This is a genomic window from Paenibacillus gyeongsangnamensis (assembly GCF_027533625.1).
GTDB classification, from domain to species: Bacteria; Bacillota; Bacilli; order Paenibacillales; family NBRC-103111; genus Paenibacillus_G; species Paenibacillus_G gyeongsangnamensis.
In genome coordinates this window covers 1-57,671 of sequence record NZ_JAQAGZ010000017.1, presented here as the reverse complement: position 1 = coordinate 57,671, position 57,671 = coordinate 1, and the positions used below count along the sequence as shown (strand labels likewise).

The 57,671-nt window shown below is 47.3% G+C and carries 51 protein-coding genes and 3 pseudogenes (1 of these 54 running past the window's edge); 39 read left to right on the top strand and 15 right to left on the bottom strand.

Going from position 1 to position 57,671, the window contains the following annotated elements; all coding sequences use genetic code 11:
• From O9H85_RS23825 to O9H85_RS37880, 4 genes are all read right to left on the bottom strand, one after another.
• Window positions 1-611, bottom strand: partial view of an undecaprenyl-diphosphate phosphatase gene (locus tag O9H85_RS23825; RefSeq protein WP_269883914.1) — the 5' portion only. The gene continues 211 nt to the left of window position 1, outside the view; the window shows 611 of its 822 coding nt (coding positions 1-611); it begins with the start codon at window positions 609-611; its stop codon lies beyond the left edge, outside the window.
• A gap of 206 nt (window positions 612-817) precedes the next feature.
• Complete coding sequence (locus O9H85_RS23820) at window positions 818-2,437, bottom strand: S-layer homology domain-containing protein (RefSeq protein WP_269883913.1); 1,620 nt, start codon at window positions 2,435-2,437, stop codon at window positions 818-820.
• 199 nt (window positions 2,438-2,636) lie between these two features.
• Window positions 2,637-3,185: a TetR/AcrR family transcriptional regulator gene (locus O9H85_RS23815; RefSeq protein WP_269883912.1), complete on the bottom strand. Its 549-nt coding sequence runs from the start codon at window positions 3,183-3,185 to the stop codon at window positions 2,637-2,639.
• Window positions 3,186-3,213: 28 nt separating this feature from the next.
• Window positions 3,214-3,513: an HXXEE domain-containing protein gene (locus O9H85_RS37880; RefSeq protein ID WP_409348191.1), complete on the bottom strand. Its 300-nt coding sequence runs from the start codon at window positions 3,511-3,513 to the stop codon at window positions 3,214-3,216.
• 143 nt (window positions 3,514-3,656) lie between these two features.
• On the opposite strand from O9H85_RS37880, the gene O9H85_RS23805 reads away from it, so the two are divergent.
• The 11 genes and pseudogenes from O9H85_RS23805 to O9H85_RS23750 all read left to right on the top strand — a co-directional run bounded on the left by O9H85_RS23805 (window position 3,657) and on the right by O9H85_RS23750 (window position 15,870).
• A complete protein-coding gene (locus O9H85_RS23805; protein ID WP_269883910.1) occupies window positions 3,657-4,121 on the top strand; it encodes an MEKHLA domain-containing protein in 465 nt (154 codons plus the stop codon).
• A gap of 332 nt (window positions 4,122-4,453) precedes the next feature.
• A complete protein-coding gene (locus O9H85_RS23800) occupies window positions 4,454-5,224 on the top strand; it encodes a sugar phosphate isomerase/epimerase family protein (protein ID WP_269883909.1) in 771 nt (256 codons plus the stop codon).
• Between the two features lie 91 nt (window positions 5,225-5,315).
• Window positions 5,316-5,591 carry a hypothetical protein gene (locus O9H85_RS23795; RefSeq protein ID WP_269883908.1) on the top strand — a complete coding sequence of 92 codons (276 nt, stop codon included), beginning with the start codon at window positions 5,316-5,318 and terminating at the stop codon, window positions 5,589-5,591.
• Window positions 5,592-6,273: 682 nt separating this feature from the next.
• Complete coding sequence (locus O9H85_RS23790; protein WP_269883907.1) at window positions 6,274-8,775, top strand: hypothetical protein; 2,502 nt, start codon at window positions 6,274-6,276, stop codon at window positions 8,773-8,775.
• Between the two features lie 872 nt (window positions 8,776-9,647).
• On the top strand, window positions 9,648-10,253 hold the full coding sequence (locus tag O9H85_RS23785) for an HAD family hydrolase (RefSeq protein ID WP_269883906.1): 606 nt from the start codon (window positions 9,648-9,650) through the stop codon (window positions 10,251-10,253).
• A 75-nt stretch (window positions 10,254-10,328) separates the two neighbouring features.
• Complete coding sequence (locus O9H85_RS23780) at window positions 10,329-11,078, top strand: alpha/beta fold hydrolase (protein ID WP_269883905.1); 750 nt, start codon at window positions 10,329-10,331, stop codon at window positions 11,076-11,078.
• A gap of 454 nt (window positions 11,079-11,532) precedes the next feature.
• Window positions 11,533-12,090 (top strand): Ger(x)C family spore germination C-terminal domain-containing protein, encoded by a 558-nt coding sequence (locus O9H85_RS23775; protein ID WP_269883904.1) that lies wholly within the window; start codon window positions 11,533-11,535, stop codon window positions 12,088-12,090.
• Window positions 12,091-12,866: 776 nt separating this feature from the next.
• Entirely contained in the window at window positions 12,867-13,916 is a 1,050-nt protein-coding gene (locus O9H85_RS23770) for a sulfite oxidase (RefSeq protein ID WP_269883903.1), read from the top strand.
• A 146-nt stretch (window positions 13,917-14,062) separates the two neighbouring features.
• Complete coding sequence (locus O9H85_RS23765; protein ID WP_269883902.1) at window positions 14,063-14,584, top strand: GNAT family N-acetyltransferase; 522 nt, start codon at window positions 14,063-14,065, stop codon at window positions 14,582-14,584.
• Between the two features lie 76 nt (window positions 14,585-14,660).
• Window positions 14,661-15,118 (top strand): annotated as a pseudogene (locus O9H85_RS37530) (WecB/TagA/CpsF family glycosyltransferase).
• A gap of 263 nt (window positions 15,119-15,381) precedes the next feature.
• Window positions 15,382-15,870, top strand: coding sequence for a class I SAM-dependent methyltransferase (locus O9H85_RS23750; RefSeq protein ID WP_269883900.1), 489 nt, complete (start codon window positions 15,382-15,384; stop codon window positions 15,868-15,870).
• 391 nt (window positions 15,871-16,261) lie between these two features.
• On the opposite strand, the gene O9H85_RS23745 is transcribed toward O9H85_RS23750, so the two are convergent.
• From O9H85_RS23745 to O9H85_RS23735, 3 genes are read right to left on the bottom strand one after another with little or no spacing between them, the layout of a single operon-like run.
• Window positions 16,262-17,416 (bottom strand): Ger(x)C family spore germination protein, encoded by a 1,155-nt coding sequence (locus tag O9H85_RS23745; protein WP_269883899.1) that lies wholly within the window; start codon window positions 17,414-17,416, stop codon window positions 16,262-16,264.
• Window positions 17,413-18,897, bottom strand: a complete 1,485-nt coding sequence (locus O9H85_RS23740) for a spore germination protein (RefSeq protein WP_269883898.1) — start codon at window positions 18,895-18,897, stop codon at window positions 17,413-17,415. The genes O9H85_RS23745 and O9H85_RS23740 overlap by 4 nt, the downstream gene beginning before the upstream one ends.
• Window positions 18,894-19,988, bottom strand: coding sequence for an endospore germination permease (locus tag O9H85_RS23735; protein WP_269883897.1), 1,095 nt, complete (start codon window positions 19,986-19,988; stop codon window positions 18,894-18,896). The genes O9H85_RS23740 and O9H85_RS23735 overlap by 4 nt, the downstream gene beginning before the upstream one ends.
• Before the next feature lie 218 nt (window positions 19,989-20,206).
• Here O9H85_RS23735 and O9H85_RS23730 point away from each other — a divergent pair, with 218 nt between their 5' ends.
• The 3 genes from O9H85_RS23730 (at window position 20,207) to O9H85_RS23720 (ending at window position 21,877) form a co-directional block, all read left to right on the top strand.
• Window positions 20,207-20,392 carry an aspartyl-phosphate phosphatase Spo0E family protein gene (locus O9H85_RS23730; RefSeq protein WP_269883896.1) on the top strand — a complete coding sequence of 62 codons (186 nt, stop codon included), beginning with the start codon at window positions 20,207-20,209 and terminating at the stop codon, window positions 20,390-20,392.
• Window positions 20,393-20,519: 127 nt separating this feature from the next.
• On the top strand, window positions 20,520-21,077 hold the full coding sequence (locus O9H85_RS23725) for a DUF1003 domain-containing protein (protein WP_269883895.1): 558 nt from the start codon (window positions 20,520-20,522) through the stop codon (window positions 21,075-21,077).
• Between the two features lie 95 nt (window positions 21,078-21,172).
• Window positions 21,173-21,877 carry a VIT1/CCC1 transporter family protein gene (locus O9H85_RS23720; protein ID WP_269883894.1) on the top strand — a complete coding sequence of 235 codons (705 nt, stop codon included), beginning with the start codon at window positions 21,173-21,175 and terminating at the stop codon, window positions 21,875-21,877.
• A gap of 15 nt (window positions 21,878-21,892) precedes the next feature.
• Here the strand turns inward: O9H85_RS23720 and O9H85_RS23715 are convergent, their stop codons facing one another.
• A complete protein-coding gene (locus O9H85_RS23715) occupies window positions 21,893-22,252 on the bottom strand; it encodes a hypothetical protein (RefSeq protein ID WP_269883893.1) in 360 nt (119 codons plus the stop codon).
• Between the two features lie 138 nt (window positions 22,253-22,390).
• Window positions 22,391-23,287 (bottom strand): phosphotransferase, encoded by an 897-nt coding sequence (locus O9H85_RS23710; RefSeq protein WP_269883892.1) that lies wholly within the window; start codon window positions 23,285-23,287, stop codon window positions 22,391-22,393.
• 159 nt (window positions 23,288-23,446) lie between these two features.
• Between O9H85_RS23710 and O9H85_RS23705 the strand changes: the two genes are divergently transcribed.
• The 13 genes from O9H85_RS23705 (at window position 23,447) to O9H85_RS23645 (ending at window position 36,826) form a co-directional block, all read left to right on the top strand.
• Entirely contained in the window at window positions 23,447-23,614 is a 168-nt protein-coding gene (locus O9H85_RS23705) for a hypothetical protein (RefSeq protein WP_269883891.1), read from the top strand.
• Window positions 23,611-23,919: a DUF3846 domain-containing protein gene (locus O9H85_RS23700; protein ID WP_269883890.1), complete on the top strand. Its 309-nt coding sequence runs from the start codon at window positions 23,611-23,613 to the stop codon at window positions 23,917-23,919. The genes O9H85_RS23705 and O9H85_RS23700 overlap by 4 nt, the downstream gene beginning before the upstream one ends.
• A gap of 235 nt (window positions 23,920-24,154) precedes the next feature.
• Window positions 24,155-25,018 carry an MBL fold metallo-hydrolase gene (locus O9H85_RS23695; RefSeq protein ID WP_269883889.1) on the top strand — a complete coding sequence of 288 codons (864 nt, stop codon included), beginning with the start codon at window positions 24,155-24,157 and terminating at the stop codon, window positions 25,016-25,018.
• 275 nt (window positions 25,019-25,293) lie between these two features.
• Entirely contained in the window at window positions 25,294-25,959 is a 666-nt protein-coding gene (locus O9H85_RS23690) for a haloacid dehalogenase type II (protein ID WP_269883888.1), read from the top strand.
• A 21-nt stretch (window positions 25,960-25,980) separates the two neighbouring features.
• Entirely contained in the window at window positions 25,981-26,103 is a 123-nt protein-coding gene (locus tag O9H85_RS23685) for a hypothetical protein (RefSeq protein WP_269883887.1), read from the top strand.
• Window positions 26,104-26,526: 423 nt separating this feature from the next.
• A complete protein-coding gene (locus tag O9H85_RS23680; protein WP_269883886.1) occupies window positions 26,527-27,516 on the top strand; it encodes a carbohydrate ABC transporter permease in 990 nt (329 codons plus the stop codon).
• A 22-nt stretch (window positions 27,517-27,538) separates the two neighbouring features.
• The gene (locus O9H85_RS23675) at window positions 27,539-28,381 is read left to right on the top strand and encodes a carbohydrate ABC transporter permease (RefSeq protein ID WP_269883885.1); all 843 of its coding nucleotides are present in this window, start codon (window positions 27,539-27,541) and stop codon (window positions 28,379-28,381) included.
• A gap of 18 nt (window positions 28,382-28,399) precedes the next feature.
• The gene (locus O9H85_RS23670) at window positions 28,400-30,217 is read left to right on the top strand and encodes a sensor histidine kinase (protein ID WP_269883884.1); all 1,818 of its coding nucleotides are present in this window, start codon (window positions 28,400-28,402) and stop codon (window positions 30,215-30,217) included.
• A 10-nt stretch (window positions 30,218-30,227) separates the two neighbouring features.
• Window positions 30,228-30,989 carry a response regulator transcription factor gene (locus O9H85_RS23665; protein ID WP_269883883.1) on the top strand — a complete coding sequence of 254 codons (762 nt, stop codon included), beginning with the start codon at window positions 30,228-30,230 and terminating at the stop codon, window positions 30,987-30,989.
• 139 nt (window positions 30,990-31,128) lie between these two features.
• On the top strand, window positions 31,129-32,664 hold the full coding sequence (locus O9H85_RS23660; RefSeq protein ID WP_269883882.1) for an ABC transporter substrate-binding protein: 1,536 nt from the start codon (window positions 31,129-31,131) through the stop codon (window positions 32,662-32,664).
• Window positions 32,665-32,680: 16 nt separating this feature from the next.
• A complete protein-coding gene (locus O9H85_RS23655; protein WP_269883881.1) occupies window positions 32,681-34,054 on the top strand; it encodes a sulfatase-like hydrolase/transferase in 1,374 nt (457 codons plus the stop codon).
• 4 nt (window positions 34,055-34,058) lie between these two features.
• Window positions 34,059-35,363, top strand: a complete 1,305-nt coding sequence (locus O9H85_RS23650) for a sulfatase-like hydrolase/transferase (protein WP_269883880.1) — start codon at window positions 34,059-34,061, stop codon at window positions 35,361-35,363.
• The gene (locus O9H85_RS23645; RefSeq protein ID WP_269883879.1) at window positions 35,360-36,826 is read left to right on the top strand and encodes a sulfatase; all 1,467 of its coding nucleotides are present in this window, start codon (window positions 35,360-35,362) and stop codon (window positions 36,824-36,826) included. The genes O9H85_RS23650 and O9H85_RS23645 overlap by 4 nt, the downstream gene beginning before the upstream one ends.
• Window positions 36,827-36,952: 126 nt before the next feature.
• On the opposite strand, the gene O9H85_RS23640 is transcribed toward O9H85_RS23645, so the two are convergent.
• Entirely contained in the window at window positions 36,953-38,416 is a 1,464-nt protein-coding gene (locus O9H85_RS23640; protein WP_269883878.1) for a sulfatase family protein, read from the bottom strand.
• A 279-nt stretch (window positions 38,417-38,695) separates the two neighbouring features.
• On the opposite strand from O9H85_RS23640, the gene O9H85_RS23635 reads away from it, so the two are divergent.
• The 4 genes from O9H85_RS23635 to O9H85_RS23620 all read left to right on the top strand — a co-directional run bounded on the left by O9H85_RS23635 (window position 38,696) and on the right by O9H85_RS23620 (window position 43,018).
• Window positions 38,696-39,493 carry an AraC family transcriptional regulator gene (locus O9H85_RS23635; protein WP_269883877.1) on the top strand — a complete coding sequence of 266 codons (798 nt, stop codon included), beginning with the start codon at window positions 38,696-38,698 and terminating at the stop codon, window positions 39,491-39,493.
• A gap of 146 nt (window positions 39,494-39,639) precedes the next feature.
• Window positions 39,640-40,653: an alpha/beta hydrolase family protein gene (locus O9H85_RS23630; RefSeq protein ID WP_269883876.1), complete on the top strand. Its 1,014-nt coding sequence runs from the start codon at window positions 39,640-39,642 to the stop codon at window positions 40,651-40,653.
• Between the two features lie 64 nt (window positions 40,654-40,717).
• Window positions 40,718-41,602, top strand: a complete 885-nt coding sequence (locus O9H85_RS23625; RefSeq protein ID WP_269883875.1) for a TolB family protein — start codon at window positions 40,718-40,720, stop codon at window positions 41,600-41,602.
• A 24-nt stretch (window positions 41,603-41,626) separates the two neighbouring features.
• Window positions 41,627-43,018: an MATE family efflux transporter gene (locus O9H85_RS23620; protein ID WP_269883874.1), complete on the top strand. Its 1,392-nt coding sequence runs from the start codon at window positions 41,627-41,629 to the stop codon at window positions 43,016-43,018.
• A 92-nt stretch (window positions 43,019-43,110) separates the two neighbouring features.
• Here the strand turns inward: O9H85_RS23620 and O9H85_RS23615 are convergent, their stop codons facing one another.
• Window positions 43,111-43,905, bottom strand: a complete 795-nt coding sequence (locus O9H85_RS23615) for a phytanoyl-CoA dioxygenase family protein (protein ID WP_269883873.1) — start codon at window positions 43,903-43,905, stop codon at window positions 43,111-43,113.
• A 138-nt stretch (window positions 43,906-44,043) separates the two neighbouring features.
• Between O9H85_RS23615 and O9H85_RS23610 the strand changes: the two genes are divergently transcribed.
• Complete coding sequence (locus O9H85_RS23610; protein ID WP_269883872.1) at window positions 44,044-44,916, top strand: AraC family transcriptional regulator; 873 nt, start codon at window positions 44,044-44,046, stop codon at window positions 44,914-44,916.
• 23 nt (window positions 44,917-44,939) lie between these two features.
• Here the strand turns inward: O9H85_RS23610 and O9H85_RS23605 are convergent, their stop codons facing one another.
• Both O9H85_RS23605 and O9H85_RS23600 read right to left on the bottom strand, forming a co-directional pair.
• Window positions 44,940-46,205, bottom strand: coding sequence for a hypothetical protein (locus tag O9H85_RS23605; RefSeq protein WP_269883871.1), 1,266 nt, complete (start codon window positions 46,203-46,205; stop codon window positions 44,940-44,942).
• 111 nt (window positions 46,206-46,316) lie between these two features.
• On the bottom strand, window positions 46,317-47,249 hold the full coding sequence (locus O9H85_RS23600) for an AraC family transcriptional regulator (RefSeq protein ID WP_269883870.1): 933 nt from the start codon (window positions 47,247-47,249) through the stop codon (window positions 46,317-46,319).
• Between the two features lie 140 nt (window positions 47,250-47,389).
• On the opposite strand from O9H85_RS23600, the gene O9H85_RS23595 reads away from it, so the two are divergent.
• The 6 genes from O9H85_RS23595 (at window position 47,390) to O9H85_RS23570 (ending at window position 54,910) form a co-directional block, all read left to right on the top strand.
• Window positions 47,390-49,177, top strand: a complete 1,788-nt coding sequence (locus O9H85_RS23595) for a cache domain-containing sensor histidine kinase (protein ID WP_269884020.1) — start codon at window positions 47,390-47,392, stop codon at window positions 49,175-49,177.
• Window positions 49,155-50,732 (top strand): response regulator transcription factor, encoded by a 1,578-nt coding sequence (locus O9H85_RS23590; protein ID WP_269883869.1) that lies wholly within the window; start codon window positions 49,155-49,157, stop codon window positions 50,730-50,732. Before O9H85_RS23595 ends, O9H85_RS23590 begins: the two co-directional genes overlap by 23 nt.
• A 102-nt stretch (window positions 50,733-50,834) precedes the next feature.
• The gene (locus O9H85_RS23585; protein WP_409348190.1) at window positions 50,835-52,169 is read left to right on the top strand and encodes an ABC transporter substrate-binding protein; all 1,335 of its coding nucleotides are present in this window, start codon (window positions 50,835-50,837) and stop codon (window positions 52,167-52,169) included.
• Between the two features lie 79 nt (window positions 52,170-52,248).
• Entirely contained in the window at window positions 52,249-53,127 is an 879-nt protein-coding gene (locus tag O9H85_RS23580; RefSeq protein WP_269883867.1) for a carbohydrate ABC transporter permease, read from the top strand.
• Window positions 53,128-53,228: 101 nt separating this feature from the next.
• Window positions 53,229-54,086 carry a carbohydrate ABC transporter permease gene (locus O9H85_RS23575; protein ID WP_409348193.1) on the top strand — a complete coding sequence of 286 codons (858 nt, stop codon included), beginning with the start codon at window positions 53,229-53,231 and terminating at the stop codon, window positions 54,084-54,086.
• A 17-nt stretch (window positions 54,087-54,103) separates the two neighbouring features.
• The gene (locus O9H85_RS23570; RefSeq protein ID WP_269883865.1) at window positions 54,104-54,910 is read left to right on the top strand and encodes a sugar phosphate isomerase/epimerase family protein; all 807 of its coding nucleotides are present in this window, start codon (window positions 54,104-54,106) and stop codon (window positions 54,908-54,910) included.
• 205 nt (window positions 54,911-55,115) lie between these two features.
• On the opposite strand, the pseudogene merA reads toward O9H85_RS23570, so the two are convergent.
• Both merA and O9H85_RS23560 read right to left on the bottom strand, forming a co-directional pair.
• Window positions 55,116-56,767: pseudogene (gene merA, locus O9H85_RS23565) on the bottom strand (mercury(II) reductase).
• Window positions 56,768-56,879: 112 nt separating this feature from the next.
• Window positions 56,880-57,173, bottom strand: coding sequence for a hypothetical protein (locus tag O9H85_RS23560; RefSeq protein WP_269883864.1), 294 nt, complete (start codon window positions 57,171-57,173; stop codon window positions 56,880-56,882).
• A gap of 163 nt (window positions 57,174-57,336) precedes the next feature.
• Between O9H85_RS23560 and O9H85_RS23555 the strand changes: the two are divergent.
• Window positions 57,337-57,671: pseudogene (locus O9H85_RS23555) on the top strand (IS4 family transposase); the annotation flags it as partial.

The following is a 57,671-nucleotide window of genomic DNA, read 5'->3' as shown; positions in this document are numbered from 1 at the left end:
CCTGCGCCCACGATAATCGGGGTGGCTAACAGCATCGAAAAACGGGCGGCAGCTTCATGCCTTAGTCCCATCCAAAATCCTGCAGTCATGCTGGAGCCCGATCTCGAAAAACCAGGCACTAACGCCAAGGATTGAAACAGACCGATAATGAGGGCTTGTCCATAACTTAAATCTTCAACCTCTTTAGTGCCCTGGCCGGAAGCTTTCTCGCCGAAATAAAGCAAGAAGCCGTTAACAATAAGAAATATCGCCGCACTGGTAACGCTGCTGAACATGTTACTAAGCTTCTTTTCGAAAATGACGCCAAGCAATGCTGCCGGTATCGTTCCTACGATCACGAGCAATAAAATTTTTCTAGATTGGGACACGCCGCCTGAAAACAGCGCACGAAGCATTGTTAGCCAATCGCGGCTGAAAAAGGCAAGCAGAGCGATGGCCGTGCCTAAGTGCAGCATAACCACGTATGGTAAAAAGTGCTCCTTTAAAAATTCGGGACTCAAATTCCAGTGAAAAACATAAGGAGTCAATACACCATGGGCCACACTGCTAATCGGAAACAGCTCGGTGATTCCTTGGATCACAGCAAATATGACCGTCTGAATAAAATCCATGCTACATCTCCCTCGGCAAATAAAGTAAATGAACAACTTATAGTATAACATGTAAGATTTTAAGAATAGTTAAAGAAATGTAAAAATTACAGTCAGAATGAAGAGTACGAAAAACGAATAAGGAGCAGATGCGGCAGCTCCTCAAACGGTATTTTCTCCAATGCTTAGATAAGAACCTTCCTGCCCATTGTCCGTATCATCTTAGCTTACGGCTTTCGTATTTTAACCTCGGAAGTGGCCCGCTTCCCAGTAGGCAGGATGGCCGTCAGATTGAATTGAGTCACATTGCCGGTGACATGAACGGTTCCGTCTTTATCAATTGAGACACTGCCTATCGGACCTTTGGAGTCTCCAACAATATATTCCGGAATGAATATCGTCCCTAATGCAAAATTGTATTTCTGAACTTCACCAGGCTCGTAGGTAATACCGTAATTATCGGTTACTTTCAAATCCATTTCACTGTACGCATTGAATTGAGCGGTATATACGCCGCCGGTGACGGTCAAGTTCTGCTCGATAGAGGTTTCCCTTGCTTCAACAAGCTGGCCGGTAACGGCGTCATCTTTCACATTAATAGGTATAGACAATTGCTTGCTGCCGCCGTTCAAGGTTGTGAAAATGATGCTTACCGTCGCCTTCCCGGGCTTTTTGCCTAGGATATAACCTCTGTGATCAAAGGAAACGACTGCTTTGACGACAGCGGGGTTCGTTGAGGCGATCGACTGAATCATACCGGGCAAAGCGACCTCATTTCCGGAAGTTGTAGCGGCTGTCAGTATAATTTCCTTGGCGAACTTACTGACCGTAGGATCTTCAACCTCCGATTTCGTTGCATAACCGTCGGCCCCAGTCGCCATCGCCGTTAGCCCGTTATCGATCACGCTACTTAAATCGTATGCATTGGTAACGGAATAGTTCAAACCGCCTGCAGGCGCAGAAGATGGAACGGTAAAAGCAGTGGATGCGGTTTTGATGGAATCGAGACCGCTCAAGGTGACGTTGTAATCTCCACCGGATAGCTTAGCGTCTCCGATTAAGGTTAATGCAGCCGATTTCGTATCGCTGGACCACGTAATTACGGTCGGAATGACTGCATCTCCTTGTTTAAGAGTCAACGAGGCCTTTGATATGTCGACGGATTTGTCCAAAGTAACCTGTACGGCTTGATCGCCGGATGCTTGAGCGGATATGACGGACACCTGATCTTGTTCCTTTGAATTGCGGTTGGCCATCCAGGAACCATAGGCACCCGTAACCAGGTCGGCACGTGTAGCCGAAGCAGCTCCGTTCTTGTTAGCCGGATGGATGTTCAGATCGGTCGCTTGCTTGACGGCATCGGCATACCAGGGATTCGAATCGACATTCACTTTTCGGCCAAGTCCATTAATGAACACCTTATCCAACTGCCCAATGGTTACATTCTCTCCAGGCGCAAAGGTACTGTCAGTCTTTCCGTCAATGAGCCCGGCTTTCTTGGCCGCTTCGATATAGGAAACCGCCCAGCCGCTCACAGGATCATCCGTACGGACATCCGAGAAGCTGGAAGTCCGAACGGTTTGGTTTACCGGAAGCCCGAAAACCAGACAAGCAACCTTCGCGAATTGAGCTCTTGTCATAGGCTGCGAGATGCCGAAGCTATCGTCTGTGATCCCTTCGAAAATGCCATTAGAGAGAAGGACGTCGAGCTTGGATTTTAATCCCGGGTCAAGATTGGTCAAATCTTTATAGTCGGAAGTTGTTTTTGTTGTGCCGGCCATAGCGGATGAAGCTAACATAGAAAAAGCCATGGCTGCTGCGGTGATCAGAGTTAAACTCTTCTTCAAATCATTCGTTCCTCCTTGATCATGTAGTAAATACCATTCTGCTAACATTGATCATACTATTACTCCAATTGAAATGCGAGCCTTCAAGGTCCGACGGAAAAATGAGGAAGACCGGGCCCGCTGCCGTCTAAATGGGTGAACGGTTCCGGAGTCCGTGACGCTTTTATGTGATCTCAAAGTCCCTTCAGCAAAATGGTCACTACCTCACGAATATATCGTCCCGCTCAAGTGCTCTACCCCCTAACCGGATGCCGACGGCGGAGTACGTTAGCAGGGAGGATAGCATCATGCCGGCTGCCGCCTCCAAGGACTGTGGGCTAACCGGCTTATTCCTCGCCGCTCTCTCTAATAGCCTGGCGGCTCCGCTAACTATTCTCTCGACAAGCCCCGCGACTTCCTTGGAAATCTCATTGTCGGCCATCAGCTCAGGTGACCAGATCAATAGCAGATAGGAACGATGCTCACGAAGAAAAGACAAGTATGCTCTCCCGTATTCCATCAGCGCCGATTCTGCGTCCAATCGGTCTAAAGCGCTCTCTTTCTCTTGAATGGCATGATGAAAGGAGAACGTCCGAACCACCTGCATTAACAACTCTCTCTTATCTTTGAAATAATAGAATAGGAGCCCTTCCGCCGTACCACTGCGTTCCGCGATTTCTTTTGTAGCCGTGGCCGAAAACCCTTTCTCGGCGAACAGCTCCAAAGCAGCTTGCAGAATCGCCTCTTTCTTGACTGAGGTTCTTGCCATCTTTTTCACTCCACTCCATGATTCAATGTCATACGACGTTTCTCCCGATCCAATGGGCTGTCAAAAGGACCGGTACAATCAATACTGCAAAAGGCAAGCTTATTACGATCATACCCCATGTGACGATATGGTTTTGGAACAATTGCTGATACAAAATAAGACAGTAGGGGAGAACGAGGAGTGCGGATGTCAGAGCTCCCGGGGTTAATCTGCGGAAAAAGATCGCTTGGCCGATGTGCGTAAAGAGATGAACAAAGAAGATGAGCGTACATACGACAAAAAAATGAATGTTCCCAGGAGGGCCGCTCGTGATGTATTGACTCGCCATATAGGTGAAACTGCATACAAAAAGAAAAATAATAAGAAGCGGTGTCTTAATATTGAACAACGCACCGGCGATTAGGTATAATATGCATCGGCAGTCATGACTTCCTTTTATGCGGAGACAAGCTAAGGAGGATAACTTATCACATGAATTATACAGGCATTGGAGCAACCGATGGGCATGCCAGACTGATTATGGACAGCTATCGGAGATGGACTGGAAAATCTCTAATAGTTGAAACGGTAGAACCCGGCAAGGCATTCGAGCAGCTGCTAAAGGCTCCCATCGTTGTACTCTCCCATGGAACGGAGAGCGATCCGATCTTGAATTTCGGCAACCTGGCGGCGATGGAGCTTTGGGAGATGGATTGGGGGACGTTCATAAGCACTCCGTCGCGGCTAACCGCAGAACCGATGAAACGCGAGGAACGAGAAAGCTTCCTAAGAGCTGTCAGCAGCCACGGCTATATTGACAATTACACGGGAATTCGGATTTCCAGCACCGGCCGCAGATTTTATATCGTGCAAACAACGGTATGGAATCTCGTCGATGAACACGGCAATTTCCACGGGCAGGCCGCCGCGTTCCGGGAGCATCGTTTGATTGATTAAGGAGATCAGCCTCATCTCCTTAATGTGGGATGTCAGGCTGTTTTTTTGCATATCCGGGAATCGACGGAGTTCGGACGCCAGATTCGCAAATCGTTGAGGAGCGGATCATCCGATTTTGTAAATACAATGGAAAGCGTAAATGACAGCCTCACTCGTTGAAAGGCCAGCCAGACTTATCTGGTTGGCCTTTTTTTCAGAAGGATATACGATCATCCCATTACCTAAATATATGTAGAATATCACTAAAAACTTGTGTATCTCCCGATTTAGGCGATTGCTATAATCAAGGGAAAGCGGCAGCTTTCAAAATATGAAATCCAGGAGTGATGGCAGTGCATCGAAAATTTGCGGCACAATTAAGTACGGTCAGAGATTTATGCAGGGACGATTTTCCCGGAATATTGAGGGAGCTGAAGCGGATGGGCTGGGCCGGAGTTCAGATTTCCGGACTACTTGGTTACGATTCTCGGGAGATTGCCGCCGTTATGCGGGAGACAGGGCTGCAAGCCGCCGGAATTCATGTACCGCTTAACCGACTGCAGAATGAGTTAGACGAAGTAGTTAATGAGGCGAAGCTGTTTGAGACAAGGGATATTGTGCTTAAGGTGATCGGCAAAGAACTGCGGACGGAGGAAGGCTACCGGTCGGTTAGAGGATTTTTGAATGAGGTTGCCCGTAAATTGGCGCCGGAAGGATTCCGGATCAGCTATCATAACCATGCTTTTGAGCTGGAGTCCCATGTGGAAGGCAAGCTGGCGCTTGAATATTTGCTGGAGCCTGCTGCGGACAATCGGGTGCTGGCGGAAATTGATGTTTACTGGGTGAAGAAAGGAAACCGCGATCCTTTATTGTTCCTTGAGCCTTATGCCAACCGGATGCCGATTATCCATTTGAAGGATATGACGACGGATGAGGAGCAGACATTTGCCGAGGTAGGAACAGGCTCGATCGATTTTGCCCCTATCTTGGACTGGTGCGAAGCTAATGGTGTCGAATGGTATGCCGTAGAGCAGGATGTGTGCCCCGGCAATCCGATGGATAGTCTGCAGATCAGCCTGAATAACCTGATGAAATTAGCGGAAAGACGGCAGGCCCGGCAGTAATTTTATTTTTAGCTGCTGCCGATTTGATTAAAAGGTAATATTTTCGAAAAAGATACAACCCATATGCGTCAACGTAGGCGTTTTATGCGGGATGACGTTTGTAGAAGCGATAGCTTCGATGATTTTATCGGATGACAAGAACATTATCTCATTAAAAGCCGCATATAATGCGGCTTTTTCATTTTATGGGATAAAGTTCTTGTCACTTGGTGATGACAAGAACTTTATTCCATTCCCGATTTTGACAAGAACATTATCTCTTTCCCGACAGATTGCTGCTAGTGGTATACGAAGGATGACCGTAATCGTACCAACGTGCCTGCTGATAGCACTAACTGGTACGAGAATTGATCGGCAGCTTTATTAGCCGTTGCGAGTAAGAGTTAAGGAAATTTTATACAAATGCAATAGTTAAAAATTATAATAAGAGAAAAAATGGAGGACAAATTGAATAATAGGAGGACGATGAGGTGGCTTCAAAACATTTTGTTTCTACGGAGGATTATAGAGGCTGAGCTCGATGAAACACCGCTTCACGGCGAATATGATCAATAACGTTGCATATAAGCGTGGGCAATTCGGTAATCTCACCTGTCCCGGATAACGTATATGAGCGGAAAAGTGGATTATTAGAAATGCGGGGCAGCATAAGGCAATATATAGATCACCATTAAAAAGGAGGGACAGATTTTGACCGTCCCTCTCCAGACTATACAAATACAAAGAGATTCTATTCTTCGCGAGAAGAATGATCTGATATAAAGTTAATTGAAAACGCATATATTCTGTCCAGTCTGGCGCCTGCTCGTTCGTATTTTTCTGGGGATCAAAGACTGCGGCGGTCGTGCGTTCCGAGCTGGGGCTTCCAAAACCAACCGCTGCTGTCGATATATATAATGAATGCAGGAATCAAGGGAGGTGGAGACTTAAGCGGTAAAGTCTTTAGAATGGGGCGACATATGTGAGCTTCGGTTCACAACTAGGGTATCGTCATGTTTTTTCAATAACTTCCCCTGTTGAAAACTATAGATCGAAAGGAAGGATCATTAGTGAAGAAGACAAGTAAATATTCGGTGAGAAAAATGGCCGTTCTGCTGATTGCATTGCTTCTGGCTTCTTGTGCCTCTTTTGCCTCTTCCGCGTTTGCCGATACAACTTTCGTCGGTTCATGGATCGGGAACACGTTTGGCGGCATGGATAATAAGTGGGTGCAGAACAATATGCTTGGCATTTATGTGGATCCGGACGGGACTGTGACCGCGAACAGCTTCTGGGACGAAGGCGGGCGGGAAGTCGGCGTGTACAAGGACGGCGATGAGATTGGTCTGCTGCCCGATATGCACGGTTGGGGGCGGCACGGAGGCTATGCCGTTACAGCCGACAGCAACTATCTTTATATTACGATGTCTCAGGCCGGAGGCTACGGAAGTAACACGCCCCCATCCGGAACAACCTGGTATGCGGTCCAAAGATTCAACAAGTCGACTTTGACCCACGCACCGTTCACCGGCGGCAGCGGGCCGTTCGGCGATATGCTGGTTGTCAGCCAAGCGGATCAATTGAGAGGTCTGGCGTATGGCAGTAATAAGCTATACGTCAGCGATTTCCAGGCCAATGCGATCAAAATTTACGACACCGACACCATGACATTGGTGAGCAGCATTGCGCAAAACCGGCCAGGGGCTCTAGTTTTGGATAAATCCGGATACTTGTGGGTCGTTCAAATCAAAGACGGAATCACGAACGGGAAAGTCAGAAAGTATGATCGGAACGGAGATTTTCAAAACATAGAGATTACAGACGTTGTAGATCCAACCGCGCTCGCCATTGACAATGCCGAGGTGCCGGGAAACCTGTTGGTGGCGGATAACGGTCCCGATCAACAAATTAAAATGTTTTCGATTTCCGGAACGCCGTCTTCTATCGGCGCGCTGGGGACGTTAAACGGCATTTATTCGGGGACGAAGGGACAGTACGGCGATCTGAAGCTGAACGGTCCGACCGGCGTGGGCGTGGATGCCAACGGCAATTATTACGTCAGCGGGAACGGCTTCGGCAACAATATGATCGACGTCAAATGGGCAAGATCCGATTTGCGCAAGTTCAGCCCCGACAAGACGCTGGTATGGAAGCTGCTCGGCCTTGAATTTGTCGATGCAGGCGTCATCGATGCTGCAGCGGATACTAACTTATATACGTCCTTGCAGCGATTTGATTTGGACTACAGCCAAAGTGGGGGTAAAGAAGGCACCTATGGAGCGCAGACCTTCGACCGGTTTGCCTACCCGAACGATCCGAGGCTCAATCAATCCGGATTCATTCAACAGACGCCGCTTGGCGTCCGCTATATCCAGGGGAAAAAATTTCTTTACTTGACCGGCCAGTATGCCGACCTTCTCGGCATTTACCGATTTGACGGGGAGATCGCCGTACCTTCCGGCTTGATCGCGGGTAAGCATTCGAGCTGGCCGACGACCCAGCCGGCCTCCGGCGCATGGATTTGGAAGGATGACAACGGAGACGGAGATATGCAGAGCTCGGAATTCGATTCGGTCGGAACGAATGATCCTTCAAGCTGGGGCTGGGATATCGACAGCCAGGGAAATATCTGGCAAGCGTTCGAGACATCCGGTATCAGTGAATATCCGGTACAAGGGCTTGACGCAATAGGCAATCCGATTTATACCCGCGCTACGAAAAAGGACTTTGCGATGCCGGCACCCTTTAATGTGCTTCAGCGAGTGAAGTATGTCGCCGAAACGGATACGATGTATCTCGCGGGATATATTCCTGCCCTCCCGAAGAAAGATTGGGGGCGCACAGGCAGCGTGCTGGCCCGTTACGACAACTGGTCTGCCGGCAATCGAACAGCGACCTGGACGATCAATCTGGAATTCGAAGTCATGAATCAGAATTACCCTAAAGCCATGACGATCGAGGGGGGACGGATCTTCATGGTATACGGCAGCGAGCCGTTAGTATACGTTTATAATACTGATGATGGAACGTTTGTGGGCACGCTATGGATGACGGAGCAAACCGGTTATCGTTCCGGTTGGGTGGATGTGCCATACGCAATCAATGCCTATCAGCGTCCGACGAACGGGGAATTTATCGTTACCGTGGAAGAAGACGAGCGCGCGAAGCAGAATATTTACCGCTATGGAAATTCTTACACCTCAACAACTCCCGTTCTGGTGGATGATGCTTCGAGCCAGATCGCCTACACGGGAAAATGGAACGCGATAACGGGCTTAAACGCCAGATATTATAATACACTTCATCGAAGCAATGTCTCCGGCTCTTCAGCGGAGTTTACGTTCAACGGTACGGCTGTTGCGCTGTTCGGCGACCGAAACCCGACGGCGGGTACGGGGGATATATACATCGACAATGTGCTCGTGAGCACAATCAGCTTCCAATCGAACAGCAGCGAAGCGAAAACGGACGTGTTCCAAATATCGGGGCTCTCCAAGTCAAGTCATACGATCAAATTTGTTAGCAAAGGCACGGGATTGATCTATGTAGATGCGATCAAATACACTCCTTAACTGTGATAAATGCACTCGCATTATTCCCCTTGGCTCCATAATAGAGAAAGGGTAGCACCTTCGGGTACTGCCCTTTTTTGTTATGGAGCCTTGAAGGGAGTGACCCTCGGGACATTCCGCGCGCAGGGGATGACTCGACAGCGAATGATTTGTTCATGTTGCAATTGTAATGGAATCGGTGGGGAATATTTATCAAAAGGTATTGAGCCGACCAGGCATTACTGGTAGAACTTAGCCAATTGGTTCTCCAAAAAAGGAATGAACGTCGTACTCGTCATCCAGCGACAACTTAAAGAAATAGCGGTGGTTCGAGACATTAAAAATAAAGTCCTGGACTACCGCTTTAATTTTCCTTTGGGAAACGCTGGAAACAGGGCAAATAAAGGCCTGTCATAATGGAGCACCCCCGAAGCCGGTGTTATTTAACAAGCTTCAAATAATTAAGAATCTCTCCGAGTTGCAGTTACTGGCGGGAGGCTCCATTTAAACACGTGCAGTGGTAGCGGCAGGCTGGGGCTGTCGCTCGACCCTTGCAATTCCGCAGCTGTCGCAATGATGTGCAGGCTTCCATATTGACGAAATAACGCCCATAGCGGCTCCAGCAGCGCCAATTGCCGCGCAGCTTCCATTGCATCGCCAGCATGCGCAGCGCGGGAGAGGCTTAGACAAGTCTTGGGAAACAAGCCATATAATGTGTAACAATAATATTGAAAGAAGATTTCGAGGGTATTGGAAGAAACAGCCATTACTATACAACTCGATAAATAATAGTTAACATAATAAATATTATGGTAACATATTTTGTTTGCAGGAATAGTCGTCCCTTCCTGGAATTATTATTTAAACGAATTGTATGCAAACGAGGTGCTATGATGAGTAAAACCCAACTCGTTCTCGATGTCGGGGGAGTATTAGGCACGAACTTAACCCGATTCTGGCATGAGCTTGCCGCTTCCGCATCCCTTTCTTATGAAGATTTACGACGCCTCTACAAGCAGGAGCTTCGCGATAAATGTTGGACCGGCGAGATATCCGAACCGGATTTCTTTACCTGGGCTTGCTCGATTCAATCTTCCATGAATGAGTCACAAGCACGCAGTCTGATGCTTTCCTGCCTGCAGCCGCTTCCTGCCTACAAATTGGTGCCCGATTGGAGCAAAATCTACGATCTTCACATTCTTAGCAACCACCGCTCCGAATGGCTGGCTCCTTTCTTGGCGCCCATTCTTCCTTATTTTCAGACCGTAACCATTTCCAGTGAAATCGGCTGCGCCAAGCCGTCGCCGGACATCTTCAAACATGCTGCCAGCGTGCTTCCGAAGGGAGCAACTGTCCTTTTTGTCGACGACACCGAACACAATCTGACCGCTGCCGCCGATCACGGATGGCAAATCTTACTTGCCGACTCTGAAGGCCATTGGATTCATCAGATCGCGGCCACCAATCAACGTTTTCCTTTAACTTCACCTAATGAATAAGACAGTTTTTGTCTTGTTTATGTGATAGAGTCCTTCTTGAGAGACAATCATTAATCTCAACGGAGGGAAATTGGGATGAGAGTGGAAGAGAGATTACAAGAACGAATCGGTTTCGTCTTTATTTATGGAGCCGGCCTAAGACATCAGATTTGGGATCAAGTGGTTTCGGGATTGGAGCATCCGGTATTAGTCGTGAATTATCCTGGGAGGAAGGAAGAGGAGCGATCAAGACAAGAGCTTACTCTCAAGGATTATGTTGACTATATCAAAGGTCAAGTGGGGGCATGGAATGTAGAAAAGTTTGTGATTGTTGCGCATTCGCTCGGTGGACTCCTTGCGCTTCAAATCGCCGCTGAGTTCCCAGGTCGCGTTGTAGGTTTGGCTGCCATCGGGGCGGCTATTCCCAAGAGAGGAGGCTCTTTCTTATCCGTTCTCCCGTTCCCTAAACGCTTAATGCTGTCTATACTTTTGCCTAGGGTGGGTACAAAACCCCCGGATTCGGCGATCCGTACCGGATTATGCAATGACTTGTCGCCAACACAAGCGGAGGAAATCATTCGAAATTTCGTTCCGGAATCCGTTCGTCTGTATTCGGATCCTGTGGACGTTTCCATTCCCGCGGTACCAAGATTGTATTTGAAGCTGGAAAAGGATAAGGAGTTTAGTCCATCCTTGCAAAATAAAATGATAGCACATTTCTCGCCGAATGCTATCCAAAGCCTGCCAGCAGGACATTTGCCGATGCTCAGCAAACCGGAAGAGGTTTGTGTTGCTTTGCGCAACTTTTTATCTAACATCAACCCATCTTCTTGGAGTCTCTCGTGAAGTCACAAATGAATCTCTTCTTCCCTTAATCACAACGGAGGAGGAGATTTTTTGTTATCTTCGCGGTCCGCAGTTTTTTGATTGTTTGCGGATTGGGCGATATCATGATTACGACCATCCCGGGCTGCAAAGTATAGTTCATATCAGATGGAAAAAATGGTATTCAAAGTCTCACCAAAACTGAAATGTTAAACCTTTGCGCTGATCGAGGTTCAGCAGAGACGTTAAGAAGAAAAGCCAAGAAATCGAAGTGAAAGCGAAGACGCACCGTCAGTCGAGAGGAGGATTGGATGCTTATAAGGCAGGCGCTGTCCTCGGAAGGAAGACGCAAATTTTGCTTATCGGCAAACGTGTTCTTTAGAATGAAGAGTGGTTCCGCATGGCGGGCTTAATCGATACGTAGCACAAATCATCAGAAACGGTCAGAACGACATTATAGGAGCTGCACCGGCAAATGTATGAGAAAGGGGAAACGCCATCAATCTCGGAAATCAAAAAGGACTATGAGGTAAAGCTGACCGGGTCCACGCAGCTTGATCATACAGGCAAATATGCCGTTTCGTTGGATATGCAGGAAACGATTATATTGCACATACTGCAGCAAAATGCAAAAAAATCCGTTAGCTTGACCTTTTCCATTCCCGGTGAACCGAAAAAACGCGGTCGGTTCGATGCAGACAAAATAACCATTGAAGCGGAAAAAATAAAAACGAAAGTAAAGACCTCCTATCGTCAGGATAAATTTCAGTTTGATATTCATGTCACGATGCCCGCTGCGCTTACTGAAAGATTATTTGCTTATGATGTAAGAAGGAAAGGAAATCAATTGGAGAACATGATTTCTGAACAAGCGCAAAAACAAATCAAGAGCCTCATTAAAAAAATACAAAAGCATCATATCGACCCGATCGGGCTAGTCTCTATGGACGGGCACATGAATATGACAAGTATAAGAAAGTGGAAGATCATTGGGGCGATGCACTCGCCGAAGCGGATATCAACGTTGCGGTAAAAGTCATTATTACCATGATGGGGCCAGTGAAGTGACAAGGCTCTTTTCCTAATCGTTGAGTGAGCGTTTGATCTGTAAAGGGATCGCCGGTCATTTGAACAAGCCTGCTTCAAAGTAATAAGGAACAAATGGGCGTATGTCTTGCTTTTTAGACCAGCACACGTCAACCGATATAGGCATATGCTGAAGAGTCTTCAAAATACTGAAAGGATGATTAACGTTGTCAATGACATATCACTATTATTCATATCCGGCGTATGATCATGCACATTATTTAATGCACGAAACGTTATCTGCGGTAGAACCATGGGTTCAACACGGTTTGATCGAAGCTGAATTGATCTCCACTGAACATGCTTTAAGGGAGGCTGCTGCAGTCGCCTATCTGATCGGAAAAGGATATCACCCTGTGGTCGCTCATCAGATCGTAGAATCATGGTGGCACTGTTTATAATAACAGCAGCCAAAATCGATTTCACCGGCTCGTCTAATGCAATTTAGGCGGGCCGGATGAAAACAAACATCTACCGGAATAGAACGATGAATTTCTTGAAGGCTGCCGCTGGGCAGCTTTGACATACGACAGCAACTGTTCGGGCAATGGCGAAGCATCATCATTCGATGGTGCTTTTTTATGCCGATCAGCTTTCCTCTTACGAATGATCATTGGCACTCCATAACTTTCAAGACGATCATTTCATACAAACTTATTCAAGGTAATGGTCTGAAGGATGTTTTCATAAAATAAGAATCATTGTTTTAAGGGGGAGATCATTTTGAGGCTCTATCATCCTCAGCGAATACCTCGATCCGTCATTCCCGAGAATCAAGAGTTTCCTATGCTGTCTCTTTCAAGCCAAATCACTCCGGAAGCTCTTCATTATGTCCGCAATCATTTTCCGTATCCGTATCTTCCTGCGCATGACTGGCATCTGAACGTAGAAGGCTGCGTGCGAAATCCGCTTCAGCTTAGCTATAACGATTTAATAAACATGCCCCAAGTGACTTTGCCGGTTACGTTGGAATGCTCCGGCAATAAAAGAGCTTTTTATGAGCCTAAGGTCCGTGGTGAGCAGTGGGAGCTTGGCGCAGTCAGCCATGCCCTCTGGACCGGAGTACGATTACGGGAGATCCTTCAGTCTACAGGAATCTTAAGCGAAGCGCAAGAGATTATTTTCGAAGGCATGGATTCAGGGCAGCGTACGGATATGCCCGGAACCTTCATCTACTCCAGAAGCTTGCCAATATATAAGGCTATACATCCGGATACGCTCATAGCGCTATTTATGAATGGTAAACCTCTTCCTTATAAGCATGGTTACCCTGCAAGGTTAATTGTTCCGGGGTGGTATGGCATGGCTTCCGTTAAATGGCTTCAGAGAATAATCGTCTCCGATCGTCCTTTTCAAGGACCGTATCAAAAGATCGACTATATTGTCTATCCTTCGGATCCTAATCAAAGTCCCAGACCGGTTACCGTGATGAAAGTCAATTCCGTCATCGCACAACCGACGGATCGGGCCGTGTTAAAAAAAGGAACCCACCATGTATTCGGAGCTGCTTGGTCGGGTGAAGTGCCTGTTTCAAAAATTCAAATAAATTTGGACGATGAAGAGACTTGGTACCCGGCAACCTGGATAGATCCGGAAGAACGGTATAGCTGGCGGAGATGGATATGGGAATGGCACGCTTCCAAAGCGGGGACATACCTGCTTAAATCGAAAGCAACAGATTCCAACGGGAACACGCAGCCTTTGCACGGGGAGTGGAACGCAAAGGGATATGAAAACAATTCCATTCACCAGATAGTAGTTTATGTGGAGTAATATTCGCAGGGGGATTCACCAAGCGGGACTTAAATAGAATGAGAATGTAATATATGAGGCGGTGGATCGGTGTTTTGCCATTGCAGGAGGCCAATTGTGTTATTTTGTGATACTATAGGATAAATATGGTATCCGGGGGTGAGGAGATGGAGACGCGTTTGTCTTTGGTCAAACCGACTTTTGACTTAAAAGACGAATATCTCGCTTTTTATCAAGAATGGATGGAAAGCGGAGAGTCAATGGTGCCCTGGGTTATTAGTAAAGACCCTTCAGACTTCCAAGCGATGATTCAATTCCTCCATGACTCCGAGAAAGAGGAGAACTTACCGGATCACTGGGTACCTGCCTCCACGTTCTGGCTGCTTAAGGAGGAAAAAAAGATCGTAGGCGCTGTTAACATCAGGCATCGTTTAACGGAAAAATTATTCCACTCCGGCGGGCATATTGGATACGGAATACGTCCGACAGAGAGAAGAAAAGGCTACGCCAGCATATTATTAGCTTTATCCCTGCAAAAGGCAAAAGATTTAGGAATTGCTGATGTCCTTGTTGTTTGTGACGAAAACAATATCGCATCCGAAAGAACGATTTTGAGAAATGGAGGAATACCGGATTCAAATTACGTGGAGGAAGACGGAAATGTTGTAAAAAGATTCTGGATAAAATGATAAAATAGCAGCTGAATTCCCTAGGAATCGTTAGCGTAATTCGATTATTGTGCTTACGCTGAATCCGGAAATTACAATGGCTTGTCAACATGATGATCAGTTACGCAAGATTATTGACGAGGCGGGACTTATTACAGCCGACGGTATTGGAATCGTCACGGTATCGCGCTTGAAGGGGAATCCGCTTCCTGAACGGGTTACAGGCTGCGACCTGCTGATCAAGCTGCGGAAGAAGTTAAGATTGTCGAAGAGATCGGTTCCTTAAGACCTGATGTTCTAGTCGTTGCCATCGGGGCTCCCTATGCCGAGCGATGGATTCATAAGTATAAAAACAAGCTTCATGCCAAAATGGCTATAGGTGTCGGAGGAAGTCTCGATATCATAGCCGGAAAAGTAAAGCGGGCGCCGTTAATTTGGCAGAAGCTGAATATTGAATGGCTGTTTAGATTAATGAATCAACCTTCGAGATGGCGAAGACAATTGATTTTGCCTCGATTCGCCATAAGAGCGCTGTTCTTTAAAGAAAACAATTGATAGCCAGTTTAAGAAGCGGGAGTTCGATCGCATCAATCCCAGTTATTCAACCTCGAACCAGTCCCTTAGGCTGGTTTTTCAATTTCCATAATTACCGAAGCTTCCCTAATTGCTCCTTTAACGTATCGCTGATTGGTATAGGTTTTAAATTAACAATCTAAGATTTAGAATGATACGTTCGAATTTACATATTTTACAAAATGACTTTCCGCCACTACTATAAAATCATAAACTGATCACTTGGAAGCGGGAGGACGGGGAATATGAGCAATTTTGATTTCATTGCCGAAAAGTACGAGGAGACGGTAAAAAAAGATGGTCTGAGAAGGTACATGTACATCTTGGAGCAATTAGCGAAGGAAGGAGAAATGGAAGGAAAGCACATTTGCGATATCGGCTGCGGGCCGGGGGAGCTCAGTGCTGAGCTTTCGGTCAAGGGGGCTAAAGTAACAGGAGTTGATCTTAGTGAAAAGATGCTTGCTCTTGCCCGTACTAAATCCAGTTCTGTCGAGTGGATTCATGATGATGCGATGCATTTGAAAGCCATTTCCGACGGTTCGATGGATTATGTGGTCTCCAATTTGATGCTGATGGATGTGCCCGACTTTATGGCGGTATTTCACACCGTTCATCGTGTTCTTGCCCCGGGCGGAACGATGTTCTGGACTATTATGCATCCTTGTTTTCAGTCGCCTTTTAGTTATCCTTTGAAAGAGGGCGGGAGAAAGGTTTCCCATTATGCTCCGCAATAATGGAAATCTCATGGCGTCGGAACCATCCGTTCCATCGTTGGTTCCTACCATCGTCCGATTTCGGAGTATATTAACGGGTTCCAATCGGCCGGATTTGAAATCGTGCGCCTGGATGAACCCTTATCTGACGATGCCGCGCCAAGTGTTCCTATGTGGTTTTGCGCGGTCGGAAGAAAACGAGTGAGGTAGCTTATCGTATAATGTGGAAAGAAAGGGGAGAGATGCTCATGGATGCAGTTCAGGAAGCTAAGAAAGCGCTCGCTTTATCAACAAGGAGAGGAATTTGTTTCATTCGATGCAGCGGAAAAATCAAGTTTTTAATTAAGGAGAAAATGCACGCTAATAAGGTAGGCAGCAGCAACCATGAAGGGCTGCCGCCGCTGTTGATTCGTCAATCTACTCTTCCTTTGTATTTGCCGGTATGCATCAGCGTGACTTTCACATCAATCGAGTCCAGCGAATCCGGTTCAATTATAAGCTCGCCGTCATGATGCAGGCTTTGCCACAGCTTCGGATTTTCCCGGTACAAATACTCCCCAAGCTTCAAGACATCCGCTTGAATACTTAATCCCTTGTTGTATGTTTCTATTATTTGTACTTTGATCACTTGTGCGGATTTCTCTTCGATCTGCTTCTTTGATAAATTGCGGACCATTTCATCCACGTAAGCCATCATGGTCAAATGAATGCTGAAGTAGGGTTTCCCATGTTTAACGACGTATTGAAAATGTACATTCGGCTTTATCAGCACAACCGCGGCGTCGGGGCTGCTGTTATCCGGAATATTGATCGGAGAGCGCTCCAGCTTGGTCTGCAGCCACCGATACCCTTCGAGGTCTTTCTCGGAAAGCCAGCCGGTCAATTGTTGAGCGTGGAAATAATAAGCTCCGTCGATTCTGAACATCGGCCGCTCACGCTTATCCTCGGACCATGATTTGCGATCGATGGACAGGGAAGGAAGGGTGGCTGAAACCGCGGGCTCATTGAACTGAGCAATGATTTTATAACCGTATGTCGGCAATATAAACGAGCGCTGGGAATACATCTGCGCATATGTATCCATTAAAGTATCAAGCGGAGACAGGTTGAGAATCGATTTCTGGCTTAATATGTCACGCAGCGGCTCTTTCGTGCCGTATAACAATATGTTATACCGGACTTCCCGGTAACGGTTTAACATATCGTATGCTTCCTTTACCCGTTCACTATTTTTCAAAAAGCGTTCGCTCACGACAATCGCTTTCACATGTCCCCAAAATATCCTTAGCTGAGAAGTTGAGTAGATGGAATTGAACGACTCCGTAACGGTGACGCCTTCCCCTTTGCCGATCCAAGCCGGTACGTTTTTGCCTACTTCTCCGGTCTCACCCCTGGCTATATTGGAAAAGTTGAGCACTTGAACATACGTAATATATTTCCCGTTCTCGTAATCGAGGCCGATCGCCGTCACGTAGGCCATTTTTTGAATTTCTTTGGAATTCCAGCAGCCGGTTAGGAACACGATCATGAAGCAGGCTAGCGCGGTGCTGACTGCTGTTTTTCTCATCGGTCGTCATCCCCGCTATGATCCGGATCTATGGGGTGAAGTTCTGCAGGGCGATGCTTCAATTTGCGCCAGGGCGGTCGCAGGTATCCTTTCATTATGTCTTTAAAAAAGGGCGGAGATAACGGCGCCAAATAGGGAACGCCGAATGACCGCAGCTTAGCCATATAAAACAGAAGCAAAATCAAGCCCAGTATAAGCCCGTACATGCCTATGATCGAAGAAGCGACAAAAATGACGAACCGAATAACGCTGACAACGGTGCTGAGCGTTTGGTTAACGAGTGTGACTCCCATCACCGCCGTTATGGCACCGACGACGACAACGGAAGGCGAAACGAGGCCGGCACGAATGGCGGCATCGCCGATCACCAAGCCGCCAATGACGGTCAACGTCTGACCGATCGATTGCGGCAGCCGTACGCCCGCTTCACGGAAAATTTCCAGGAGCAGCAGCAGCACGAACATCTCCAATTGCGCCGATAAAGGCAGACCTAGTCGTGCCACCGATATCGTGGCCATTAAAGGGAAAGGGATTTGGTCCTGATGAAAAGCAGTTAAAGCGACCCAAAAGCCTGGCAGCAGCACGGAAAGCCAAAAGCTAAGCAAACGGACCAAACGGGCAAACGATATGTACTGAAAGCTGAAATGGACATCCTCCGGCGATTTCAATATGAGCCCGAACGTAGCGGGACCGATTAAAACCAACGGATTGCCGTCGATGATAATGACGAATCTTCCGGCAAGCAGGCTGCTGACTGCATAATCGGGACGCCCGGAACAAGCGAGCAAAGGAAATATAGGGTACTTGACATCGGCGAGCAATTCCTCCAACTGATTGATGCTGTAAATACCATCCACATCGATTTTATTCAGCCGCGAGCGGACTTCTTTCAGGATGTCGGGAGACAATAGATCCTGGAAATACATCAAAGCGATGTTCGTTCTCGTTCTTCGTCCGAGCACTATGGTTTCACAGCAAAGCGAGCTGCTTCGAATCCTTTTACGGATCAACGCGATATTAATCGAATAATTTTCCACGAAGCCGTCTCTAGGTCCTTTAATCGAAATCTCGGTGCTTGACTCTTCGGGAGAGCGTTCCGGGCGTTTGCCAATATTAAGCTTGTACATAACGTTTGTTTTCATGAAAACGATGACAAGATCACCTTGGAATACCGAATCCGTAATTTGCTCCTTGAGGATCTCTCCCTCGAAGAGAATTAGCGGCAGCAGGCCGAACGTACGTCCGTTTAACAGCGGATCGAAGCCATGTTGCCGATACATTTGATTCAAATCCGGAAGTACGGTTTTCGCGATTTGAGAAGTATCGCACAAGCCCTTCGAATAAATCAGCAAGGTATCGGAACCATCGCCGTTCTCATCAAAACGTATAAGTTGAATTTGCACATCGAAGGAATTTTGGAACAGGTGACGCAGCTTTTGTTCGGTCCAAGCCGTTGCCTGAACAGGCTTGCAGTCGTTCATAAAGTTCCCTCCTTGAAGGGTTTGGCAAACCAGGCGATGACAATCCAAATCGAAGTCAAGGTCAGAATGGCGAATAAGGAAATGATCAAATATTTCTCGAACATTTCCAGATAAAACGAATGATAATTGCTTATGACGATTGCTAGAACAATATAGCTCAAAGTAATGATTAGGGTAAACCGGTTACGCGATTGAGTTTTGCGGAAGGGCAGCAGATCGGCCAGCAAAAATTGTGCGAGACTGATTCGTACCATGGCTCCGGAAAGCCATTGAAAAACCGATAAAAAGTCGACATGCTCGATATAACTCCCGATTTTTACAAGACGCCACTGCTCATAAGGCGACACCATTTGTTTGGCCGCCTCCTTGGGACCGAATTCCGTAATTGCTCCAACGATCGGACCAAGCGTAATATAAACGAGGACAAGTCCGAGCAGTGTCATCTGCCATACCTTCACCTTCGTTTTCAGTTGATGCTGGAGCAGCAGCACCAACGTTATTTCGCAAAACGCCGCCCCGGCGAACAGCATCCCGTTGAAGACAGGCTTCCAACCTTGTTCCAGAAAAGGCTTCAGCATGAACCAATCTTTGTCCGAAGTATTCGCTATCGACACGAAAAAACCGAGACAAACGACAAGCGGGAGCAATATTCCGGCACCGATCGCAATTGTACGGATTCCGTGTTTGGCCGTGTAATGTGAGACGACAATGGTAACAATGATCAATACATACTGCGGGGTGGCAGGTAAATAATTCGCTACAGTCCAGATCGTCGTATGCAGTAACGTCATGATTCCGATCAAATAGAGCTGTAAGCCGATGGGAGCGAGCATTAACCACGACAGTAACGGGGTTGTTTGCTGTGCCAGCCACGGCTGCAGCTTTTGCCCGTTCGATTTCCGCATGATATAAACAACCAGGGCACACCAAGGGAGATACAATACGGCGGTAAGCAATACCGATATCCAGGCATCCCTGCCGGCCGCATCCAGCAGTACCGGATTTACGATGACATGGCTGATCAACCCGTTAAAGAGCATCATGAGCATAAACAGTTGCAAAAAGCTGATTCCAGCTTTGGAATTGGCCATGTCGCTTCCCCACTTGCAGCATAAAGTGTTAAGAATAGCTAACATTCATTTCGTAAGGCTTCCTCATTTTTCTAAAAAATATTCATCCGGTCGCTGCTAGGACGCATTTTTTACTAAAATTGTTACGAATTGTTCACGATTGCACGACAGGTTTTGACATACTTCTCTGATAAAAAGTCCTAAAATGAAAGCAATATAAATAAGAGGAGCGGAGTGGGTTGTCAAAATATTTTTTGAATTTAAAAATTGAACAGCTTCGAGAAAATATGATTCAGCTAGCTTTAGAAAAGGGATTATTGGATCAGGAAGTCATTAATTTAAGTCAGCAGTTGGATTATTATATCGTTCGTTTACAAAAATACGAGAATCGGTCATTTCTCATCCGTAAGTGGGTTCATATATAATTTTTGATAATAAGTTATATAACTAAGGGCTGCCGATGAATCGGCAGCCTTTTGCTCTCAATACCGACTCAATCGAGGATTCTATCATAAATAATTAGTTTAAAATTTAGAATAGGAGGTGGATTTGATGATTAAGGATGTGAAGAAGTATCGGCTAAAGGAGAAAATTGAAGATGAAGTATCCATCATCGATACTTTGGAGAATGAAGAAGATGAACTGCAGGAATTGAATGAAATGCATGTGAAGCGGCTGGAGAAATTGATCACTGAATATAAAGGTCGTATTAAATCCAGACTTAACCTGGAACAACAAAGAAACTATACATGGTCGGAAAGGTTTGCAGACTCCATAGCCTCGTTCGGGGGCAGTTGGAATTTTATTATCCTATTTGCTTGTTTTCTATTGGGTTGGGTCGTTTGGAATAGTTTCTTGAAGCCTTTCGATCCGCCACCTTTTATTTTGCTCAATTTGATTTTGTCATTCATAGCGGGATTTCAAGCCCCTGTTATTTTGATGAGCCAAAATCGCCAAGCGGCTCGCGATAAACATGAAGCAATGATCGACTTTGCGATCAACTATAAGGCGGAACAAGAAAATGTGGAAATGCAAAAACAATTAAACCGGATTAAGCAAATGCTGAATGAGCTTACTCATCAGAAGACTTCCGATAAACAGAAACTTTGAAGATTAAAATTCCACATGCAACTGTCATAAAAGACAGCAGCATGTGGAATTTTAAGGGAAACGATAAAATGATATTTCGGAGAGGAGCGCATAGGATGCCGAATACGAAGCCATATGAACACACTGAAAAACACTTTCGTGCCTCGGAAACGGTCCGTGATATTGTTATTGGCATGTCTGATGGCCTTACCGTACCCTTTGCCTTAGCCGCTGGACTTTCAGGCACACTGGACACGACGGCCACTGTTGTAATAGCGGGAATAGCCGAGATGGCAGCAGGCTCCATCGCGATGGGGCTTGGAGGATATCTTGCAGCCCGTACGGACGCAGAGCATTATGAATCGGAACTTAACAGAGAACAGTGGGAGATTCAGCACCTTCCCGATCGGGAACGACAAGAAGTGGAAGATTATTTAAACGGTCTAGGTCTTGAAGGCACCACACTTCAACAGGCAACGGATGCCATATGCTCGGACGATAAGCGGTGGCTTGATTTCATGATGAAGCATGAACTAGGACTTGAAAGGCCGGATCCCAAACGCGCAAGGAACAGTTCACTTACGATTGGGATTTCTTACATTGTTGGCGGTCTTATCCCGCTGTCTCCGTACATGCTGATTCATCAGTCCCGGAGCGCGTTATGGGTTTCCATTATCGTTACGCTCATCGCCCTGTTCGTGTTTGGTTACGCCAAGGGGAAGTTTATGGGGACAAACGCATGGAAGAGCGCCGCGGCAACTACACTCACAGGCGGACTAGCAGCCGGCGCAGCTTTCCTTATTGCGAGACTGATTTCTTAAGCTCATAACTGTAGATTACCGCAGCCGGAGGTTCAAATGCCAGCTATCCGAACGGCTTAATGAACGTGTATTCCTTGCTCTGTTCACGGCACTTACAAGCAAAAAGATCCGAACTTCTGCCCCCGAATTATTGTTGAACAGCACTTTATTGGGATGCAAATCGCCGGCGCCTCCCCTTGCTATAAAAGTGCCGGGAGAAGGTTGGGCCTCTACCTTAATAGCGAAAGCATCGTTGTTAAACAGAAAACTAATGTCTTTTAACACGAGCTTCTGTCCTTTTCTAACGTTAATCACGATTTGCTGAAGTAATAAGGTTTTCCTGGGGCCTACGGCAATGCTAGCATTTCCCCCTACGATTCCATTGAGCTGAAGCATGGATATCACCTCCTTCATAACTAGTCCTTCAGCATATTCAAATTGCAAGCGAATTGAAAGGGACAAATAGCAAGAAAGAGATGTGAGGGGAGGATCGAGGAGGGAAGGGGACCACTGTAACGAGGTGTCACTGATGAATCACAGCAAAGCTCGCAGCTCCCTTTTAAATCGCTTTAATTGGGTTTTCGTCGGAATGACCGATTTTGCATGTCGTAAACCGCTGATCTTGATACTTCGGTAGACAGGATAAGGATTAATCAAGAGTGCGTATAGGAGGGTTAAATCGTATTGGCTCAGCTGTCGTTTTTGCTGATAATAATCGATCCAATGAAGCATCCCGCTTGCGTCCCAAACAAAATTTCGATGGAGAATATGGGACAAATCCTTCATCCTAACGTTTAAGGAAGCATTATCAAAATCAATGACATGCAACTTGCTCCTCTTGTCTTTGACTAAGTTAGAATAATTATAATCGCCGTGTATAAATGCGGAGACTCTTTGTTCCGCTGCAATGGCCTCGACAACGAAGGGATGGCTTAAGTATTCCAAAGCTTCATCGCATAACGGAACCAAATGCTCCGTATGTTTGTACAAAATAAGCTCATTTCTATAACCCGTGATACCATGATAGAGATTGGAATATAGGATTCTGGAGGGTGGGGCTTCTTCTATTGGAAACCCTTTCGAAATTTTATGGAACTTGGCTAAGGTTCGTATTGCTTGTTTAAGCTCGTCAACATGCTGGAAATCAGGTTTGCGGCCGTCAACCCAGTTCGTTAGTGTGTAATGAGAGCCATCATAAGTTGCATAAGCTGAATGCATCAATGTAGGTAAAGCCCTTTGACCGCGGGTGAATCCGGACTGTTCAAGCCAGGAGAAAATTCTGGTAATGAACCGAACCTTATCTTCCGGAAAATCATATTTTTTTAAACAATAGGTATCCGTAGCTGTTTGGATCCTAATGACATCATGTACATTTACAGCTTCCTTTACCTTGATTCCATACATTTCTTCAATCGGTGACTGGATGGACATCCTCGCACTTCCTTTGATAAGCTTGTTGGCTCATATAAATAAGGTAATAATTATTTTATTCGAAAGAGGCAGCAATGCTTGGACTAACGACATGGTTCCTGTATGGAAAGGATAATAATGTCGACAAGGGAAATCCTATACTCAGAAGGGGTGGGCAGGATGCAGAATGAGAATAATAACGTATTTATTAATAAAAGACCTGAAAATGAAATGCAGCCGTACAACAATAAGAATTTCGATTTGATACGCGAATATGCCAAGCAGCTCAATGGAGAAATAGACAATGACGGCGAGAATTTAAGCAGTGAAACGAGTGGTGACATATGACAAAGGTGCTGGTCGCTCGTCCTGGGGAAGGAGCGTCATTTCAACAAATGCCTAATGAATTAAACGAGCTAGTTGGCGGGTCTGTTCAATGTGTCCAATTAGAGCATAACTATATCTTATACTGTAATCATGAAGGTAACGTACTGGATTTACCCGCGAATCCGTATTTTGCAAGGGGAATCGTTAAAGGGAATTTTGTCATTAGCAAAACAGATCAAAATGGGAATAATCTTGGTTTAGATGCGGACGATTATGCGTTTGTAATGAAAACCTACATTCAAAATCAACATGTAAATGTCAAATAGAAGTCTTTAAACATGATTTCGATCCTGCGAGACAACCTTACGAGTGGTTCGTTATGCAGGATTTTTTAATGATTTATTAAAAGCTTTAACTCCTAAAAGAATAAAATATACCCCAAATCGATATTAATGGGTATTAGCCAGACGTCGCGCGACAAGCAAGTAGATGAAAAGTCGGGGGGCATGGTATTGTAAGGAAAAAGGGAAATTATTTTTATACGAGACGGAGGTTAATCGTATGAGCTCGCATCGCCGATTGGATACGAACGCACCCGGAGCGCTGTACGTCACGTCCGCCTGCATCGATTGCGATACGTGCCGCCAGCTCGCACCGACGGTATTCACCGAAGCCAAAGGATCCTCCGCCGTCGCCCGCCAGCCGGAAACAGGGCCGGAGCGGAAGCAGGCACTGCATGCCTTGCTCGCTTGTCCGACAGCGGCTATCGTGAGCGAGGAGAAGGGCGGCATCGCCGAGGCGATGGCCGACTTTCCGCTGCTGTTGGAGGACGATGTCCATTATTGCGGATATACGTCACCCAAATCGTTCGGCGGAAGCTCGTATTTTATCGTACGGCCGAACGGCAATTGGCTTGTCGATGCGCCGCGCTTCGTGCCCTCCTTGGTTCGACGATTCGAGGAAATGGGCGGCATCGATACAATTTTCCTCACACACCGAGACGATGTGGCGGATGCAAAGTTGTATGCGGAGCGGTTCGGCGCGAAGCGCATCATCCATGCGATCGAGAGGGCGGCGCAGCCCGATGCGGAGCATGTGATCGAGGGGTTCGAGGATGTGCGGTGGGATAACGAAATGAAAATCGTCGTCGTTCCTGGCCACACACGTGGCTCGATGGTGCTGCTGTATCGGGAACGGTTTCTGTTCACGGGTGATCACTTGGCATGGGAACGGCACCGAGGGGCCCTGGAGGCGTTCGACGATTACTGCTGGTATTCCTGGGAAGAGCAGGGGCTTTCCATGGAACGGCTTGCCGCCGAAACGTTCGAATGGGTGCTTCCCGGACACGGGGAACGGGTGAAGCTGCTGCCTTCGGACATGAAAAAGGCGATGCAACGGCTGGTCAACGAGATGAGAGGGCGATAAGCGGAGTGAAAAACGCGAATAATACTTCAGAGGAAATGTGGTAGCGAATACGTTACTTTAAATATTATAGAGACCGGCGCCGGTCTCTTAACGCGCGGCGGATCAATATTGGAGAAAAAACTTGTTTGAAGGTTGGATCCCGAGATTAATGAAAATATATATTCGATGGTTTAGATAAGAGTGGGGTTAAACCGTTTTGTAATTTATCTCACAGAACATAATAAAAATTAGCGTTACTATCTCATTGTGGGTATAGCAAGGAGGTGAAATCATCAATGCCAAAGATACAGGCCATCGTATTTGATGCTTATGGTACGCTTTTCGATGTACATTCCATTTCAAAGAAGTGCAGCGAATTATTTCCGGATAAAGGTGAGGAGCTTAGCCGTATTTGGCGCAGCAAGCAACTGGAATATACTTGGCTGCGGTCATTAATGGGCCGATATAGCAATTTCCATCAAGTGACAATAGATGCACTTATGCAAGCTTGTCGAACACTTGATGTTTCTTTAGATGAAGATAAACAAGCGCAGCTTATGGATGAATATTTAAAACTCAGCATTTATTCTGAAGTTGCTGAAGTGCTTCAAAATCTAAAGAATATCAAGAAAGTGATCTTCACGAACGGCAATCAGGAGATGGTAAGACCGCTAATCGAGTATAGAGGTTTAACTGGTATGCTGGATGGTGTGTTAACCTCTGATTCCGTTAAAACCTATAAACCGGATCCTAAAGCCTATACCGTTGTTTTAGAACAACTAAAAGTGAGTCGGGAAGAAGTATTGTTTGTGTCTTCGAATCCATGGGATGCAGCTGGGGCAAAAAGCTTTGGATTCCATGTTGCATGGATAAATCGCGGGCATCAAAAAATGGACGAACTGGGACAGGCCCCAGATATAATTATATCAGATTTACATGGGATTTTAGATTTTCTCAAATAATCATACCAGGGAGGAATTATCATGAAAAAATTTGCAATTTTCGTTCACGCTTCTGAATCGGAAGCTGGAAGAGCGCTTCATGCTTTGTTGTATGCTCAAGAATTGAATGAAGCCGGTCACGAGGTGAAAGTGACAAGAACATAATCACATTTATTGCCGCATAAATAGCGGCTTTTTTGTTTTATGAGTTCATCTGACCGATATTAGAAATACTGGGCTAAGCTACTGATCTCGCATGGGTTCCTTTGAAACCGATTTTACAGCGTGTTTTGGAGTTGAAGCTGCCCTGGTGGACGGTTGAGCAAGACAATACAGACCAAGAGCCTACTGAAAGTGCAATCCTTAGCAGGAACTATTTGAGAACACAATTCAGTTTGTAGTCATTGCCTCGCTTAATCAACAGGATATTTCCAAGGCCTCTATCGATGAAGTTTCGAGCTTCTTAGATAGAGGTCTTCCTTATGCTTTAAAAAGTAAGAAAAACACACCTCATTGTAAAAACGTGATTCTTACAGATTGGTTTGATAGCGATTACAATTAAGCTATTACTAGAGGAGGTGACGAGGCTTGAATCATTCGACGAAGCTCAGCCATGAGTCAAACGCCCTACCTGGGCGTATGAATACTGTGCGGACCACGCGGTCCATCAGCAGTCATCGGAATCGAAAGACGCTATGGTGTTATGCGTTTATTACGCCGCAGCTCATCATGTTTTTGGTATTTACTTTATATCCGATCGTGATGAGTTACGTTTACAGCTTTTTCCGTTGGAACGGGTATGGGCCGCTGGAGGGATTTATCGGATTCGATAACTTTGTTGAAACGATCTATGATCCGGTGTTTTGGAACGCGTTTAAAAACAATTTTATTTTCATGGTCTCGTTAGTCGCCGTACAGGTGCCGCTGGCCCTTGTGCTTGCGATTATCTTAAATGCCCATTGGTTGAAGGGTTCTGCGGCTTACCGGGCTATTTACTTCTTGCCGGTGGTCACGACGACGGCTGTTGTAGGACTCGTCATGCGCTTTATTTTCGGCGCCTACAAAGGCTTGGTCAATGAAGTTCTGCTGAAGCTGGGTTTAATTGAAAAGCCCGTAGATTGGATCGGTTCTATCGATACAGCTCTGTTAATCGTTATCATTGTGGGGATATGGAAAAGCTTCGGTATGAACATGATCTACTGGTTAGCCGGATTGCAGTCATTACCCAAAGAAATTTACGAGGCGGCGAGAGTGGATGGCGCTAATACGCTGCAGCAATTCCGTTATATTACCGTGCCATTGCTAATGCCGGTAGGCAGTGTGATTCTGCTGCTGTCGGCCGTTAATGCACTTCACGTTTTTGACCTGGTAAAAGCGATGACGGAAGGGGGGCCCGCCTTCGCGACAGATATGGTGGACCTGTATATTTACCGCTATGCCTTTTCCAGCGCGGGGGAAGCACGTGTCGGCTTCGCATCGGCCGCGGGGATTTTTTACGGCATTGCGGTACTGGTTATATCGCTTATTCTTGGCGCTCTGGTGAAGATGACCGGAGGGAAGTCCACGCAGGGACACTGATCTTGATGAGGAGGGAAAATCTATGCTTCAAAGGCGAATCAAACACGGACTGCCCAAAGTGCTCCTGCATATCATTCTGATCGGCGTAGGGATCGTCTGGATCTATCCGTTTATTTGGATGGTCGCTTCATCGCTCAAGACCAATTCGGAATATTTGACGGGTGGATTAACATTGCTTCCGAACAAGCCGCAGTTCGCGAACTACGTCCGGGCCTGGGAGACGGCCAATTTTTCTACATATTTTACAAATACGGTTACCATCACCTTGGCTACGGTTACTCTGGTTATCCTACTTTGCTCCTTGACCGGGTACGCACTGGGCCGCTACCGATTCAAAGGGCGTATTCTGTTCGTCTCGGCCGTAACGGCAACCATGTTCATGCCAAAAGGCTTTACGATTATCCCGGTATATTCACTAATTAACGCCATGGGTCTCAATAATACGCTTCTCGGGGTGATTCTGGCCGAATCCGGCGGTGCCCATGTACTCTTTATTTTGCTTTTTATGACGCATTTCCGGGGATTACCCAACGAGCTGGAGGAATCGGCGGAAATGGACGGCTGCGGTTTTTTCCGCACCTTTGTTCAAATCATGCTGCCGCTGTCTAAGCCGATTATTGCGACAACCGCCATCATGCAGTTTATGTGGACTTGGAATTCCTTCCTCATTCCGTTAGTATTTACCTTAGGTAAAGAAAAACTGCGAACGTTGGGAGTGGGGATGTATCAATTCGTCGGTGAGTACAGCATTGATTATACGGGAATGGCAGCGGCCGCCAGCATATCTTTGCTCCCTATTATTGTTGTTTTCCTCTTGTTTCAGCGTTATTTTGTGGAAGGGATTGCAGGGTCGGTCAAGGGTTAGGTTAACGGGTGTCCCCCTATGCTAGCCGTTAAGGAACGGGTACTTCAAACGCTGCAAAATGCCAGTGTGGTCAAAAAGTTATTTCTTGTCTTTTGCATGATAAGCTTGATTCCTTTGCTGATCTCTGTGCTTGCTTTTCATAAAAGCGCTTCCAATGCGCTGGAGCAAGAGCTTGGTGCAAATACCTTGGAAATTTTGAAGCAGGTCGACAGCCGTTTAGGCTCCTTTATTCAGGAAACGGAACGAATGGCCAATATGGTAAGGTTCGGGGAAGCGACAATCAATTTTATGGACTTGAAAGAGCAGAATGACGACCTGTTCACCATTCAAACCTTTGGGGACATTCGTAAGCTTCTATGGGCAATCGCCAGCTTGCGCAGCTATTTGGAAGGTATTTATATCATTAACGACCACGGCCTTATGGTGTATGCCAATACGGAGAACCGGCTAGTGAAGCCGGCTTACGATTTTCAATCCCAAGGATGGTACAAGGATATTTTGAGTAACAAAAACTTTCGATTGTATCCGGTTCGGGAGCAGGATTATTTGGATAGACAGCCGGTTGTGAGTTTTGCAGGCCGAATCTTCGATGTAAACCGAAATCAAGACCGGGGGACACTGCTCATCAATTTCAATCCCGATGTGATTTCTTTTATGAGCGAAAATATTCAGTTAGGAAAAACCGGCTATGTATTCCTCATGACACCGGACGGCCGAAAAGTCAGTCCCACCGGCAAGTTTCCCGAAGGCCTCATTCGATTGCCGCGCTTTGCCGAAGGACTCAAACAGCAGGATAGCGGCCATCTGATTATCCCTTATGAGGGAGTCAAGACAATGGTCAGCTTTTATACTTCTCCTTCTACCGGCTGGAAGATTGTAGGGGTCGTGCCTTTTGACGAAATGGCCGAAGGCATCCAGAATGTGCGGTTCATGCTGTATGTGATTATCGCTCTTGCGGCGGTGTTGATTGCTTTTATGTCGATTTTCTTATCGAGGGCCATTACAAGGCCCCTGAAGCTGCTCGAAGATAACATGCTGCAGGTCGAAAGCGGAAATTTCACCACGAAGGTTGAAGTGGGGAGCGGAGATGAGATCGGGCGTCTCGGAAGAAGATTCAACCGGATGGTAAGCGAGCTGGAAAACATGCGCGAGGAAATATACTTGTCGAAGCTTAGGGAATACCGATTAGACATGCTCCATCGGGAGGCGGAGCTGAAGGCGCTGCAGGCCCAAATTAATCCGCATTTTCTTTACAATACGTTAAATACGATCACCTGTATCGGAGAAGTCAATGAAGTGGAAGAAATATCGGTGATCAGCGGCTGCTTGGCCAAAATGTTCAAATACAGCATTAGCCCGAACCACTTTGCTTCATTATCCGATGAACTGGATCATGTGAATTCCTATATCAAGATTATCGGCATGCGTTTTCGGGAAAGGATACAATACCATTTGAACGTGCCGGACGATCTGCTGAAGGCCCGGGTTGTTAAGCTGACGGTGCAGCCGATCGTGGAAAATTGCGTGAACCACGGGCTTACTCCGAAGCTCGGAAGGGGAAACATTTGTATTGATATTTATGCCAGTGGTGAAACCTTGATCATCCGTATTGCCGACGATGGGGTAGGCATAGCTGAGCAACGACGGGCCGAGCTCTCCGAGCAGTTGATACAAATTGGGGCTCCCGAAGCCCGAATAACGGAGCATATCGGATTGCTTAATGTTCGCCAGCGGCTTCATATGCACTATGCCGGACAAGGAATCCTTCGTCTGAGCAGTAAGAAAGACCAAGGCACCGTTGTAGAAATCAGCATTCCGCTCGAATGGCATTCATAGGGGGGACGTTATGTACAGCGTATTGGTTGTGGATGATGAAGCCTGGATGTGCGAAGGGATGACTAAAATCATTCAAAAAACAAATACCGGATTTGATGTCGTGCGAACGGCCGAAAACGGCTTGGAGGGGCTCGCGTCGCTCCATGATAACGAAGTCGACGTTGTGCTTGCCGATATTTGCATGCCCGGGATGGATGGACTCGAAATGCTCCGCAGGATGCGCGAAGCGGGTCATGAGCAGCCGGTGGTGATCATATCGGGGCATCATGAGTTTGATTATGCCCAAAAAGCCATCCGTTACGGCGTCTATGATTACTTGTTAAAACCGGTGGATCGTGAGGAGATCTCCCATTTGCTGGTAAAGCTGTCCAGGAAATTGGAAAGAGAGCATGCGTCGGAACGTTCGAATAGGCTGCCGGCGGAAGAGGAGCCAAAAGAAGATGATCTGCGCAGCGGCTGTCAAATTGTTAGGATGATGATGGATCAGGCCAAGAGGAAATATATGAACGATTTATCGATATCCGTCATATCCGACCAAACGGGCTTTAATCCGTCTTATTTAAGCCGAATTTTCAAGCAAGAAACGGGGAAGGGCTATGTCCAATATGTAACGGAGATCCGCCTGGAAGCAGCAAGAAAGCTGTTAATGGAAAATCCGGACCTTCATGTTTCCGAAATTGCTCATAGGGTAGGCTATTGGGATGATAAGCATTTTTCTAAGCAGTTCAAAAGGGAATTCGGCATGACGCCAAGCGAGTATCGAAGAGGGTAAGAAATCCCCACCCCAAAGTAAAAAAACGCTCCTACAGACCTACTGTGATAGCGGTTACAATTAGGGCACGGCCTGTTTGATGTCCACTGCGGACTCATAATCCGCGGCAGCCGGAATATGGTTTAGGGGGAGTATTCGGATGGCGAATAAACGAAAGGCAGGGTCCTCCCTGCTCGCGACGGTCACCCTGTTGTCGACAGTGCTTGCCGGCTGCAGCGGCGGCGGAGACGCAGGGAATGCGAAGTCAAAGGGGGAAGCGGGCGGAAACTCGGACTCGTCGGGTAAGGAGGCAGTCATTCGTGTATGGGGACCGCATGACTTTATGAAGGGCGATGAGAGTCCCGGGCAGCAGATGGTCAAAATTTTTAATGAGAAGAATAAAGGCAAAATTCGCGTAGAAATGAAATATATGCCATGGGCTGAATATAACACCGCTATTCAAGCGGCCGTCACCTCCAATGATCTGCCCGATATTTTTAACCTTCCTCAAAATATTGACTTCCAGCAGGTCGTCGCTTCCAAGTGGATTCGTCCTCTCGACGGGCTCGTTTCCGATGCTTGGAAGAAGCAGTTCTACAACGGTGCCTTCGCTGAAGGGGTGAATGTCATCGGCGACAAGACGTACACGTGGCCGATTTTCGGACCGCAAATGAATCAACTGCTTTACTACAACAAGGATGTATTGAAAAACGCCGGACTCGATCCTGAGAATCCGCCTAAAACCTGGGATGAGCTTAGAGCCATGGCCAAAACCGTGACAGAAAAAGGGAAAGGCGACGTTTTCGGAGTTGTTTTCGCTATGGCCGAGAACGGCTATGCTAGCAATACGGTGACGGGATTCGCAGCGGGGATCAACAATCTAGATTCCGATGGTTTTAACTATAAAACGGGGGCATATACTTATGTCTCCAAAGCCATTTCCGATTCCGTGAAGTTCATTCTAGATTTAAAGAAAGACGGCAGTATATTACCTTCTTCTTACAACTTGAAGCATCCGGAGGCCGGAGCGCTGTTCGGTCAAGGCAAGGCGGCCTTCCTGTTCGACGGACGCTGGAGAATGTGGCTGATCAAGCGCGATACGCCCGACGCCAAATATGGGATGGCAGCGCTGCCTACCCCGACAGGGCAGCCGATGATCATGCATCATACGCTGGCTAACAATGGCGGGTTTATGGTTTCGAGTAAAACGAAATATCCGGAAGCGGTGGGTAAATTCATCGAAGAGGGGCTTGCTTCGGAGCTGTTCTATGAGCGTTTCATGAAAAGCGGTGTCGCGCTTGCTCCAATCGAGAAGCTGAACTCGGATAAATCCAAATACCCGTATCCGGAATACGAAGCGTTCGCCAAGCTGCATCAAGAGGTGCTGCGGCTTCGTCCGGATCCGGCCGTACGCAACCCGGAAGCGGTTAAGGTACTCGTGGAAATCGGCGGTATGGGACAACCGAAAATCAAGCCGAGCTTCAATGAAATATTGCAGGCGATCATCACCGGCGCCGAGAAGGATCCCGATGGGGCGCTGAAGCAGTACAACGAGAAGATGTCCAAAGGCTTTAAGGACGGAGTAGAAAAGATCAAGCAAAGCGGCGTGAAGGTCGAACCCGGCGATTTCAGCTTCCCGAACTGGGACCCCGCGAAGGATTATACGGATCAAGATTATGCAGCACTAAAAAAATGACCGAGGAGCCGTGAAAATGACGGATCAACTGAATGTCATCGTTTTCTTCACCGACCAGCAGCGCTGGGATACCACCGGGGTGCACGGCAATCCGTTAGGCCTCACGCCTAATTTCGACCGGATGGCCTTAAGGGGTACCCACCTGTATCACACTTTTACCTGTCAGCCGGTTTGCGGACCGGCCAGGTCATGTCTTCAGACCGGGATGTATGCGACAACGACCGGCTGCTACCGTAACAGTATTCCGCTTCCCCACGAAAATCGCACGCTAGCTCATTATTTTAAGGATGCAGGTTATGCCACCGGTTATATCGGCAAATGGCATTTAGCGAGTCACGAGCCGGTACCGGAGGAGGAGCGGGGAGGCTACGAGGAATGGCTCGCGGCGAATCTGCTCGAATTTTCCTCCGATGCCTACGATACTGTGTTGTATGACAACGATAATCGTGAGGTAAGACTTCCGGGATACCGTGTGGATGCGCAGACCGATGCGGCCATCCGATATATCGACCGGCACCAGAGCGAGCCGTTCTTTCTGTTTCTTTCTTACTTGGAGCCGCATCACCAGAACCATACCGACAACTACCCCGCTCCTGACGGCTATGAGGAAATGTATACGTCAAGGTGGATGCCGCCGGATCTTCAAGCGCTCGGAGGCACAGCCCCACAGCATTTGGGAGGATATTACGGTATGGTCAAGCGGCTTGATGAAGCCCTGGGCCGTCTGCTGGATGCTCTAAAAAGCTTAAAGCTGGATAACCGCACGCTGGTTTTATTCACGTCGGACCACGGCTGTCATTTCAAAACGCGCAACGGCGAGTATAAACGATCCTGTCACGAAAGCTCTATCCGTATCCCAGCCGCGATGCTTGGGCCAAGCGGAATGAACGGCGGGCAAATCAGGGAGCTGGTCAGCTTGATTGATCTTCCGCCCACTTTGCTCGATGCGGCCGGGATACCCGTACCCGAGAAAATGCAGGGACAATCGGTTATGCCGCTCATTCGAAGGGAGAGAATCGAATGGCCTTCCGAGGCGTTTGTACAAATCAGCGAATCCCAGGTGGCCCGCGCCATTCGCACGGACCGGTGGAAGTACAGTGTCCACGCCCCCGACCGCAGCGGTTGGTCTGATCCAGGTTCGGACCGTTACGAGGAGGAATGCCTGTACGACTTGTACGCCGATCCGTACGAGCTTCATAATCTGATTGGTATGGACAGCTATCGGAAAGTAACGGAAGGGCTCAGGGAGCGGCTGATGAACAGGATGGCCCAAGCCGGGGAAAGGATGCCGCTTATTGTACCCGCCCCTTCAAAAGCCGGCGGACAGCGCTGCATTTCGATCGAGGAGAGGAGAGCCGATGTTACGGGCGGGCCCGTAAAGCGGCGTTAAGGATATGCGAAGACCGAATATTATCATTTTTTACTGTGACGATCTGGGATACGGGGATTTGGGCTGTTACGGTTCGAAGGCGATAAAAACACCGCATCTCGATCGTCTCGCCGGCGACGGCATCCGATTTACGAATTGGTACAGCAACTCTCCCGTTTGCTCGCCTTCCCGGGCTTCCCTGCTGACCGGGCGATATCCGGCCAAAGCCGGCGTAACCCGTATCCTGGGCGGAAAGAGGGGAGCTGCAGGCCTTCCGCTTGACCAGCCGAACTTAGCCAAAACCTTAAAGGCAAGCGGTTACCGGACGGCACTATTCGGAAAATGGCACTTGGGTGCTTCAGCCGAACACGGCCCGAACTCTCAGGGGTTCGATGAGTTCTTCGGATTTCGGGCCGGGTGCATCGATTATTACTCGCACATTTTTTATTGGGGACAGGGTGCAGGGGTTAACCCGGTGCATGATTTGTGGCATAACGAGACAGAGGTTTGGGAAAACGGACAATATATGACCGAGGTGATAACTAGAAAGTCGGTGGAATATATCGATGCTTCAGAGGAGGAGCCTTTCTTCCTCTATGTCGCCTATAACGCGCCTCATTATCCTATGCATGCGCCGAAAACGTATGTAGACCGGTTTCCCGACCTTCCGCCGGACCGGAGGATCATGGCGGCAATGATCGCTGCTGTGGATGACGGAGTCGGCGAAATTGTTGATGCTTTGAAGCGCAAGGGCCTCTATGAGGATACCGTGATCTTTTTCTCCAGTGATAATGGCCCGTCCACCGAAGCACGCAATTGGCTGGACGGTACGGAAGATTTGTATTACGGCGGTACTGCTGGCCGCTTCCGAGGGCATAAGGCCAGTTTGTTTGAAGGAGGAATCCGGGAGCCCGCGATTCTCTGTTATCCGTCAGGCTTACCGGGAGGGCTAGTGAATGAGGAATCGGCTATCATGATGGACATCTATCCTACGCTGACGGAGTTAGCCGGGATCGTTTGGGAGAAGGAACACATCGACGGAGCCAGCCTATGTCCTGTTATCCGGGAAGGCGCAGTAAGTCCCCATACGCAAATATTCTGGGAGTACGACGGTCAATTGGCGGTTCGGGAAGGACCTTGGAAGCTTGTCTTAAATGGAAAGCTCGATTTTAGCCGTAAGGCGGCCGATCCGATCCATTTATCCAACCTGGAGACAGATCCCGGAGAGCAATACAATGCCGCCGAGCAGCATCCGGAACTCGTCCGGAGGCTGATAGAGAATGTACAACATTGGTACCATTCTCTTCGGCCGGAGGAGGAACCTCAGTGAAAGCAATCGTTATTATGTTCGATTCGCTAAACCGGCATATGCTTCCGCCTTATGGCTGCGCATGGACCCATGCCCCCAACTTCAGCAGACTGGCCGAAAGAAGCGTCACTTTCGATAACAGTTGGGTAGGGAGTATGCCATGTATGCCGGCCAGGCGCGATATGCTGACCGGGAGGTATAATTTTTTGCACCGGAGCTGGGGGCCTTTGGAGCCGTTCGACGATTCGATGCCGGCGATTCTGAAGAAGATGGGCGTCCATTCGCACTTGGTAAGTGACCATTATCATTATTGGGAGCCGGGAGGAGCCACTTATCACAGCCAGTACAGCACATGGGAATTCGTTCGCGGCCAGGAAGGCGACCCATGGAAAGGTGAAGTCGCGGAACCGGATATTCCCGAGCATGTAGGCCGGTATGACGGCTACAGGGCGCAATTGTTCAGACAGGACTGGATCAATCGAAAGTACCTGGAAAGTGAAGAGCTCCATCCGCAGACGGAAACCTTCACAAGAGGGATAGAGTTTATCCGGACAAACCGGAATGAGGATCGCTGGCTGCTGCAAATAGAAGCGTTCGACCCGCATGAGCCTTTTTTTTCACATGCCAAGTATAAAGAATTATATCCTCATGAGTACAGCGGAAAGCATTTTGATTGGCCGAATTATGGGCGCGTTCAGGAAAGACGGGAGGAAGTCGAACACTGCCGTTATGAATACGCTGCGCTGCTCAGCATGTGCGACGCTTACCTGGGCAAGGTGCTCGACGTCATGGATGTGCTCGATTTATGGAAGGATACGATGCTGATCGTAGCCACGGACCATGGCTTCCTGCTCGGGGAGCACGACTGGTGGGCCAAGAATGTGATGCCGTTCTATAACGAAATTGCCCGGACACCGTTATTTGTATGGGATCCTCACGTGGGCAGGAAAAATGAACGGTGCGGGCAGCTTACGCAGCTCATCGATTTGGCTCCGACCCTTCTGGACTTCTTCGGGGCGCCGATTCCTGAAGATATGCAGGGCATCCCTTTGCGTCAAGCACTGCAAGCCGCAAAACAGACGCGGGAGGCCATTTTATTCGGCATTCACGGGGGACACGTAAACTGCACTGACGGCCGTTATGTGTATATGCGTGCGCCGGTTCGTCCTGATAATACGCCGTTGTACAATTATACGCTAATGCCGGCGCATATGGCGTCCCTGTTCAGTATCTCGGAGCTTCAGCAGCTCGAGCTGGCCGAACCGTTTCCCTTCACAAAAGGGGTACGGACGATGAAAATCCCGGCCGCATCCTATACGGGAGCCCACCGTTTTGGAACGCTGTTGTATGATTTGGCAAGCGATCCCGAGCAAAAACAACCGATCCGGGATGCAGAAGCAGAGCATCGAATGATCGGGTACATGACCAGCCTAATGAGCATGCATCATGCTCCGCAGGAACAATATGAGAGATTAGGACTGTAATACAAAAAATCCCCGCTTCATATCGAGAGCGGGGCACAGGCTGTCGGGAAAGTCTCGCAGGCCGCGCCCACGGCTAGGGCCAATGAAGCGCCGCCTGCTTGTCATTGCTGCAGAAACCACGGAGCGTTAAGAAAATTCTCTCGGATGACGGATACGCAGTTCCGGAACAGCGTATCCTCGTCCTGTTTCCTCCAGTCGTTCCACGTACTTCTTCAATTGACCTTTAGCATGGTAAGGTCCGCCCTCTTTGATGACTGTCCACATCGGGTCAATGTCAAAAGTCATTGATTCCATCATCGCATCGTGCCATTCGTTTAAATAATAAACCGCTTTTTGGCAAAGCTCGGGCTGCGTTTGCGCAAGGTTAATCTGTTCGTGCGGGTCGTCTGATAAATTAAAGAGCATTTCTTTGTCAAATAAATGAAACCCGTCGTGATAAGTCCGGATATACAAATAATCCCCGAAGCGCACGCTGCGCTGGCATACATGCGCACATTGGGAGACGACCAGATAGTCGCGTCCGCAAGGCATGCCTGAGGCTAAAGCCGGTGCATAACTAACCCCATCCCAAGACCCCTTTGGCTTTTTCGCAAGTAGTTCAGCGATTGTCGGCAGCAAATCAAGGTGATAGTGTAATCCTGTGTCGACATGCCCCTGCTTCATGCCTGGCCAACGGATAATCATAGGGATGCGGCAAGTTCCTTGGTCGGCGGTACCATGCTCTCCGTATATGCCGAGTTCGCCCATGTTTTCTCCGTGATCTGCGGTAATGATTACAATAAGCTCCTCCATAACCCCCTGTTTCTCCAACTCATGGAAGATCTGGCCGATGTTGTCGTCCATGTAACGAATGCCGCAGTCATATCCGTCGATCATCCGCCGCAAGCCTTCGCGGTCAGTAAATTCGCCGGGGTGACGGGGAAATTTCGGATTGGTTCCGGCGTCGAACATGTTGATTTCACGCGGGCTATGCGGGCCAACCTTCCGGGTGGTGTGCTGCTCGAGCACCTCATCGGTAATCCAAGCCGGCAGCGGTTCGTTCTCAAACGGATTTCCAAACTCCTCCGGTGCGCGGTAAGGCGTATGCGGATCCCAATAATTGACGTAGAGAAACCAGTCGTCCTGTTGTGCGTTTCTGCTGATCCAATCGATCACCACCGGGGTGACTTCCTCGGCCGATTCCATACCGCCCTTGCCGGTATTATGGATTTCATTAAACCCTGCATAGAACGTCCACGCGGAATGACGCTCGCCGAACGGACTGATTAGTGAGGTTTTCATACCAGCTGAACGAAATAACGCCGGGAAGCAATCGCTCGTAAGACGGCTGCGGAAGGCGCGCCGTTCTCCCTCGTGACGAACATCTGCCGCGGTCCCTCCGTGTCCGACAACTCCGTTGTGAATGCCGAACTGCCCGGTCATTAATGCGGTACGAGACGGGAAGCAGGGTGCATCGGAAGTGTAATAATTCGTAAAACGGACGCCTTGCTCGGCGATACGGTCAATATTGGGCGACGTATTCCGGTGATAGCCGTAACAGCCCAGATGGTCGGGGCGAGTGGAATCCAAATCCAGTAACAGTATTTTCATCGATCTATTCTCCTCTTCAATGAAATGGGTATATCCTTTAACTGCGCCTGCTATTCCATCAACAAAATTGCGTCCCGAGGTCCTCAGCTTGCCCGGCTTTCGGTATCGTTGTTTCCTTTATACTAACGAATCAATCCCGCTTTATCTATGTACAGAACAACGATCATATGTACAATTCTACTGCGAATATTGTTAGATATCTGCTTAGTTACTATTAACTATTGAATATTTACACGTACACAGATATATTCGAATTAAGATGCTTATAAGGAGACGCTTATGTTAAAACTACACTCCGTGCATTTCGACAACTATATTCCAAATTGGCGCAATCATATCATTGTTTTTAACGTATTAGCCCTCATTGTTGATGGAAAGGTGCGCTATACGATTAACGACCAGACGGTGATCGGTGAAAAAGGCGATTTGTTATTTTTTCCAAGCGGTATACCTCGTGTCGGTGAAAACGTCGAACGGGAGCATCAGAAAATAACGGTTTTGTTTAAAAACGAAGACCAGGACTTACGGCAACTCCCATTTTTGAAATCGATACCTTACTTAAAATGTAAAATTCGTAGTTTTGAATATATGAAACAACGATTTGAGCGTCTATTTTATGAGACCGTGGGGAACGGATCGTTTCAGCAGTGGATCGTGAATGGCATTTTTCAGGAGCTTGTCGGTATTTCAGCACGGGAGTTTGAGCTTGTGGAAATCGCCCCGAGTAAATTAAAGCTGGCCGATAAGATCCAAAAGTTTTTGCTGTCCCACTACCGGGCGACGATCAATATCGAGCAGATAGCTGCTTTAATCAATCGCTCGCCCAACCACACTATCTCGTTGTTTCGCGAAGTAACGGGCGTGTCGCCCATTCAATATGTTCATCTGCTTCGGATGAAGGAGGCTTGCAATCTGCTGACCAACTCGGACTTGACGATTACGGAAATATCGAATCATTTGGGGTACTACGATCATTCTTATTTTTTTCGCACGTTTAAAAAATACACTTCCATGTCTCCTACTGAATACCGCCATTTCGGCTCCCCGGCGCAGATACCATTCGTGAATCTCATTTAAAGAAGGAATATTAAATTTGAAAATAGAGGAAGTAAATCGATTTCGTTGAATACTGATAGATATATAAAGCGGTTTACTTACGTAACGGGAAGTGTGTTTTTGTGAAGTTAAAGGAAATTACTGATAATATCAAGGAGGAAACCTAGATGTGGAGTCCGGATCAGTATTTTAAGAATTTATTTGGGAGTGTGACTCCCTCCGAGAAATTTCAGGCATCTTCAGCGCAGGAATGGAGCGAGTGGAGGGAGCGTTTGCGAAAACGGTTCGTGCAATTGTTAGGCGGATCGCCAGCTGAGAGTTCCGAGCTTGCCCCGGTCCTTCTTGAATCCAAAGATTGCGGTGATTATATTCGCGAAAGGATTCAAATACAGACTTATCCTGGGCTCCACATGCCGGTCTATGTTCTCGTTCCGAAAGAACGCAAAGAGCGATCGGAAGCGGTAATTGCCTGCCATGGACATGGTTATGGAAGCAAGGATATCGTCGGATTAACCGCGAATGGAGAGGAGAAGAGTGGGGACATCGGCTACCAAAAAAATTTTGCCGTTGAACTCGTTAAAAGAGGATATATCACAGTCGCTCCGGAATTACTGGGATTTGGTGATCGTAAGCTGTTCGTTGACGCTCAGGCACAAAATTCCTGTCACCGTCTATCTACTTTTCTCTTGGCAATGGGTCAAACCATGGCAGGATATCGAGTATTTGAAACGTTACGCTGCGTCGATTATTTACTTACACGCATTGACGTAGATGCGGAACGAATCGGATGTATGGGGATTTCAGGCGGAGGTCTTGTATGCTCGTTTGCCGCGGCAATTGACGATCGAATATCCGCAGCTGTCGTCAGCGGATTTACCAACACATTTCAAGACAGTATTTTATCCATTCATCATTGTGTCGACAATTATGTGCCTGGTCTTTCGCTTGTTGCGGAAATGCCGGATTTACTCGGTTTAATCGCTCCAAAGCCTCTTCTGGTCGAGGCCGGAACAAAAGATCCGATTTTCCCTGTACAAGCCACTTTGCAAGCATACGAGAAAATTAGGAACGTTTACCGGCTGTTAGAAAAAGAAGAAAAGCTGGAATTAGATCTTTTTGAGGGCGATCATGAGATATCAGGAAAAGTAGCTTACGATTGGTTTCGCCGAGTCTGGGCATGATGGGATATCCATTTAGCAATTGGGAATAGGATAGGGATGAAATGAAAACGAGGGAGTTGAAATAATGAATACATTAAAAGAACCTCGCAAGGTAGAAGGAAGAAATGTGATCAGTATCCTGGAAACCGTGGATGTTTTTAACGGTGAACGCAGCATCTTGGCTGAATTCGATTTTTTGATTGAGGCGCCCAATTGGACCCGCGACGGGAAGCATCTGGTATATAACAGTTCGGGCCGTCTTTATGCTTTTGATCTCACGACGGGGGAAAGATCAGCCATTAGGTCCGGTTATGCAATCCAATGCAATAACGACCATGTGCTTTCACCCGATAATACGCACGTCGCGGTAAGCCATCATACCTACGAGGATGGTCTGTCTCGGATCTATATTCTCCCTTTGCAGGGTGGTGGGCATCCAGTCCTCATCACGCCAATGGCCCCCAGCTATTTGCACGGTTGGTCACCGGACGGAAACACGCTAGCTTATTGCGCAGAGAGGAACGGTGAGTACGACATCTACACCATTCCTGTAAACGGCGGCATAGAAACTCGGTTAACGCATACAACCGGATTGAATGACGGCCCCGAATATTCACCGGATGGCAAGCACATTTGGTTCAACTCGGTACGAACCGGCCTTATGCAGATATGGCGCATGAATGCCGATGGAAGTGAACAAACGCAGGTAACGTTCGATGAGAGTAATAACTGGTTCCCGCATGTATCACCTGACGGAGAATGGGTGGCTTATATTAGTTATCGTAAGGGCGATGTGGCTCCCGGCGACCATCCCGCAAACAAAAATGTGGAAATTCGCATAATATCCAGCTCCGGCGGCGAATTCCGTACGCTTGTCAAGCTGTTCGGCGGACAGGGCACCATCAACGTCAATTCCTGGTCGCCCGACAGCAGGCGGTTGGCTTTTGTTAGCTACAAGCTGAAAGAATAGAGACCAATGAGAAAGGTTCCTGTTATGAGCATATTTGTGCGAGAGAAGTCATTCTATAAAACATTCTTTACGCTTGCCGTGATCATAGGTTTGCAAAACATCATCACGTTCGGGGTCAATCTGTCGGACAATCTATTGATCGGCGGATACAGTGAATCGGCGCTTTCCGGCGTAGCGATAGCCAATCAGATTCAGTTTGTGCTGCAAATGCTCGTCATGGGTGTGGTTGAAGGTCTGGTCATCATGGCATCAAGGTATTGGGGCGCCAAAGACATCAAATCGATAAAGAAGATTTCAAGCATCGGGATGCGTCTTTCAATAGTTGTAGGATTGATTATGTGGGCGGTTGTCTTTTTCTTTCCTCACAGCTGCCTAGCCTTGTTTACCAATAACGAAAGCGTAATCTCCGAAGGGGCAAAATATGTGCAAATCATTTGCTTCTCTTATATTTTCTTCTCCATTACCAGCATCCTGCTTGCCACTTTGCGGAGTGTGGAAACGGTAAAGATCGGTTTCATGTTGTCCTCAACGACGCTCATCATCAATGTATGCCTGAATTATCTTCTCATCTACGGACATTTTGGTTTTCCAAGGCTGGGGGTGCAAGGATCCGCCATCGCAACCCTGTCGGCAAGAATCATCGAACTGATCATTGTCTGCATATACATGAAGCGCTTTGAGCGAAAGATCGATTTACAGCTGCGTGATTTCCTGAAAATTGAATTAGGTCTGTTAAAACAGTATGTCAAACTGGGATCCCCCATTCTGATGTCCAATTTTATCTGGGCTATCGCTATGGCGACACAAACATCCATTCTGGGGCATATGGGGGCAGCTGCGATTGCGGCAAACAGTATAGCTACCACCATTTTTCAAATCGTATCCGTTGGGGTTTTTGCCTCGGCTAGCGCCACAACGATCGTAATCGGCAAAACGATAGGCGAGGGTCACCTGGATAAAATTAAATCTTACGCCAAAACCCTGCAGATCCTGTACCTCATCATCGGACTTTGTACAGGTATTCTTCTGTTTATTACAAAAGACCATGTTCTCGACTTTTATACCATTTCGGCGGATGCAAGGAGCCTTGCTCTGCAGTTTATGACAGTGCTGTCCATCACCGTGTGCGGAACCGCCTATCAGATGCCGTGTTTAACCGGGATCGTGCGCAGCGGCGGGGATACGAAATTTGTTCTTTATAATGACACCATATTCATGTGGCTGATTGTTCTGCCGGCTTCAGCTCTATGTGCTTTTGTGTTTAATCTTTCACCCTTGATTACATTTTTCTGCCTTAAGTCTGACCAAATCCTTAAATGCTTTGTTGCTATCGTAAAAGTCAACCGGTTCAGATGGATCCGTCCCTTGGATACTTATTTGCCTGAAACGAAAAAATCTACTATGTCAGCGAATTGAGAAGAACGGGTGTGAGAGAGGTTAAAAAAATGCAAGGAGGTTCAGATAGCAACCTCCTCTTTTTGCCGTCCGGGTATAGCCGATTCGTACTTTTACACGCGCGTCTTGGATCTTAGGCTATACTCATACTGCTGCCCGAAACGGAAGTACCCCGGGTTTTCTCCGCAAACCATAAGACCCATCCCCCAATCAAAATGAGTATCAGCCGTAGGAAGGTCCATGGCATCCCTGTACTGGAACAGGATGTTGCGACGCGGTCTTCCGCTTCGGTTGACATTCGACCCGTGAATGGTCAGGTAGTTAAAGAACAGTACATCTCCCGACTTCGCCGGACACGGTGTACCCGTGGAGATCGGATACTCCCTGTGGTCCAGATAATGCCTGCCTACATGTGGGAGCATTCCCGCTTTATGGGAGCCGGGGATGATCCGGAGGCAGCCGTTTTCGTCGTCCGCATCGTCCAAATGGACACTGGCCGCAAGCATCGTATGTTGGCTGTGGGGAAAATACGGCGCATCCTGGTGCATTGGGAAAGCGGCGCCTCTCTCCGGCGGCTTGACCAGCATTTTGCTGTGATGCAGCAGTACATTGGGCCCGATCAGGCGGGAGAGCACCGAAGCCATGTTGGCATGAATCGCGGCCCTGGTGAAGGTGGCATTGTGATACTGAAGATCGTGGGAGCCCTTGAGAACCAGCTTTTTCACGTCCTCGTTCTCCAGATAGTCTCCGGACCAGACATGATTTTTGTCGGATTTCGACTCAATGGCTCGGGCAAGGATCAGCTCTATCGCGCTCCTCATCTCGTCCACTTCCTGTTGTTGGAAGACGCCCCTTACAAGCAGGTACCCGTTTTCGTTATAGAAATGCACATCTTCTGCTGATATCATGGATCTGATCTCCTTTTCTGGTGAAAAGATTTGGGATACTTCTAATATAGAACCTTCCGGAAGCGACGTCTTTATCAGAGCACGACATTATTTTATAATAATAAGACATGCTGAGTAACGATGCGGAGGAATGGAAGGATGAGCTGGCGTGACGCGCAGCAGCTGTTAAATCAGTCGATGGAAACGTTGGAAGGGGAAGCGGTGTCTTTCCATGTTCATTACTGGGGATTAGTCCAGGGGCTCAAGGCGAACCAGGTGCACCGGCATTCTTTTTTTGAAATCTGCTTTTGCACCGGCGGACTAGGTGTTTATATGGATGACGGAAGGCTTCATAGAATTGAAGCAGGCACGATGTTCTGCTCAAGACCAGGCGTGTTCCACCAAATTATACCGGAGGCGGACTCGCCTCTCGATTTACTGTATGTCGCCTTTGAAGTACTCCCATCCTCCTCAAAGGAGGCAGTGAAGCTGTTTAGAGAACTTGCCGTATGCGAGAACTATTTTCAACCGGGGAAATCTCTTTCGCCGGCGGCTTTGCTGTGGCAATGCATTCTGCAGCAGGTCATTGTCGGCCGGCCGCTTGTGGAGTCCGCACTATCAGGAATGTGCCATACCCTGCTCTCATCCTTACCTGAGATCTTCTTGAAAAGAAGCGCGGAGCCGAGGGAAAGGCCGCGGAACCGTGCCGCGGCAGCGCAGTTGAACCAAGCAAAGCTCTTTATTCGGGATAATTTAGGCGGGCCTCTTCACCTGGAACAAGTGGCGCGCTACGTGCATATGTCCGGACGCCATCTGACCCGTATGTTTCTGGCGGAAGAGGGGAAGACGGTAGTAGCCTATATCCGGGGGGAGCGCGTCCGTTTGGCGCAAGCTTTGCTTAGTCAGGACATCCTGACCATCCAGGAGATAGCTGAGGAGACAGGGTTCGGGAATGTACATTATTTTACCCGGGTATTTAACGAAGAAACGGGAATGCCGCCGGCCCGGTTTAGAAGGCTGCATCGGGAATAGGGAGGACGTAGCGGCTGCCGGTTTTATTGGCTCTTTTGTTCGTTCCATTGCTCTTGCGCGTTACGGACTTCGTGCCAAAAATGCTCCAATTCTTTTTTAGCGATCTCCCGTACGTAACCGATTTCCTCACCGATTAGCTCAGGGGTCCATTTCCGGCCTAAATTCGCATGAACGACTTCATCGGCCCAATCATAATCTTGAAATTGAGTCATTAACGGATGCTTGGCTTCATCGCGGCAGAATTCGTATTCGCCTGCTTTGCCGGGACGTTTCATAGCTCCTTCTTCAATACCGATCGCAAGCCATGTGTATTGTGCGCCAGGGATTTTCAGAGCGTTAACGTCATAATCCGATGTATACTGAGGACGGCTCATCCAGTCTATTCCCTCGCTTTCAAGAGCCGCTTGACCGAATAGAGCATGCCTCACCTCATCCCATAAATGGCGTGCCGAATCCCTGTAAAATTCCCAAGGCATGTTTTTTTGCGAATAAATCACTCCGGCAATCAGCTCCGCCGCGGTCATTTCTTCCTGCCTGACTCGCATCTTGGAGAAAAGGCTCATCTTAACCGGATCATCCGGCGGAATGGCTACGCCGGTTCGTGCCCAGGTTGCAGGTCCCATCTTCCGCGGGTCCCTGACCGATTTTAACGGAAGTTTGTACGGTTCATGAGAGCGTGAGCGAGAGGGCAGCATCGGTATTTTCGGCTCCAGTCCGTCGATCCCTCCTGAAGCTGTCAGGAAAGTAAGCATGTTTTGTCTAAACTCCTCCGCACCTTCAGGATAGATCCCGGATTCTTCAAGATGCCGGATCATTTGCTCACCCCAAGCGATTTGATCTTCCAAATCCAGAATCATGGTACGGAGAATACGAACAGTAGGTTGATCGACAATTTGCTGAGTATTCGCCATATGTTTCTTATACGATGCTAATAGTGCCGGTCTGACCACGCCATAGATGCCAACGACGAGCTCCAAATCATTACGTGCCTGAATGAGCTCTTCCATCAGCAGGGAGAGCGTGGCATCCGGCTCATGATTCAACACAGCCGGGGATGTACGCAGTTCGGTAATCCGCTGCCTCCATTGATTGGCGGATTCGGCATCTTCATACAGATGTTTACCCAATGCACATTTCAGATCCCAGTCTTCTCTTGCAGGCAAATGTCCTGCGGCGATTCGGAGCAAACCCTCATGGATAAAACGGTAACGCTGCAGCACCTTGGCATTTTTCTCCACTCCGTATTGTCCTAAGTTATACGGATTTCCTATACCGATGTAATTTAACATATGACTTTCCTCCCGTCGTTTTTGCTAAATGATCTTCATTTGTTCTCATTATTACAATTGAAGGAATTCGGTTCAATAAAGCAAAACGTGGTAATGATGGATTTATTTGACCTAGTTCTCATTTGAAAATACAAAATAACGGTTTAAAGGATAGGGAGCCATGAATTCTTCGGCGGGAGACAGATGCCGGGAGCGCGGATCGGAAAATTGCTTCCGGTATTCGGTGGCCGTCATTCCTTTCCATTTGGAAAAACAACGGGAAAAATAATGCTCGTCATGAAATCCGACGGCAAATGCAATCTGTTTTACCGTAGCTTTGGTCTGAATCAGCAGTTGGCAAGCTCTTTCGATGCGTCGGCCGCATATCGCATGCTGCGGCGAAACCCCTAAATGCCTAACAAAAGTACGTGTAAAATATTCATGCGTCCAACCCGCATTCTCGGCAATTTCAGCGATGGATAGCGAAAGATGAAGGTTCATATCGATGTATTGCAGCGCTCTAGAGATCTGCGGCGGAAGGTTCGGACCGAAGGGTGTTAGAGTATGCGGTTCCGTCAGTTCCGACAGACCGTCAAGCTCGGCTAACAGGGTATAAAGCATGAGATTGCACCGCTCCTCCCAATGGACGGATTTGATTGCAGCCAAATAGAGGATATGCTTGAATAATGCCGGGAGCAGGGACACCTGACCTGCAGGGAAAAGGCAAGGAGAGCTGGGCGAAACAACGGAGGATAGATCATAAATACCAGAGAGCGGATCAATAACGAAATGAATAAACAAATGCCTTGTAGATAAGGAGGAATCGAAAATATAGGTATGCTCCTCCGCAGGCCGGGTTAAGACAAAGCTAGGTTCATGAAGAAGATAAACCCGATCGGCAAGCCGGTATTCAGTGCGCGTTCCCACGGGGAAATAAACCAGCTCATATTCACCCAGCTTTCTCGGTCCTAGCGTCCAGCCGGCCTTTACCTTGAAATCACCGGCCATTAGGATCTTGGGAACGCTGCAGCCGGAATTTGCGGAAATATGGCGTATGTTTATCAATAGCCTTCCCTCCCGACAAATATGTATTGCTTAGATGCAGCAGGAAAACCTTTAGTCATATCGAATTTCATTTTATATATTATAGCAATCATTCCGCTATTGGGCGGCAATCATTTTTCGAATGGAGGATGAGACGCGTGATGCCACGTTTAATTAACGGTTACAATCGGGTACATTCCATTGCCGTGCAGCTGTTTGTGTTATTTTTCATCAGCATCATCATCCCGGTCCTTATCGGCGGTTATTTGTCATATAAAAAATCAGCTCAAATGATCGAAGATCAGGTAAGCAACGTGGCTTCATTGACAATAAAGCAAGTGAGCGATAATTTGAATTTCGTCTTTAAGGATCTGGACAATATCTCCATGAGGGTGCTCGGCAATAAAACGATTTATGACGCTTTAGAAAGCAAGAATGCCGTTTCTCTCTACGAGGACAATAAGCTGAATACCGAGGCCAAAGATATATTAAATTCATTAATCGCGAATAGACCGGAAATCATAGACATTTATGTTCTGGATATCAATAAGAAAAATTCGGTTTTAAGCTCGTCCTTTCAAAATATTATCGACCCTTGGAAAACGGAATGGTATAAAAAGATTTTGGAGGCCGACGGCTCCGCCGTGTGGTTTGGCATGTCCGATACCTCATACTTAAAAGGAGCCAAATTGGGGTTCCCTGTATTTGGATTAGGACGAACCGTCAAGGATATAGAAACAGGGAAAATAATCGGAGTTATGTTCATCGAGGTCATGGGCAAGGATTTGGCCGAATCGCTTGCCGATGTTAAATTTGGCCAGACAGGCTATACTTACCTTGTTGACCCGAATAACCAGTATACCTTCCATCGTGATCCTTCGTTTTACGGAAAAGCTTCCGATCTTGAACTGCCGAAGCAGACAAAAGTGATGAAATTGAAGGACGTCGATATGATGGTGATTCCTGCTGAGCTCCAAAACGGATGGCGCGTTGCCGGAATTGTTCCTGTCCATGAGCTGGTTGCCAGCTCCATTGAAATTCGCGACTTGACGATCTGGATTGCCTTGGCTTCGGCGATCGTGGCGATTTGCATCGGATATTATGTCGCACATAAGGTTGGCCGCCCGCTTGTATATTTAAGTAAACTGATGAAGCGGAGCGAGGCCGGCGATTTAACCGTTCGTTCCAATATTACGTTCAAAAATGAAATAGGACAGCTTGGCCGAAGCTTCAATAAAATGATCCGGCAAATCGATGTCCTCATTCATCGGATCGCAGAGGAGGAACGCGAGAAAAAAAAGGCGGAAATCCGCGCCCTCCGTTATCAGATCAATCCGCATTTTCTTTACAATACCTTGAATTCGATTCGTTGGATGGCTAAGCTGCAGCGGACGGAGGATGTGGCTAATGCGATCTCTGCGCTGGTACATCTTCTTGAAGCCAGCCTTGGAAGAAGCGGACCCATTGTACGGCTCGGCGAGGAACTCGAATTGTTGAAGAAATATTTGATCATTCAACAATACAGATATAACAATGGAATTTCGCTGTACATTCATTGTCCGCCCGAATTAACCGATTTGACGATCCCTGGAATGCTGATGCAGCCTATCGTAGAGAACGCGATATTTCATGGTATTGCCCCGAGGGACGATAAAGGCTCGATTGTGATTAGCGTATACACGGAGGAAAATCATGCTGTCGTCGAGATTAAGGATGACGGTGTCGGTATCGAAAAGGATAAATTGCCTCATTTGCTTACGGGTAAAGGGAGTATAAAAACAAATGGAATGACCCGTATCGGGCTCGGTCATGTTCACCAAACCTTACAATTGTATTACGGTGCTTCGTATGGGGTTCAAGTGAGCAGTCTGGAGGGCCAAGGAACTAGCGTTCAACTGATTTTCCCAATAAATAAGGGGGATGATTATGTACCGAGTGCTGTTGGTTGATGATGAAGCGCTTGCCCGGATGGGGCTCAGGTCGACGTTTGATTGGGAAGCCAATGGATTTCAATTGGTCGGAGAAGCATCCAATGGAAAAAATGCGCTGCAATGGATTGACCGTCATGAAGTTGATATTCTCATAACCGATATCGCGATGCCGGTTATGGACGGGCTGGAGCTCATGCGTATTACGCGCGAGCGCTGCCCATGGGTCAAAATCGTATTGCTCAGCTGCCATAGCGACTTTAGCTTTGTCCGGGAAGGCGTGCGGATGGGGGCGTCCGATTATTTGCTCAAGCCGACGCTCGAACCGGCCGACTTAAAAGAAGTTTTGAATAAGGTTAAACTGCAAATTTCGGAAGAACGAAGAATCCATGAAATTTATATCAAGCAGGAGCTGTCCGGAAAGCGGATTGAACTGGAAAAAGCGTTTACCAAGCTTTTAGCGAGTGACAACATGTTGGAAAATGCGAATATCGATCTTCCTTGGATGTCCGGAGGCTACCGGTTCGTCGTTTGTATGCTGGACAGTGCCGCAAATATGCGTTCCGAAGAGGGCGGAGTTTTCATTGAGATTGTTATTGAAGAAATGCAGGAAAGCTTCTACAAAGTGATTGGGGAAGGTGTTGTATTCAGGGGCTGCTCGGATCAGTTAATTCTTGTGCTCCCCGAAACTGCCGAAGGGGACGAAGTGTTTAACCAAAGAATGACCAGCCTCCATTCCATGCTTCAGGAGAGAGAGTTTTCATTTACGTTTGGCGTCAGCGGAAGGGTTCACGGATTGGAACGGATAAAACAAGCGATACAAGAAGGACGCCAGGCCACAAGACTGCGATTTTATGAGGGCCCCGGAAAGATTCGTTTTTACGAACCGCATCCTCCTATGAAGAATGACAAGCATGAATCGGAACGCTTGAAGACGTTGCTGAAGGAGTTGATGGGAGAAGGCAGAAAGGAAAAATCCCTTCAATGTTTAGAGAGCTTGTTCAAGTTTTGGACAAATGAGCATCGCACACCAATAGAAGTGAAGCGGGAGGCGCAAGAATTGCTTTCTTTATTTCAAATGTGCAAGGATAACAAAGCCGTACCGATGGAGCAAACGGAAGTATTGCGCTTGATGGAATCGGTGGATGATGTACGCGTGTTCATCAGATCCGCTTTCGAGGAGGTGTGGAAGTCCAAAGAAGAAACGGAGGAAGATTACGGGCTACACCGCCGAATTGTCGGTCGGGCTATTGAGTATTTGAAAAGCAACTACATCCAAAACATTAGCCTGCAAGACGTAGCCGATCATGTATCGATGAGCAAAAACTATTTCAGTGAATTATTTAAAAAGAATACCGGACAAAACTTCATTGATTATCTGATCCATTTAAGGTTAAAATGCGCATGCGATCTGCTTCGGACTACAACGTTAAAGATATATGAGGTTGCCGAGCTGTCCGGGTTCAACGATGTTAAGTATTTCAGCAAATTATTTAAAAAGGTGTTGAAAGTATCGCCGGCAGATTACAGGGAAGGAAAAAGAGAGGAAGTGGAACTTCCTTATCCTCCCAAATGATCGGAAACCAGTACACCTTTTCGGAATAAAATCGGTTACATGGGTTGGACGATAAATATATAATGAAGATATGAAAGCGTATTCAATTTAAGTATCGAAAGGATGATCGATATGAAGTTGAAAGCTAAATTACCTCTTGCATTATTAATGACAACCATGGCTTTGGTTCCATTAATGCAAGCATGCAGCAATGATGGAGGGGGAAGCGGTAAAGCGGCCGCACCAAAAGCAGGAGAGAAAATAAAATTGAAATGGTCAACCTGGGGTAATCCTGGAGAATTAGGCAGGTTTCAGGAATTTACGAAAGATTATAATTCGAAGCATCCGAATGTCGAATTTGAGTTAATACCGATCCCGAGCGACTATGAGCAAAAAATCTTAACTCAGCTAAGTGGAGGAACAGCGCCGGACGTGTTCTACTCCGGAGACAGTACGATTTCAAAATTAATCGAAAATCAGACGGTTTCGGAATTAACGCCGTATTTGAAAGGCGACAGCAAAATAAAGGAAGAGAATGTCTTTAAGGGGTTATGGGGAGCAGCGAGGAAGAACGAAAAAGTATATGGAATACCGGTTGACTGCAATCCGGTTGTCCTTTGGTATAACAAGAAGCTGCTGCAGGATGCCGGGGTTTCCGTCATGCCCGCCGATCTTTATGAAAAAGGGGAATGGAATTGGAATACCTTCAAAGGGATGCTTGAGAAATTACGGGCTAACGGCAAGCATGGATTCGTGCTGGAAAACAGCTGGCTTCGTTATTACAGCTTTGTTACCGCAAACGGAGGGACGCTCTATAATGATAAAGGAGAGTTCGTTCAGGATAAAGATCCCAAGACGGTAGAAGCTTACAAATTCCTCTATGATAACGTGCAGAATAAAAATATGACGTTTGCCGGAACACTGCCGAAGGGTCAAGGCGGAGATGCCATGTTTATGTCAAACCAAGTGGGATTCGTATCCGCCGGACGCTGGTATCTTCCGATCTTTAAGCAAAGTAAAGACCTTCAGTTCGATATTGTTCCGTTTCCAACGAATACAGGCAAGAAAATCGAACCTGCCGGTGTGGCCACCGCCTATATGGTCTTGAATAAAAACACGAAATACCCGAAAGAAGCTTACCAATTTTTGAGTGAATTTGTATCCAAAGAAGGTCAAATCTTCCGCTTGCAGGGCGGCGGCAATGCGGTTCCTTCCGTGGAAGGCGCCGATCAAGTGGTGCTCGAAGGCAACCTGCCGGAGCATGCCAAATATTTCTTGGATGTCCGAAGCAACGGTTATGCTTTGACACCTTTTGAAGCGGGAGTGCCGGGACTAAGCAAAGTGATTACCGATGAAATGGAAGCGCTTTGGTTAAAGGACGGCAAATTGGATGAAACCCTTAAGACGCTTGGCGTGAAGGCAAACCAGAAGATTGCGGAATATAAGGCAGGGAAATAAGTTCATTCGATAGGATCATGGAGATGGAGGAAGGGCATTGCGTATCCTTTCCTCCCCCTGAGCGAAAGGCTGGTGGCATATGAACAAACGCGTATCGGAGGGTCTATGGGGATATTTTTTCATTTTACCCCAAATGATCGGACTGATTGTATTCGCTTTAATTCCGCTCGTATCCGCCTTTGCTTTAAGCTTGATGAAGTGGGATGGATTCGGCAAGAAACAATTTATCGGCTTCGATAATTTCAAAGATCAGTTTCATAATCCGGATTTTATATTGGCGCTGTTCAATACGGCATGGTATACACTATTGGTAGTGCCGGTCGGCATTTTTTTGGCCGTTTTGGTTGCGGTGGCTCTAAACAAAGTACGCGGGAAAGTCGTATACCGGTTATTCTACTATATGCCCGTCGTTACGAGCTCAATCGCCGTATCTATCGTTTGGTTGTGGCTGCTCAACTCGGATTTCGGTATCATTAACGTTTATTTGAAGCAATGGTTTGGGATCCAAGGACCTGACTGGTTAATGAACCGGAAGCTAGTCATCCCTTCGATTGCCATGCTAAGCGTTTGGTGGGGACTCGGAGGAAACATGGTTCTGTTTCTGGCCGGACTGCAAGGAATTTCCTCCAGTTATTACGAAGCTGCACAGATCGATGGGGCCAGTAAGCTTCGTCAATTCTGGCATATAACGCTTCCGTTATTATCTCCTACAACCTTCTTTGCGACCATTATGTCGATTATCGGCTCCTTCCAGGTATTCGATCAATCGTTTGTCATGACGGGAGGAGGGCCGGCTAAAGCAAGCTATACCATCGTATATCATATTTACCAGCTCGCATTCGTTGATTTCACCTTCGGAAAAAGCGCTGCGGCTGCAGTCATTTTGTTTGCGATCATTTTATCGCTTACCCTAATCCAGATGCATATTTCGAAACGTTGGGTTCATTATGGCGGTTAAAGTGAGGGCGGCTCTTTTACCAATCCGTTTTGCGCAATAACTCCTAGGAGGAGAATGACATGGAAGCGAATATGGAAGCGAAGGCAACCCGAAGCCGCAGGATGTCGGCAGCGATCCTAAAGTCGGACCGAAGCGGAAGCAGCCCGATCGCTACAGTGCTGCTTCATGCGGCTTTGATTATAGGAGCGGTTATTATGACGGCTCCTTTTATTTGGATGATCCTCAGCTCATTGAAACAGTTTTCACAAATCTTTCTAATTCCTCCCAAGTGGATTCCCGATCCGTGGGAATGGGGGAATTACAAGAAATCATGGGAAGCCTTGCCGTTTGGCCGAGCATACTATAACAGTTTTTATATCGCCTTCATTTCGGTAACATGCAAATTGGTCACCTGCTCGATGGCAGCCTATGCCTTCGCCAAAATCCGGTTTCCGCTTCGGGAACCGATCTTTATCTTATTTTTGGCGACCATGATGGTACCTCATCAAGTAACCATTATCCCGCTTTATTTGATGATGAAAGGGATTGGATGGCTGGATTCCCATTTGGCCTTAATTGTTCCGGCCTCGTTATTAAACGCATTCGGTGTATTTATGCTCCGTCAATTCATCAAGAGTATTCCAGACGAATTGGAGGAGGCGTGTATTGTTGACGGAGCCAATCGCTGGACGATTTATTGGCGTATAATCCTTCCGCTGATCAAGCCGGCGCTCGCTGCACTTGCCATATTTACTTTTCTCAGTATGTGGAACAACTTCTTTGGTCCTCTCATTTTTTTGAACAGCCCTGATAAGTTCACGGTTCCTCTCCTGCTCAACTTATTCCGCGGCATGTACATTACCGACTGGACGCTTATGATGGCTGGGTCGGCAATAGCCGTTATTCCCGTACTGATCGTATATATATTGGGTCAAAGATATATTATTGAAGGCGTTACCTTAACAGGAATCAAAGGTTAGGAAGAGGAGGGCAACGCATGAAGTTGGGGATGATTGCACCCAAAAATGAAGAAAGTTTCAAAAAGTCAGCGGAGTTGAAGCTTGATTTTCTAGAGTTCACCTTTAATGTGAACGGAGAGAATCCTGCCGATTATAGTGAAACGGACGCATTTACCAGGCAGGTAAATCAAATCCGAAGCTGGAGCGGCGAATATGGAATTGGTATAGGCTCCATCGGTCGGTGGGGACAGGACCGCATTGACAGGGAGGGCCGCATCATCGAAGCCGAATTGGAAAAATGCTATGAACTTATTGATGCGGCAAGCCATTTAAACTGCGAGAATTTTGTGGTCGGATGCAACGCGGCGGACGGACGCTCGTTCATGGAAAATTGTAAAAGCGCAGTGTCTTTCTTCTCCAAGCTGATCGAATATGCAAGTCCGAAAGGCGTTAAAATATCCGCATATAATTGCCATTGGAACAACTTTATCGACAACGCCGAAGGTTGGATTCCGGTACTAGGCGAATTGCCGGGACTCGGCATCAAATACGATCCTTCCCATTCCCGTTACGCAGGAAGAGACTACCTGAAGGAAATGAGAGATTGGGGAGAACGCTTTAATCATGTACACATTAAAGGTTCGTTAATTATTGACGGCAATAGATTCGACGATCCTCCGGCAGGCTTGGATCAAACCGATTGGGGTTCATTTATGGCGGTCTTATATGCGAAAAATTATAATGGAGGCCTTAGTATCGAACCTCATTCCAAGACATGGAGAAATGAATTAGGAGAAAAGGGAGTACAATACACAATCGACTATATGAAAAAAATGATCTTTTGACGTGAATTGGCAAGATCGTTAAACGTTTCGCAAAGAAAGCACATATGTTTGTATCACGAGGCCACGACACAAACATATGTGCTTAATCATAAAGCAATTTGGCGAGACGAGCACTAACGTCATCCATTAGCACAACAAACAATTGCCACCGCGGTTGGTTGCTGATCTAGTATTGAAAAACCGGAGCGAACGCCCCGGATTTCTCTTAACCTGCACAGCAGGATAGTTTAGATACGTCTTTATCGAACGTAAGCGTTGCTAATTTGAGACCTTCCGTCATGGTTAAATACGGAGCCATCGTGCTGCGGAGATCTTCAATCGTTAAGCCGAATTTCACGATTAAAGTTGCTGCATAAATGACATCTCCGGCATTTTCAGCAACGATGTGTACTCCCAGCACTTTTCGGGTTTTCGCATCGGCCACTAATTTAAATACGCCCGTAGTTTCCCGGTTCACAAGCGCTCTTGGAACGGCCTCCAGTGGTAATACGGAAGTAATGACCTCGCGGCCGTCGGCCTTCGCTTGATCTTCGGTTAGTCCAACCGTGGCTACAGCCGGGGTGGTAAAGGTAACACCGGGCACCACTCGAAGATCGAGCTTTGTTTTGGCATTTCCGACCGTATTTTTGGCAACGATCCATCCTTCGTAAGCCGCCACATACACGAACTGCGGTCCCATAGTGACGTCGCCGGCCGCATAAATCTTCGGATTGTTGGTCCGTAAATATTCATCCACGACCACCTCTCCGCGATCGCCGATGTTCACCTTCGCCGCCTCCAAGTTCAGTTCCTTCGTATTTGGCTGGCGACCCGCGGCGATAAGGAGTTGATCGGCTTCAATGATTTGTTCCTGACCGTCGACTGAGATAAATACGCGTTTGCAGTTGTCGTCTTGTTCCACTCGATGAAACGTTGCCCCTGTAATAATACGGATTCCTTGCTCGGTTAGGGCTTGCGTAACAGCCTCTGAAATCTCCGGATCGTATGTTTTCAGTAAACGATGGCTTCTTTGCATAAGTGTAACCTCGGCGCCAAGATTGCGGAATAATTGCCCAAGTTCCATCGCTATGTAGCCGGAACCGATCACCGCCAGGCGTTTCGGAACTTCCTGAAGCTCGAGGGCCGTTGTACTGACCAAATAATCCACGTCACCCAGTCCCGGTATGTCCGGAATTGCCGGAGAAGCTCCGGTAGCAATCAGGAAGTTCCTTGCGGTAATCTTTCGGCCGTCCACTTCAACCATGTTTTCGCTAACAAATCGCGCTTCGCCGCGGATCAGGTCGAACCCGTAATCATCGATCAAATCGACGTATTTTTGTTGCCGAAGCGAGCCGACCAGTTCATTTTTTGTTCAATTAACGATTTCAAATCAACAGGGCCAGCCGATGTTTGAAGCCCGTTGAAGGTATCTTGTTTGGCCAAATGGTTGTTCTCGCCGGCACGCAGCAAGGTTTTCGACGGAACACAACCAATATTGACGCATGTTCCGCCAATCGTGCCTCGTTCAATCATCCCCACCCTGGCACCATACGATACGGCTTGAATGGCTGCCGAAAACGCAGCGCCTCCGGAACCGATAATAAGCAGGTCATAATCCCCAACATTACCCCGTTTGGGTTTCACTTCTGAAGCGACAATCTCTACATCTCCCGGCTGATAGCCGATTTCAGAAATCGCCTCCTTTAATTTTTCAATACTCGTGCTTTCCGAGAGTTCAAACGAGGCTTCACCTCGACGAAAATTTGCCGTGACCTGCTCGGCGCCTATTTGTTGAAGCGCTTTGACGACGTGCTCCTCACAGCCGGTACAAGTCATTCCATGCACCTTCAACCGAGCATTTCTGGTTTTCTCGTCCATTGTAGTCACCTTTCCTTAATTGGGTTGTTTTCATCTTTCCCTAATTGTGATAAGGGCAAAAGAGAGGATTTAAAATAACAAATTAAAATATTTTAATATATAAAGTAAAAAATTACCGATGGTTCGAAGGAGCGGAAGACGATCGATGATCTTTTGGAACAGTACAACCACCTGTAGATTTCGATCTCCTACCTACGAGAAACTTTATCAACATGGCCAAACCGATGATAAGCATAAACCCGCCAAAAACCCAGTACTCTTTGCCGGTCAAAAAAGCGCCTGCAGCGGTAAATCCGAAAGCAGTTAAAAGCAGCGGAAGTCCGCAACAGGCTGCCAAAAGCACCGGCAGGCCCAGCAAAGTAAGCAGTCCGCTTGATTTTGATTGAGCAGGTTCATTTTTATTCATAATAACTCAAACTTCGCAGAGCGAAATTAGTCTTAAACCCTTGATAAATAAAGCTGTATCAGGATAATAATCTATCCCTTGCAAAAATAGAAAAACACCGCTTCCATTTGGTATAGTGATTGTGTCGAGCAACCCACTACCACACAGAAGAGGTGTCCTCTATATGATAGAGCAAAAAGAGCCCTGCAATCAACTACCAAAAGAAATTAAACCGGCTTTCAAAGAGCTTCAAGTGCTTAAGCATTTAAAAGACGCGAAAATCAACAAGAAATTTGGATTTACAGCGGCGTATCTTTTTCAGCTTGTTTTCGTGCTTTTGTTTCATCAGAAAAATTGGTTTCGCCTGCTCGAAAGTACCAAAGCCGAATCATTTCCCGGCAAAGACTCCGTTTATCGATTTTTAAATCACACGAAGTTCGCGTGGCGACAGTTCCTCTTATCTCTGAGCGCTGCGACAGTTCAGAAGGTCGAGTTACTTACTTCCGATAACCGAGTAAC

Coding starts and splice junctions, on each gene's coding strand:
- O9H85_RS23815 (WP_269883912.1), bottom strand. CDS start 3,185: ATGGCAAGAACCTCAGTCAAGAAAGAGGCGATTCTGCAAGCTGCTTTG.
- O9H85_RS37880 (WP_409348191.1), bottom strand. CDS start 3,513: ATGGCGAGTCAATACATCACGAGCGGCCCTCCTGGGAACATTCATTTT.
- O9H85_RS23805 (WP_269883910.1), top strand. CDS start 3,657: ATGAATTATACAGGCATTGGAGCAACCGATGGGCATGCCAGACTGATT.
- O9H85_RS23795 (WP_269883908.1), top strand. CDS start 5,316: ATGACGTTTGTAGAAGCGATAGCTTCGATGATTTTATCGGATGACAAG.
- O9H85_RS23785 (WP_269883906.1), top strand. CDS start 9,648: ATGAGTAAAACCCAACTCGTTCTCGATGTCGGGGGAGTATTAGGCACG.
- O9H85_RS23780 (WP_269883905.1), top strand. CDS start 10,329: ATGAGAGTGGAAGAGAGATTACAAGAACGAATCGGTTTCGTCTTTATT.
- O9H85_RS23775 (WP_269883904.1), top strand. CDS start 11,533: ATGTATGAGAAAGGGGAAACGCCATCAATCTCGGAAATCAAAAAGGAC.
- O9H85_RS23765 (WP_269883902.1), top strand. CDS start 14,063: ATGGAGACGCGTTTGTCTTTGGTCAAACCGACTTTTGACTTAAAAGAC.
- O9H85_RS23750 (WP_269883900.1), top strand. CDS start 15,382: ATGAGCAATTTTGATTTCATTGCCGAAAAGTACGAGGAGACGGTAAAA.
- O9H85_RS23745 (WP_269883899.1), bottom strand. CDS start 17,416: ATGAGAAAAACAGCAGTCAGCACCGCGCTAGCCTGCTTCATGATCGTG.
- O9H85_RS23740 (WP_269883898.1), bottom strand. CDS start 18,897: ATGAACGACTGCAAGCCTGTTCAGGCAACGGCTTGGACCGAACAAAAG.
- O9H85_RS23735 (WP_269883897.1), bottom strand. CDS start 19,988: ATGGCCAATTCCAAAGCTGGAATCAGCTTTTTGCAACTGTTTATGCTC.
- O9H85_RS23725 (WP_269883895.1), top strand. CDS start 20,520: ATGATTAAGGATGTGAAGAAGTATCGGCTAAAGGAGAAAATTGAAGAT.
- O9H85_RS23720 (WP_269883894.1), top strand. CDS start 21,173: ATGCCGAATACGAAGCCATATGAACACACTGAAAAACACTTTCGTGCC.
- O9H85_RS23715 (WP_269883893.1), bottom strand. CDS start 22,252: ATGCTTCAGCTCAATGGAATCGTAGGGGGAAATGCTAGCATTGCCGTA.
- O9H85_RS23710 (WP_269883892.1), bottom strand. CDS start 23,287: ATGTCCATCCAGTCACCGATTGAAGAAATGTATGGAATCAAGGTAAAG.
- O9H85_RS23705 (WP_269883891.1), top strand. CDS start 23,447: ATGCAGAATGAGAATAATAACGTATTTATTAATAAAAGACCTGAAAAT.
- O9H85_RS23700 (WP_269883890.1), top strand. CDS start 23,611: ATGACAAAGGTGCTGGTCGCTCGTCCTGGGGAAGGAGCGTCATTTCAA.
- O9H85_RS23695 (WP_269883889.1), top strand. CDS start 24,155: ATGAGCTCGCATCGCCGATTGGATACGAACGCACCCGGAGCGCTGTAC.
- O9H85_RS23690 (WP_269883888.1), top strand. CDS start 25,294: ATGCCAAAGATACAGGCCATCGTATTTGATGCTTATGGTACGCTTTTC.
- O9H85_RS23685 (WP_269883887.1), top strand. CDS start 25,981: ATGAAAAAATTTGCAATTTTCGTTCACGCTTCTGAATCGGAAGCTGGA.
- O9H85_RS23675 (WP_269883885.1), top strand. CDS start 27,539: ATGCTTCAAAGGCGAATCAAACACGGACTGCCCAAAGTGCTCCTGCAT.
- O9H85_RS23670 (WP_269883884.1), top strand. CDS start 28,400: ATGCTAGCCGTTAAGGAACGGGTACTTCAAACGCTGCAAAATGCCAGT.
- O9H85_RS23665 (WP_269883883.1), top strand. CDS start 30,228: ATGTACAGCGTATTGGTTGTGGATGATGAAGCCTGGATGTGCGAAGGG.
- O9H85_RS23660 (WP_269883882.1), top strand. CDS start 31,129: ATGGCGAATAAACGAAAGGCAGGGTCCTCCCTGCTCGCGACGGTCACC.
- O9H85_RS23655 (WP_269883881.1), top strand. CDS start 32,681: ATGACGGATCAACTGAATGTCATCGTTTTCTTCACCGACCAGCAGCGC.
- O9H85_RS23650 (WP_269883880.1), top strand. CDS start 34,059: ATGCGAAGACCGAATATTATCATTTTTTACTGTGACGATCTGGGATAC.
- O9H85_RS23640 (WP_269883878.1), bottom strand. CDS start 38,416: ATGAAAATACTGTTACTGGATTTGGATTCCACTCGCCCCGACCATCTG.
- O9H85_RS23635 (WP_269883877.1), top strand. CDS start 38,696: ATGTTAAAACTACACTCCGTGCATTTCGACAACTATATTCCAAATTGG.
- O9H85_RS23630 (WP_269883876.1), top strand. CDS start 39,640: ATGTGGAGTCCGGATCAGTATTTTAAGAATTTATTTGGGAGTGTGACT.
- O9H85_RS23625 (WP_269883875.1), top strand. CDS start 40,718: ATGAATACATTAAAAGAACCTCGCAAGGTAGAAGGAAGAAATGTGATC.
- O9H85_RS23620 (WP_269883874.1), top strand. CDS start 41,627: ATGAGCATATTTGTGCGAGAGAAGTCATTCTATAAAACATTCTTTACG.
- O9H85_RS23615 (WP_269883873.1), bottom strand. CDS start 43,905: ATGATATCAGCAGAAGATGTGCATTTCTATAACGAAAACGGGTACCTG.
- O9H85_RS23610 (WP_269883872.1), top strand. CDS start 44,044: ATGAGCTGGCGTGACGCGCAGCAGCTGTTAAATCAGTCGATGGAAACG.
- O9H85_RS23605 (WP_269883871.1), bottom strand. CDS start 46,205: ATGTTAAATTACATCGGTATAGGAAATCCGTATAACTTAGGACAATAC.
- O9H85_RS23595 (WP_269884020.1), top strand. CDS start 47,390: ATGCCACGTTTAATTAACGGTTACAATCGGGTACATTCCATTGCCGTG.
- O9H85_RS23590 (WP_269883869.1), top strand. CDS start 49,155: ATGTACCGAGTGCTGTTGGTTGATGATGAAGCGCTTGCCCGGATGGGG.
- O9H85_RS23585 (WP_409348190.1), top strand. CDS start 50,835: ATGATCGATATGAAGTTGAAAGCTAAATTACCTCTTGCATTATTAATG.
- O9H85_RS23580 (WP_269883867.1), top strand. CDS start 52,249: ATGAACAAACGCGTATCGGAGGGTCTATGGGGATATTTTTTCATTTTA.
- O9H85_RS23575 (WP_409348193.1), top strand. CDS start 53,229: ATGTCGGCAGCGATCCTAAAGTCGGACCGAAGCGGAAGCAGCCCGATC.
- O9H85_RS23570 (WP_269883865.1), top strand. CDS start 54,104: ATGAAGTTGGGGATGATTGCACCCAAAAATGAAGAAAGTTTCAAAAAG.
- O9H85_RS23560 (WP_269883864.1), bottom strand. CDS start 57,173: ATGAATAAAAATGAACCTGCTCAATCAAAATCAAGCGGACTGCTTACT.